General features: G+C 48.3%; 54 protein-coding genes, 1 riboswitch and 2 other annotated features (1 of these 57 only partly in view). Of the genes, 3 read left to right on the top strand and 51 right to left on the bottom strand.

Going from position 1 to position 57,671, the window contains the following annotated elements:
* Positions 1 to 218: 218 nt before the first annotated feature.
* Positions 219 to 2,384: a methyl-accepting chemotaxis protein gene (locus ACFSUB_RS06645; protein WP_380712402.1), complete on the bottom strand. Its 2,166-nt coding sequence runs from the start codon at positions 2,382 to 2,384 to the stop codon at positions 219 to 221.
* 296 nt (positions 2,385 to 2,680) lie between these two features.
* Complete coding sequence (locus ACFSUB_RS06650) at positions 2,681 to 3,865, bottom strand: FtsW/RodA/SpoVE family cell cycle protein (RefSeq protein ID WP_380712403.1); 1,185 nt, start codon at positions 3,863 to 3,865, stop codon at positions 2,681 to 2,683.
* A gap of 184 nt (positions 3,866 to 4,049) precedes the next feature.
* On the opposite strand from ACFSUB_RS06650, the gene ACFSUB_RS06655 reads away from it, so the two are divergent.
* The gene (locus ACFSUB_RS06655; protein ID WP_380712404.1) at positions 4,050 to 5,249 is read left to right on the top strand and encodes a DUF418 domain-containing protein; all 1,200 of its coding nucleotides are present in this window, start codon (positions 4,050 to 4,052) and stop codon (positions 5,247 to 5,249) included.
* A 132-nt stretch (positions 5,250 to 5,381) separates the two neighbouring features.
* Here the strand turns inward: ACFSUB_RS06655 and ACFSUB_RS06660 are convergent, their stop codons facing one another.
* The 41 genes from ACFSUB_RS06660 to spoVID form a co-directional block, all read right to left on the bottom strand.
* Positions 5,382 to 5,867 carry a chemotaxis protein CheX gene (locus ACFSUB_RS06660; RefSeq protein WP_380712405.1) on the bottom strand — a complete coding sequence of 162 codons (486 nt, stop codon included), beginning with the start codon at positions 5,865 to 5,867 and terminating at the stop codon, positions 5,382 to 5,384.
* A gap of 16 nt (positions 5,868 to 5,883) precedes the next feature.
* The gene (locus ACFSUB_RS06665; RefSeq protein ID WP_380712406.1) at positions 5,884 to 6,243 is read right to left on the bottom strand and encodes a response regulator; all 360 of its coding nucleotides are present in this window, start codon (positions 6,241 to 6,243) and stop codon (positions 5,884 to 5,886) included.
* Between the two features lie 30 nt (positions 6,244 to 6,273).
* On the bottom strand, positions 6,274 to 6,741 hold the full coding sequence (locus ACFSUB_RS06670; protein ID WP_380712407.1) for a chemotaxis protein CheW: 468 nt from the start codon (positions 6,739 to 6,741) through the stop codon (positions 6,274 to 6,276).
* A 13-nt stretch (positions 6,742 to 6,754) separates the two neighbouring features.
* On the bottom strand, positions 6,755 to 8,845 hold the full coding sequence (locus tag ACFSUB_RS06675; RefSeq protein WP_380712408.1) for a chemotaxis protein CheW: 2,091 nt from the start codon (positions 8,843 to 8,845) through the stop codon (positions 6,755 to 6,757).
* Between the two features lie 836 nt (positions 8,846 to 9,681).
* Entirely contained in the window at positions 9,682 to 10,332 is a 651-nt protein-coding gene (phoU, locus tag ACFSUB_RS06680; RefSeq protein ID WP_380712410.1) for a phosphate signaling complex protein PhoU, read from the bottom strand.
* Between the two features lie 17 nt (positions 10,333 to 10,349).
* Complete coding sequence (gene pstB / locus ACFSUB_RS06685) at positions 10,350 to 11,171, bottom strand: phosphate ABC transporter ATP-binding protein PstB (protein WP_380712411.1); 822 nt, start codon at positions 11,169 to 11,171, stop codon at positions 10,350 to 10,352.
* A 21-nt stretch (positions 11,172 to 11,192) separates the two neighbouring features.
* Positions 11,193 to 12,008 carry a phosphate ABC transporter permease PstA gene (gene pstA, locus ACFSUB_RS06690; protein ID WP_380713197.1) on the bottom strand — a complete coding sequence of 272 codons (816 nt, stop codon included), beginning with the start codon at positions 12,006 to 12,008 and terminating at the stop codon, positions 11,193 to 11,195.
* Positions 12,009 to 12,100: 92 nt separating this feature from the next.
* Positions 12,101 to 13,039, bottom strand: a complete 939-nt coding sequence (gene pstC / locus ACFSUB_RS06695; protein ID WP_380712412.1) for a phosphate ABC transporter permease subunit PstC — start codon at positions 13,037 to 13,039, stop codon at positions 12,101 to 12,103.
* Positions 13,040 to 13,115: 76 nt separating this feature from the next.
* Positions 13,116 to 14,171 (bottom strand): PstS family phosphate ABC transporter substrate-binding protein, encoded by a 1,056-nt coding sequence (locus ACFSUB_RS06700; RefSeq protein ID WP_380713198.1) that lies wholly within the window; start codon positions 14,169 to 14,171, stop codon positions 13,116 to 13,118.
* Positions 14,172 to 14,568: 397 nt separating this feature from the next.
* Positions 14,569 to 15,312 carry an MBL fold metallo-hydrolase gene (locus ACFSUB_RS06705; RefSeq protein ID WP_380712413.1) on the bottom strand — a complete coding sequence of 248 codons (744 nt, stop codon included), beginning with the start codon at positions 15,310 to 15,312 and terminating at the stop codon, positions 14,569 to 14,571.
* Between the two features lie 420 nt (positions 15,313 to 15,732).
* Positions 15,733 to 16,035: a 50S ribosomal protein L27 gene (rpmA, locus tag ACFSUB_RS06710; protein ID WP_090927135.1), complete on the bottom strand. Its 303-nt coding sequence runs from the start codon at positions 16,033 to 16,035 to the stop codon at positions 15,733 to 15,735.
* Positions 16,036 to 16,053: 18 nt separating this feature from the next.
* Positions 16,054 to 16,383: a ribosomal-processing cysteine protease Prp gene (locus ACFSUB_RS06715; protein ID WP_380712415.1), complete on the bottom strand. Its 330-nt coding sequence runs from the start codon at positions 16,381 to 16,383 to the stop codon at positions 16,054 to 16,056.
* Positions 16,384 to 16,395: 12 nt separating this feature from the next.
* Positions 16,396 to 16,704: a 50S ribosomal protein L21 gene (gene rplU / locus ACFSUB_RS06720; protein ID WP_380712416.1), complete on the bottom strand. Its 309-nt coding sequence runs from the start codon at positions 16,702 to 16,704 to the stop codon at positions 16,396 to 16,398.
* A gap of 11 nt (positions 16,705 to 16,715) precedes the next feature.
* Positions 16,716 to 16,789 (bottom strand) — a sequence feature (ribosomal protein L21 leader region).
* A gap of 51 nt (positions 16,790 to 16,840) precedes the next feature.
* A complete protein-coding gene (locus tag ACFSUB_RS06725) occupies positions 16,841 to 18,349 on the bottom strand; it encodes an Rne/Rng family ribonuclease (protein WP_380712418.1) in 1,509 nt (502 codons plus the stop codon).
* On the bottom strand, positions 18,315 to 19,220 hold the full coding sequence (locus ACFSUB_RS06730) for a M50 family metallopeptidase (protein WP_380712420.1): 906 nt from the start codon (positions 19,218 to 19,220) through the stop codon (positions 18,315 to 18,317). Before ACFSUB_RS06730 ends, ACFSUB_RS06725 begins: the two co-directional genes overlap by 35 nt.
* Positions 19,213 to 19,998 (bottom strand): peptidoglycan DD-metalloendopeptidase family protein, encoded by a 786-nt coding sequence (locus ACFSUB_RS06735; protein ID WP_380712421.1) that lies wholly within the window; start codon positions 19,996 to 19,998, stop codon positions 19,213 to 19,215. Before ACFSUB_RS06735 ends, ACFSUB_RS06730 begins: the two co-directional genes overlap by 8 nt.
* Before the next feature lie 203 nt (positions 19,999 to 20,201).
* A complete protein-coding gene (arsC, locus tag ACFSUB_RS06740) occupies positions 20,202 to 20,609 on the bottom strand; it encodes an arsenate reductase (thioredoxin) (RefSeq protein ID WP_380712422.1) in 408 nt (135 codons plus the stop codon).
* Positions 20,610 to 20,621: 12 nt separating this feature from the next.
* Positions 20,622 to 21,953: an arsenic transporter gene (locus tag ACFSUB_RS06745; protein ID WP_380712423.1), complete on the bottom strand. Its 1,332-nt coding sequence runs from the start codon at positions 21,951 to 21,953 to the stop codon at positions 20,622 to 20,624.
* 15 nt (positions 21,954 to 21,968) lie between these two features.
* Complete coding sequence (locus ACFSUB_RS06750) at positions 21,969 to 22,328, bottom strand: ArsR/SmtB family transcription factor (protein ID WP_380712424.1); 360 nt, start codon at positions 22,326 to 22,328, stop codon at positions 21,969 to 21,971.
* A 349-nt stretch (positions 22,329 to 22,677) separates the two neighbouring features.
* A complete protein-coding gene (locus ACFSUB_RS06755) occupies positions 22,678 to 22,845 on the bottom strand; it encodes a hypothetical protein (protein WP_380712425.1) in 168 nt (55 codons plus the stop codon).
* Positions 22,846 to 23,801: 956 nt separating this feature from the next.
* On the bottom strand, positions 23,802 to 24,599 hold the full coding sequence (minD, locus tag ACFSUB_RS06760; protein ID WP_380712426.1) for a septum site-determining protein MinD: 798 nt from the start codon (positions 24,597 to 24,599) through the stop codon (positions 23,802 to 23,804).
* A gap of 35 nt (positions 24,600 to 24,634) precedes the next feature.
* On the bottom strand, positions 24,635 to 25,321 hold the full coding sequence (gene minC, locus ACFSUB_RS06765) for a septum site-determining protein MinC (protein ID WP_380712427.1): 687 nt from the start codon (positions 25,319 to 25,321) through the stop codon (positions 24,635 to 24,637).
* 108 nt (positions 25,322 to 25,429) lie between these two features.
* Entirely contained in the window at positions 25,430 to 25,954 is a 525-nt protein-coding gene (gene mreD, locus ACFSUB_RS06770) for a rod shape-determining protein MreD (RefSeq protein WP_380712428.1), read from the bottom strand.
* Positions 25,951 to 26,895 (bottom strand): rod shape-determining protein MreC, encoded by a 945-nt coding sequence (gene mreC / locus ACFSUB_RS06775; protein ID WP_380712429.1) that lies wholly within the window; start codon positions 26,893 to 26,895, stop codon positions 25,951 to 25,953. The genes mreD and mreC overlap by 4 nt, the downstream gene beginning before the upstream one ends.
* Before the next feature lie 14 nt (positions 26,896 to 26,909).
* Positions 26,910 to 27,953 carry a rod shape-determining protein gene (locus ACFSUB_RS06780; protein WP_380712431.1) on the bottom strand — a complete coding sequence of 348 codons (1,044 nt, stop codon included), beginning with the start codon at positions 27,951 to 27,953 and terminating at the stop codon, positions 26,910 to 26,912.
* A gap of 251 nt (positions 27,954 to 28,204) precedes the next feature.
* Entirely contained in the window at positions 28,205 to 28,876 is a 672-nt protein-coding gene (gene radC / locus ACFSUB_RS06785; protein ID WP_380713199.1) for a RadC family protein, read from the bottom strand.
* Positions 28,877 to 28,914: 38 nt separating this feature from the next.
* Positions 28,915 to 29,499, bottom strand: coding sequence for a Maf family protein (locus tag ACFSUB_RS06790; protein WP_380712432.1), 585 nt, complete (start codon positions 29,497 to 29,499; stop codon positions 28,915 to 28,917).
* Positions 29,500 to 29,603: 104 nt separating this feature from the next.
* Complete coding sequence (locus ACFSUB_RS06795; RefSeq protein ID WP_380712434.1) at positions 29,604 to 30,557, bottom strand: hypothetical protein; 954 nt, start codon at positions 30,555 to 30,557, stop codon at positions 29,604 to 29,606.
* Between the two features lie 157 nt (positions 30,558 to 30,714).
* Positions 30,715 to 31,476 carry a hypothetical protein gene (locus tag ACFSUB_RS06800; RefSeq protein ID WP_380712435.1) on the bottom strand — a complete coding sequence of 254 codons (762 nt, stop codon included), beginning with the start codon at positions 31,474 to 31,476 and terminating at the stop codon, positions 30,715 to 30,717.
* Positions 31,466 to 32,056 carry a hypothetical protein gene (locus tag ACFSUB_RS06805; protein WP_380712436.1) on the bottom strand — a complete coding sequence of 197 codons (591 nt, stop codon included), beginning with the start codon at positions 32,054 to 32,056 and terminating at the stop codon, positions 31,466 to 31,468. The genes ACFSUB_RS06800 and ACFSUB_RS06805 overlap by 11 nt, the downstream gene beginning before the upstream one ends.
* A 37-nt stretch (positions 32,057 to 32,093) precedes the next feature.
* A complete protein-coding gene (gene pilM / locus ACFSUB_RS06810; RefSeq protein WP_380712437.1) occupies positions 32,094 to 33,074 on the bottom strand; it encodes a type IV pilus biogenesis protein PilM in 981 nt (326 codons plus the stop codon).
* A gap of 48 nt (positions 33,075 to 33,122) precedes the next feature.
* Entirely contained in the window at positions 33,123 to 33,878 is a 756-nt protein-coding gene (locus ACFSUB_RS06815; protein WP_380712438.1) for a prepilin peptidase, read from the bottom strand.
* A 309-nt stretch (positions 33,879 to 34,187) separates the two neighbouring features.
* Positions 34,188 to 34,661: a competence type IV pilus major pilin ComGC gene (locus tag ACFSUB_RS06820; RefSeq protein WP_380712439.1), complete on the bottom strand. Its 474-nt coding sequence runs from the start codon at positions 34,659 to 34,661 to the stop codon at positions 34,188 to 34,190.
* Positions 34,662 to 34,766: 105 nt separating this feature from the next.
* Positions 34,767 to 34,849, bottom strand: a riboswitch (cyclic di-GMP riboswitch).
* 65 nt (positions 34,850 to 34,914) lie between these two features.
* Entirely contained in the window at positions 34,915 to 36,123 is a 1,209-nt protein-coding gene (locus ACFSUB_RS06825; RefSeq protein ID WP_380712440.1) for a type II secretion system F family protein, read from the bottom strand.
* Between the two features lie 72 nt (positions 36,124 to 36,195).
* Entirely contained in the window at positions 36,196 to 37,242 is a 1,047-nt protein-coding gene (locus ACFSUB_RS06830) for a type IV pilus twitching motility protein PilT (protein ID WP_380712441.1), read from the bottom strand.
* Between the two features lie 17 nt (positions 37,243 to 37,259).
* Positions 37,260 to 38,915 carry a GspE/PulE family protein gene (locus tag ACFSUB_RS06835; RefSeq protein ID WP_380712442.1) on the bottom strand — a complete coding sequence of 552 codons (1,656 nt, stop codon included), beginning with the start codon at positions 38,913 to 38,915 and terminating at the stop codon, positions 37,260 to 37,262.
* A 15-nt stretch (positions 38,916 to 38,930) separates the two neighbouring features.
* On the bottom strand, positions 38,931 to 40,364 hold the full coding sequence (locus ACFSUB_RS06840) for a hypothetical protein (RefSeq protein ID WP_380712443.1): 1,434 nt from the start codon (positions 40,362 to 40,364) through the stop codon (positions 38,931 to 38,933).
* On the bottom strand, positions 40,351 to 41,031 hold the full coding sequence (locus ACFSUB_RS06845; protein ID WP_380712444.1) for a hypothetical protein: 681 nt from the start codon (positions 41,029 to 41,031) through the stop codon (positions 40,351 to 40,353). The genes ACFSUB_RS06840 and ACFSUB_RS06845 overlap by 14 nt, the downstream gene beginning before the upstream one ends.
* A gap of 296 nt (positions 41,032 to 41,327) precedes the next feature.
* Positions 41,328 to 42,617 carry a bifunctional folylpolyglutamate synthase/dihydrofolate synthase gene (locus ACFSUB_RS06850; RefSeq protein ID WP_380712445.1) on the bottom strand — a complete coding sequence of 430 codons (1,290 nt, stop codon included), beginning with the start codon at positions 42,615 to 42,617 and terminating at the stop codon, positions 41,328 to 41,330.
* 27 nt (positions 42,618 to 42,644) lie between these two features.
* Positions 42,645 to 45,287, bottom strand: a complete 2,643-nt coding sequence (locus tag ACFSUB_RS06855; RefSeq protein ID WP_380712446.1) for a valine--tRNA ligase — start codon at positions 45,285 to 45,287, stop codon at positions 42,645 to 42,647.
* A gap of 361 nt (positions 45,288 to 45,648) precedes the next feature.
* Positions 45,649 to 45,869, bottom strand: a binding site (T-box leader).
* A 428-nt stretch (positions 45,870 to 46,297) separates the two neighbouring features.
* Positions 46,298 to 47,302, bottom strand: coding sequence for a stage VI sporulation protein D (gene spoVID, locus ACFSUB_RS06860; RefSeq protein WP_380712447.1), 1,005 nt, complete (start codon positions 47,300 to 47,302; stop codon positions 46,298 to 46,300).
* Positions 47,303 to 47,533: 231 nt separating this feature from the next.
* Between spoVID and ACFSUB_RS06865 the strand changes: the two genes are divergently transcribed.
* On the top strand, positions 47,534 to 48,844 hold the full coding sequence (locus ACFSUB_RS06865; protein ID WP_380712448.1) for an MFS transporter: 1,311 nt from the start codon (positions 47,534 to 47,536) through the stop codon (positions 48,842 to 48,844).
* 22 nt (positions 48,845 to 48,866) lie between these two features.
* Here ACFSUB_RS06865 and hemL read toward each other — a convergent pair whose 3' ends face one another.
* The 6 genes from hemL to hemA form a co-directional block, all read right to left on the bottom strand.
* The gene (gene hemL, locus ACFSUB_RS06870; RefSeq protein WP_380712449.1) at positions 48,867 to 50,156 is read right to left on the bottom strand and encodes a glutamate-1-semialdehyde 2,1-aminomutase; all 1,290 of its coding nucleotides are present in this window, start codon (positions 50,154 to 50,156) and stop codon (positions 48,867 to 48,869) included.
* Between the two features lie 134 nt (positions 50,157 to 50,290).
* Complete coding sequence (gene hemB, locus ACFSUB_RS06875) at positions 50,291 to 51,274, bottom strand: porphobilinogen synthase (RefSeq protein ID WP_380712450.1); 984 nt, start codon at positions 51,272 to 51,274, stop codon at positions 50,291 to 50,293.
* Between the two features lie 15 nt (positions 51,275 to 51,289).
* Positions 51,290 to 52,048, bottom strand: a complete 759-nt coding sequence (locus ACFSUB_RS06880) for a uroporphyrinogen-III synthase (protein WP_380712451.1) — start codon at positions 52,046 to 52,048, stop codon at positions 51,290 to 51,292.
* Entirely contained in the window at positions 52,045 to 52,980 is a 936-nt protein-coding gene (gene hemC, locus ACFSUB_RS06885) for a hydroxymethylbilane synthase (RefSeq protein WP_380713200.1), read from the bottom strand. The genes ACFSUB_RS06880 and hemC overlap by 4 nt, the downstream gene beginning before the upstream one ends.
* A gap of 94 nt (positions 52,981 to 53,074) precedes the next feature.
* Complete coding sequence (locus tag ACFSUB_RS06890) at positions 53,075 to 53,905, bottom strand: cytochrome C assembly family protein (protein WP_380712452.1); 831 nt, start codon at positions 53,903 to 53,905, stop codon at positions 53,075 to 53,077.
* A 17-nt stretch (positions 53,906 to 53,922) separates the two neighbouring features.
* Positions 53,923 to 55,317: a glutamyl-tRNA reductase gene (gene hemA / locus ACFSUB_RS06895; RefSeq protein ID WP_380712453.1), complete on the bottom strand. Its 1,395-nt coding sequence runs from the start codon at positions 55,315 to 55,317 to the stop codon at positions 53,923 to 53,925.
* Between the two features lie 251 nt (positions 55,318 to 55,568).
* Here hemA and ACFSUB_RS06900 point away from each other — a divergent pair, with 251 nt between their 5' ends.
* Complete coding sequence (locus ACFSUB_RS06900) at positions 55,569 to 56,048, top strand: hypothetical protein (RefSeq protein WP_380712454.1); 480 nt, start codon at positions 55,569 to 55,571, stop codon at positions 56,046 to 56,048.
* 14 nt (positions 56,049 to 56,062) lie between these two features.
* Here ACFSUB_RS06900 and yihA read toward each other — a convergent pair whose 3' ends face one another.
* Together yihA and lon are read right to left on the bottom strand one after the other, a co-directional pair.
* Entirely contained in the window at positions 56,063 to 56,644 is a 582-nt protein-coding gene (gene yihA, locus ACFSUB_RS06905; RefSeq protein ID WP_380712455.1) for a ribosome biogenesis GTP-binding protein YihA/YsxC, read from the bottom strand.
* A protein-coding gene (gene lon, locus ACFSUB_RS06910; RefSeq protein ID WP_380712456.1) for an endopeptidase La crosses the window boundary here: on the bottom strand, positions 56,631 to 57,671 show its 3' end. 1,290 nt of this gene lie beyond the right edge of the window; the window shows 1,041 of its 2,331 coding nt (coding positions 1,291-2,331); the start codon falls outside the window, past its right edge — the gene reads right to left on this strand; it ends in the stop codon at positions 56,631 to 56,633. Before lon ends, yihA begins: the two co-directional genes overlap by 14 nt.

The raw sequence follows: 57,671 nt of genomic DNA on the forward strand, positions 1-57,671 counted from the left end.
AGGAGCTGTATCAAATGTCCGCTTAATACGGAGGCATCCGCTGCAGGTGGACGCTTGCCGCGGGCAGCGCCTCAGCTACATCAAACGGTAAACAGCCGTTTGATGGGATCTTCGGCTGCTGCTCTTCCCGCAGGCGTCGCCGCCTTCCGCTTCTGCCTTGGTTACATTTTCTTTATCATAGAAAAGGAGCTGTACCTTTTGATACAGCCCTCATCTTTTTACTTATTCTCTTTGCTGGAAGCTTCCGTTTCATTGCGGAGATCCGTGTCTTCTTCCACATTTTCCTCTGTTTCGTTTTCTGATTCCTCACCGTGCTGCTCTTTTTCTTCATCCAGGTGCGGATTCAGAGCTTCCTCTGCTTTGTCCTGACGACTCTCTGTAGGTGCAACCCTGAACTGCTGAATATACGAAGCAAGGGTATCACTTTGTTCGTGAAGAGACTCTGCAGAGCTTGCTACAGAACGCATGGCCTCTTTCTGTTCATCCGTGGAAGCATTTACTTCTTCGGCAGAAGCGGCATTGGACTGCGATACTTCAGCAATTCTCGTTATAGCATCTTCCACGGTCTGCCTGCGCTCATCCATCATCGGAATTTCTTCCAGAAGGCGCTGCACTACTGCTGAAATCGATTCTCCGGTTTCTTTTATCTGTTCAAACGAATGTTTTACAGACTGCACCGCTTCCTGCTGTTCAGAAGAAACATGACGGGAACGTTCGACGGTCTGGTGCACCTGTTCGGCTTCATCCGTCAAACCTTTCAGGATAGTTTTCACTTCATCGGCGGATGTACTGGAAGCGTCAGCGAGTTTGCGCACTTCTTCGGCCACAACGGCGAAACCTTTTCCATGTTCGCCCGCTCGTGCTGCCTCAATACTGGCGTTTAAGGCAAGGAGATTGGTCTGATCGGAAATATCTCCGATAGAACCCATTGCTTTTTGAATATCTTCCAGTCTTTCCGACAGACGCGCGAATACGTGCTCAACTTCTTCCATCATCGTCTGGGATTCCCCGGCCTTTTCTGTCAACGTTGATACTTTAGCTGCCCCTGCTTCATTAATTTCTTCCGACGTCTTTGAACGGTTTTCAATTTCTTTCACCTGTTCTTCGAGAAACATAAAGGCTGTTGTGAGTATCTGCATCTCCTGCTTCGTTTTTTCCGCTTCCTCGGCCTGGGATACAGCTCCCTGCGAAATATCATATACGGCATTGGCCACTTCCTCTCCGGAAGCACTTGTCTCTTCTGAAACGGCGCTGAACTGCTCGGAAGAAGAAGCAACCTGGGAGGCTGAGCCTTTTACCTGCTCCACAAGCGTTCGGAGATTTTCAGCCATTTTGTTAAGATCCCGGCTCAGATAGTCGATTTCTTCATGCGAACTTCCCGGGAACTGAACGGTAAGATCCCCTTCCGCCATATCCTTTACTTTTCCCTGCATCTCTTTTACCGGTTTTGTAATCCTTCTGGAAATTATCACCGTAAGGAGAACGGAAAGAATAATCGCCGCCGCAGCAATAATCATAATGGTATCCCGGATACCAGCTGATTCCGACGCCATAGCTTCATCAGAAAAAGCCGTACCAATCACCCAGTTGTTCGTTTCAATCCTGTCATAAAACAGGCTGTACTCTTCATTTTGGTGCTGCAGGGAGGTGCGGCCGCTTCCCTCCGTATCCAAAACAGAATACAGCGGGTCTCCTTCCCCAAGCTGTACACCATCTTGTTCCGGGTGGGCCACCACCGATCCGTTATCACCTATCAGCGTGATAAAGCCGTTGTAAGGCACATCCATTTCCGCCATCATTTCATTCAGATGGGAAAGCGACACGTCTATACCAACAACACCGAGCACATCATTGGTGAGCGGATCTACGACGGCCTTTCCTGCGCTGATGACATAGTTTCCGCCGTCTTCACTTTTGTAAGGCTCTGTCCAGGCTGTCTTTTCGGGCGTTTCTGCAGCTGCCTGATACCACGGGCGGGTCGTAGCATCCATGTCTTCCACATTCACATGAGGTGTCGTATGCGTTCCCCCGTTGGCCGCCCCTGTGAATGTCAGTTCCACGCTGTCATAGTTGTAAATAAGGCGGTTCATCACTTCTATCACACTGCTGTAACCTTTGGAATAATCCGGACTATTCCCGCTCTTATCCTTCAAAAAAGAAGTAACTCTGGTGTCCGAGCTGATCATGTTAAGATGATTTTCAAACGTTTCAAAATACTGTTCTATGTACCGTTTCTCCTTTTCCACCGTACTCGTACCTGTCCCGGCTGCATTTTCCTCCACGACATCTGTCATCTGGTAATAAATAATTATCGCGGCCGCAAGCAGTGATACTGTTACGAGACCACCTGTGAGAAGAATCAATTTCGTATTCAGTTTACGCATTCTTTCATCCCCCATTTTTATGTAACACACCTGAGGCTGAAGTATTGAGTTCATTATAGATTTTCAGTTCCAGGTATTCTGTAAATCCTACCTTTGCCTCATGTTACTTTCATTACTTATATCGACCTTCTTTCTGAATGTTTAATACAATGTGCAAAAAAAGAAGAATCCCTGTAACGGAAGCAGAATATAAAAAAACCGAACGATATCAACGCGGCAAAACAGCACGAAGGACTATCGTCCGGGTTATTTTAGAACTTGTGTTTTGGGATTTACACCTTTGTTTTTGTAAGGTGTTATTCTTTTTGCTGTTCGAAAAAGTATGTTTTGGAATGATAACGCACACTCATCACTATACCGAGGGCAAACATTGTCGCCACGATGGAACTTCCCCCGTAACTAAGCAGCGGCAGAGTAAAACCGGTAACCGGGAGAAGACCGAGCCCCATCCCGATATTTTGAAAGATCTGGAACGCAAACATGCCGATCAACCCGGCACACAGGTACTTTCCGAAGGCATTATGGCAGCGGAGACCTGTCATTAAAATCTGATACAGCAGCACGAAATAAAGGGTGATAACAAACGCTCCCCCCAGAAAACCGTGCATCGAGCTGATAACCGCAAAAATAAAGTCGGTGTGCGCCTCGGGAATGTATACCGATGTACCGGAATTACCATAAAGCTGTCCGGATCCGATGGCTGTCATTGCCTGAAGAACCTGGTATCCGGCATCCACATGTTCAAATGGGTTGAGCCATCCGTTAATCCGGGCCACCTGATACCCGGGGAGATTGGAAAGAAGGTTCCGTCCCACCCATTCTGGAAACTGGTAAAAGGCAAACACAAAGGCAAGACCGGCTGTAATCGGGCCTCCGATTAACACAGTAAGAATCCGGTACGACATTCCCGACACAATCAACAGTGCTGTAACAATGGCCCCGATGAGCATAATGCTCCCCATATCGGGCTGCCGGTAAATCAGGAAAACAACTGGTGCAATGAGCACTCCTATTTTGAGAAGCAGCCAGAGATCTGTCTGCATCGAACGATCTTCACGGTGCCTGGAATTGTGACGATAAATAATCGCACTTAACGTAATGACGAGAAAGATACGCATAATTTCCGAAGGCTGGACTGTCCCAATCTTCGGCACCGCAAACCAACTTACCGCCCCGTTCTGCATGGGAGCGAATGTTTCATTGGGACCAATAACATCGAGAAGCACCAGCGAAAACAGACCGACTCCATATAAAAACCAGTGAATGTTCATGTAGTATTCAAAATCAAAGTGAAGAACGGCAAATGCCACACCAAAACCGAGTACATAATACATCATCTGTGATGTATGGAACGTGGCGTCATACTGCCCCATCTGCTGAGCGTGGTAAATGTAAAAACAGCTGACAACGCCGAACAGGAACATGACAAACAACATGTTAATATCATATTGTTTTTCGTTGATTGGATTATGTAAACTCACCAATGCATCACCAGCATTTCTCTATATGGTTGAAATTTCCCCATAAAAATCATACACGATTATGATTCATACGTATAGAGGGAAACTTCCCGGAGAATTTCAATCCCTTTGTCAAGCATGTTAAACTTAATAGAAATGGTGTCATGTATAAGCCGTATTTTGAGCAGAAGGAGCTGTTGATTTAATGAATACAGCCGGAAAACAAAAACGTATCCAGACCCTTGATATACTGCGGGGCTTTGCGCTGCTCGGTATATTGACAGCCAATATGGCTTCATTCAAATCTCCTTTTTTCCAGCTGCAAAGTCTGCCGGGAGCATCGCCTTCGTTTCCTTCAGACATGCTGGATGGAGGAGTAACATTTATGATCGACTGGCTTGTGATTGGCAAGTTTTATCCTTTGTTCTCCTTTTTATTCGGACTCGGCTTTTTTCTTTTCTATGAAAAATTGAAAGAGAAGGGACTGGATGCAGATAGGTTTTACAAGCGAAGGCTTTTCTTTTTAATGGGGGCCGGGCTGCTTCATTTACTTTTCCTGTGGTCGGGCGACATTCTTCATACATACGCCGCTGCAGGGCTGCTGCTGCTGCTGTTTATCCACCGCAGTCCCCGCACCATTCTCACATGGGCGCTTGTTCTACTTTGCACGGCATCATTTTTCATTGCCTTTCTTACAATCAGCTCCAATATGCTGACGGCCTCAGACACCGGATTCGAAGAACAGGTTCTCACAAGCGCTGCAGAAGCAGAAACCGTGTATTCCACCGGATCCTACCTTGACATCCTTCATTTCCGGCTGAATGAAGAAGTTCCGCTTGTGCTTTCCAATCTGGTACTGAATGTCCCGCACATTCTCGGCTTGTTCCTTATCGGTCTGTATATTGGGAAAAAAGGATGGGTGCAGCGCGCAGCTGAATACCGGGGATTGTGGAAAAAAACGATGATCTTTATGCTCACTGCCGGAGGAATTCTTTCGTTTTTGTACGCGGCTCTTCTCCACGACTTGCTGCCGCTTCCGCTTTGGCTTGCCGATGGCACTGCACAGGGATTAAATATGCTGGCGGGGCCGATGCTTATGCTTGGCTGGGTCGCTTTGTTTGTCACGATTACCGAAAAACAGTTGTTCTCCTCTTTCTTCCGTCCTGTTGCCGCGGCGGGGCAGATGGCGCTGACGAATTACCTCCTGCAGACATTGATCTGCATCTTTCTCTTTTACGGGTTCGGACTGCAGCTCTTTGGAACGATGGGAGCGGCCTCAGGGTTTCTTGTTACTCTTGTCCTATTCAGCACGCAGACCGTCTTCAGCTCTTTCTGGCTCAAACATTGCAGGCAGGGGCCTGTAGAGAAACTGTGGCGCCGCTGGATATACCGCCCGCTTCGTTAAAACAGCATGTGGATGATAAACCCGTTGTTGATGGTCATTATTATGTATTTTCAGGCTGCCATAAGATATCTTACAGCAGCCTGATGATGAGAGTTCTACAGAAAGGGACTGGTCTTTGCCGCGAAACCAGGTTTATTGATCTGTATTCGGCGTTATCGAGACATGCAGAAGCACTTCCCCCGCATCACTCATCAGAGGGATCGTAAGAAACGTTTTTTCCATACGGAAAGTGGACTTCCCCTCATTAATAATCGGCGGTGAAATATCGATAACTGCTTCCGCCTTCGCGAGTTCGGACGCGGCTTTTCCTGCCACCCAGTTACCAAATTCCTGAATAGCGCTCCATCCCATTTCATCCAGAGTCTCAATATTCATACCACCCATCATACTTCCGACAATGGAAAGAGCGGTCTGTTCTTTCATCGTACAGATAATCTGACCTTCCAGAGTTCCATTGACCCCCATCAATACGGAAACATCAGAAGACATAAACTGATTGCCGGATACATATGGCTTGGATTTTTCAATCTGCAAGCCAAGGTGTTCATTTACAATGATAACGGCGGCATTCCTTATCGCGTTGACATGCTGTGCGTTCATCTGCGGTGCTGCACTCATATTAGAGCTCCCCTTTTTATCCCATCACTTTTTGAACGGCATCCATCACCCGGTCTGCCTGAAATGGTTTAACTATAAAATCTTTCGCTCCTGCCTGAATGGCATCAATGACCATGGACTGCTGACCCATGGCAGAGCACATAATTACTTTCGCTCCCGCATGCTGCTGCAAAATTTCTTTCAGCGCTGCAATACCGTCTTTTTCCGGCATCGTAATATCCATTGTCACCAGGTCAGGCTGCTTCTCATTATACATATCCACTGCTTCCTGACCATTAGATGCTTCGCCTGCAATCTCGAATTCATTTTTGGTTAAAATATCTTTAATCATCATCCGCATAAAAGATGCGTCATCTACAATAAGTACAGAAGCCATACTTTCACCTCACGTTTTTATTTGCCGGCCTTACATACCGGAACGCTGTTTGTCATCTTGTTTATTCAAAATCTTATCAATATGGAGAAGCGTAAATAAGCGGTCCTCCAGCTTTATAACGCCGCGCAGATATTCTTCTGCCACACCTCCTACAACTTCAGGAGTAGGCTCAATGTTTGAAGCGGCAATGTCCATGACATCGTTCGCTCCATCCACAATAAACCCGATATCATTGTTATCTCTTTTTAAAACCAGAATTCTTGTTGCTTCATCGTAAGGTCTGCTTTCCAGTTCAAACCTCTTTCTCAGATCCATAACCGGTGTAATAACACCTCTCAGGTTCATCACCCCGATGATATAAGGTTCCACTCCTGGAATGCGGGTGACAGCCTGCATTTTCTCAATGGACTGAACGTCATCCACTTCGATTGCATATTCTTCGTCTTTCAACTGAAATACAATCACTTTCACATATCCTTCTTCTGTTTCTACGGCCATTTCTGCCACCTCCTTATTTAATCAGTGCGTTCGAATCAAGGATGAGAGCAACCTGTCCGTCGCCCAGTATCGTAGCGCCCGATATTGCAAATACATTCGACAGGTAACTGCCGAGTGATTTTAATACAACATCATGCTGTCCGATTAATGAGTCCACGACCAGTCCTGCAATTTTGTCTCCTTTGCTGACAATGACCAGGGAGTAATACTCGTCATCTCCTGCGGTCTCTGTATCAGGCACTTCGAATATTTCATTCAAAAAGACCAGCGGGATGACGTTTCCGCGGAAATCAATCACTTTCTGTCCGTGAGCACTGTGCACTTCATTTATATTGACGATGGCTGTTTCTACAATAGCGGTGAGCGGGACCCCGTATTTTTCTTTTCCTATTTCAACGAGCATGACATCAATAATAGAAAGTGTCAGAGGCAGCTGCACGGAAAATAACGAGCCCTCCCCATAAACGGAGTTGACTGTGATATTTCCACCAAGTGTTTCAAACGTATTGCGCACAACATCGAGCCCTACACCTCTTCCGGATATGTCTGTGATTTCCTGTGCTGTACTGAATCCGGAAGCAAACATCAACCCAAATATCTGCTGATCATTCATCTTTTCGAGATCCTCTTCGTTCACGACCCCATTTTCAAGCGATTTTTTTATCACTTTTTCCTGATCTATGCCGTTGCCGTCGTCTTCAATTTCAATAAAGACGTTATTGCCGCTGTGATAAGCACTAAGATGCACATTGCCTTCAGGCGGTTTACCGGCAGCTTCACGGACGTCCGGTTGTTCAATACCATGATCAATGGAATTACGGATTAAATGGACAAGAGGGTCCCCGATTTCATCAATTATCGTACGGTCAAGCTCGGTTTCTGCACCGGTGATTTCAAGATTTACTTTTTTACCCAGTTCTTTGGAAAGACTTCTCACCATCCGCGGGAATCGGTTGAACACCTGATCCACCGGCATCATTCTCATATTCAGGATGATTTCCTGAAGATCCCCTGAAATCCGGGACATACGTTCCACTGTTTCGTTTAATTCATTGTTGTTAAGTTCACTTGATATCTGCTCCAGGCGTCCGCGGTCAATGACGAGCTCCTCAAATAGATTCATTAAAACATCGAGCCGGTCAATGTTTACCCGAATCGTTTTATTGAGTTCACTACCCTTTTGGGATCCTGTATTTTGTTTCTCTGCTTTATCAGCTTTGGCGGGTTTTGCCGTTTCTTTCTGTTCATTCTTTTCTGCAGAAGCCTCTTCAGCCGGCTCCTCTGATGAATCCGTACTGCCATCAGCCGCTGCAGGTACAGGTTCATCTACATTAACGACTTCCACCGACACATTTGTTATTTCTGATACTTTGAGGACACGCTGTCTTAATTCCTCCAGCTCTACACTGGAAATCACGGTAATAACAAAGGATGATTCGAAATTTTCATCTTCCAGTTCATCCGCGGAAGGGGTGGATTTAATGATGTCACCCACCTGCTCAAGCACATCAAAGACCATATAGACGCGGGCTGCTTTCAGCATCGTCTGTTCATCAAGCGTAATCTCGAGTTTATAGGGGGTGTATCCCTGTTCCTGGGATTGTTTCAGTACCGTCCGCTCATATTCATCGTAGGACTCCTGTACTGCTGTGCTCTCTTTATCGTGTGAAGATTCCACTTGAACAGCAGCTGCTGCTTCAGGCTTTGCAGCTGCTTCTTTGTCTCCTCCGTTTTGCAGCACTTCAAGCTTCTGCACCGCTTCACTTACATCCCTGGATCCGTCTCCGCCGCCGGCAATGTCATTAATCATTTCTTCCAGATCATCCACCGATTCAAACACAACGTCCATGACATGGGATGTAACACTCATATGTTCATGACGAATAAGATCGAGCACGTTCTCCAGATTGTGTGTCAGACGTGCAAGATCCTCGAATCCCATCGTTGCACCCATTCCTTTTAAAGTATGAGCAGAGCGGAAGATTTCCCCTACAATCGATATATCCTCCGGTTCTTTTTCCAGCTGCATCAAATGGTCATTCAGCGTCTGCAGATGTTCCTGACTTTCATCAATAAACACTTCTAAATACTCAGATTGACCCAATATCCAAACCCCCTGATTCTGCAAGTTATCTATGGTAAGAATAGAATTCTTATCTTTTCTGACGATTACTTCACTAATATCGGTTATTATAAGAAAAATTTCATAGTTGATGCTTTATTTTTTGTTAAAAAGCCTTAGTTTTAGTTCTATGTACCTAATAACGCCTGCTTTTTGTTGCTGAAACGAAAAATAGTGGCTGTATCAAAAGTCTACTAACAGCCCGAACATACATCGCTAACAAGTTAGGCATGCGCTGCAGGCGGACGCTTTCACTCCAGAGCACAAGGCGGGCATCGGTTCGCCGGGGCTCACCGTGTCTTCTATGCCGCGGGCAGCGCCTCATTCCCGCTGGAGTCGCCGCCTTCCGCTCCTGCCCGTGATTCCATTCTCTTTATCAAAAGAAGAGTCTGAGACAAAACTTCTATAAGATAGAAAAATACCGAACGATTTCAAAAAATCGTTCGGTATTTTTCGTTGCTGAGACAAGCCGCTACGCCAAAATGCTTTGCTTTTACTCCAGAGCACAAGGGCGGCATCGATTCGCTGGCGCTTATCGTGTCTTCTTTGCACTCCAGAGTACAAGGGCGACATCGATTCGCTGGGGCTCATCGTGTCTTCTATGCCGCGGGCACGGCTCAAAAGGAGGAAGATCGGCTAAGATCGGCACCTCCTGGCGGGCGCCGACCTGACCCGCATCCTGCGGGGTCCCCGTGACTCGTGCTGTTCTAAGCAGGAGTCAAAGCATTTTGGCTCCGCTGCTATACAGCTTTTGATTAGTGACCCGGAACATTCGTGTTATCTGCCGCATCATGTGCTTTTGTCCCAAACTCCAGCATCTAATTTAAATCAAAGTGTTTTCCGTTGGATTCATATACAATCCATTCTGCAAGATTCGTTGCATAGTCTGCGATTCGTTCCACGTACCTTCCGATAAATGCAAGCTGAGTGGTCTGTTCCGCATTCGTTTCGTCGCTCAAAGTAAAAAGCCTTTGAATGTAATGTTTATACTTTCTGTCTACCGTATCATCAAGCGTGGCAATGCGCTGCGCGCGCATTAAGTCTCTATTCTGGTAGGCAATAAGCGCTTCATGAAGCATTTCCTCGGCAACATCCGCCATTTCCCTGATTTCCTGTATTTCGTTTTCGTTTCTCTCCTGTTCCATCCGCTTTGCCGCTTTTACAATATCTACAGCAAGATCAGCAACTCTCTCCAGATCACTGGACACTTTTAAGGCTACAATGGTTGTACGTAAATCTGTGGCGACCGGCTGCTGGCGGGCAATCATCATCGTGGCCTCATCGTGAATCTGAAGTTCGGTTTGATTAATGCTGCTGTCGCCTTCAATTAGAGCTTCTATTTTTTCATCATCATGGTTTTCAAGAAGATGCAGTGCCTGCCTGAATGCAGCGATCACATCCTCCCCCATGGAGGAAATATCGTCTTTCAGCTGGACAAGTTCCTGCTCATAAGTTCCTCTTACTCCCATACATCAGCCCCCCTATTTTATCCGAAGCGGCCGGAAATATAATCTTCGGTACGTTTGTCATCAGGTGATGAAAAGATTTTATCTGTCTGATCATACTCCACAACCTCGCCATTCAGGAAAAAGGCAGTATTATCGGAAATTCTTCCAGCCTGCTGCATGTTGTGTGTCACGATAATGATACTGTAATTTTTCTTTAACTCCTGTACAAGCTCTTCAATTTTCAGAGTGGAAATAGGGTCCAGTGCGGATGTCGGTTCATCCATCAAAATCACATCCGGTTCCACGGCCAGACACCGTGCGATACAAAGACGCTGCTGCTGTCCACCGGACAGGCCGAACGCATTCTTTTTCAGGTCGTCTTTGACCTCTTCCCAGAGAGCGGCCCCTTTTAAGCTGTTTTCGACAATGTCATCAAGCACTTTTTTGTCTTTAATACCATGGATTTTCGGACCGTATACGATATTTTCATAAATGGATTTTGGAAACGGGTTCGGCTGCTGGAAAACCATACCTACTTTCGTCCGAAGCAGTTCCACTTTATATTTCTTGTCGAAAATGTCCTGATTCCGGTAATAGATGCCGCCTGATGTTTTAACAGAAGGAATCATTTCTGTGAGCCGGTTTAATGTTTTAATAAACGTGGATTTCCCGCACCCAGATGGTCCGATAATGGCAGTCACTTCCCGTTCCGGAATGTCCAGTTCGATATTTTTCAGCGCCTGGTCCTCCCCGTACCACAGATTAAGCTGGTCTACCTTATATACTGATTTCCCGGGTTCTTTTGTTTCAACATGGGTGTTCTCGTCAAATTCTGTATTCTTCTTTTGACTTGCCAACATGATATACACCTCTTTTAAAATTTAGAATCGACGTTGAAATTTGTTTCGTATAAACACAGCGATAGAGTTCATCAGAAGCAGCATAAACAGAAGAACAACAATTCCCGCTGCGGCTACCATATGAAATTCTTCCTGTGGACGGTTCGTCCAGTTAAAGATTTGAATAGGCATAACCGTAAACTGTGACATAATGCTTTCGGGAAGGAACGCGATGTAAGTCAGCGCCCCGATCATAATAAGGGGAGCTGTTTCACCAATCGCACGTGAAAGTGCAAGGATATTCCCTGTTAAAATTCCCGGTATCGATGCCGGAAGGACCACTCTGTATATCGTCTGCCAGGTCGTTGCCCCCATGGCGTAAGAAGCTTGTTTCATATCCGCCGGAACCGCGCGGATCGCTTCCTGTGATGAAACAACAATAATCGGCAGTATCAGCAGTGACATCGTTAACGCACCTGCAAGCAGGCTGCGCCCCATAGCCATTTCACGAACAAAAATCGTTAGACCAAGCAGACCGAAAACGACAGACGGCACACCGGCAAGGTTCGATATGTTGGTTTGGATAAGAGCGGTAAAACGATTGGGTTTGGCATACTGCTCAAGATAAATCGCCGTTCCGACACCTAGTACAAATGATATTGGTGCGGTTAGTCCCATCATCCAGATTGTTCCGATAAATGCCGCTTTTATGCCGGCATCTTCGGGGTTTCTGGATGCAAAGGACGTAAACAAATCCCATTCCAGCCAGCCAATTCCTTGAGTGAAAATCCGAATAACAAGAACAAGCAGCATCAACAGGCTGAACGCAACTGCCGACGCAAAGAGTACCCTGGACATGCGGTTTTTCCATTCTCTTTTCGGGAGATTGGATGGTTCTGCTACCTTTGTTTCCTCTTCCGGTGGTATATTTTCCTGACTAGCTTCCTTCATCAGTATTCCTCCCTGAATCGCTTCGAAATAAACTGCGCGAGAATATTCATGGCCAGCGTGAATATAAACAGTGTCATGCCGACCGCATAAATACTGTAATAAACAGTGGTGCCAAACCCGGCATCTCCGAGGCTCATCTGTACGATATAAGCGGTCATCGTCTGCATGGATGACGTGATATCAAGGCCTTGTGCAGGACTTCCGCCCCCGGCAACTGTCACAATCATCGTTTCTCCAATCGCCCTGGATATGGCGAGAACAAAGGAAGCGATGATGCCGGACAATGCCGCAGGAAACACTACTCTCAGCGATACTTCCAGCCTCGTCGCTCCCAGAGCAAAAGCCCCTTCTCTCATCGACTGGGGAACGGCGCTCATTGCATCTTCAGAAAGAGAGGCGACCATAGGTATAATCATTATTCCCATAACAAGACCCGGGCTTAATGCATTATAAATAGCCAGACCTGGAATAATGGCCTGCAGTATCGGAGTCACAAATGTTAACGCAAAAAAACCATACACAATCGTCGGAATACCGGCCAGTACCTCAAGAACCGGTTTGATGGTTCGTCTTGTTTTGTCACTCGCATACTCACTCAAATAAATGGCTGCCGCTAATCCAACTGGTATAGCCACAATCATAGCAATAGCAGCTATGGTAAAAGTCCCCAGTAACAGCGGTCTGATTCCGTAATCCGGATCTGAAAACATGGGATACCATTCGGAACTGGTTATAAATTCAATCATTGATACTTCCGTAAAGAACGTTACTGTTTCAAAAAGCAGTGTGAGAACGATACCGAATGTAGTTAATATCGAGATAACAGCACAAAGCAGAAAAAACTTGGGCATCAAGCTCTCGGCAACATTAGTCATCCCTTTGTTATCAGCTTTCTTTTCTATCATTTGACGTATGGAGGATCGTTCATTATCTGTCATCGTGCATCCCCTTTCTCTTCAACTCCATAAACGTAGACAAAAGGTAAGATGCAGGCATCTTACCTTTTGGCCTGAATTATTCTCCGGATCCAGAACCAGACCCTGCTGCTTCTTCAATCTTTGATGCATTTTCTTCATACACTTCATCCGATGCGTTCACGTATCCTACTTCAAGAGCGAGATCGCCGGCATTTTCATTGAGATATTCTACATAGTCAAGTACCTGCGGCTCCTCGAGGGAAGATTCTTTCACGTATGTGAACAGCGGACGGGAAAGCGGTGCGTAGGAACCGTCATTGATGGTTTCTTCGCTTGGTTCAACCGGGCCGTCACCATTGTCAATCGGAACAATTTTCAGGCTGTCCTGGTTTTCAGCGTAATACGCGTATCCGAAATAAGCGATACCGTTCGGGCTTCCCTGAACGCCTGTTACAAGCACATTGTCATCTTCGGAAAGCTGGGCGTTACGGTTAATGTCTTCGCCTTCCAGGATGGTTTCATTAAAGTAATCATATGTGCCGGAATCTGTACCCGGACTGAAACGTTCAATCGGCTCGTCCGGCCATTCGCTGCGGACGTCACTCCAAGTCTCAGCGCCGCCGTCCACCCAGATCTGCTTCAGCTCTTCTACAGTAAGGTGGTCAACGAAGTCATTTTCCTGATTGACAACAACGGAAAGACCGTCGTAAGCAAGCGTCATTTCAAAGTAATTAATGCCGTTTTCTTCAAGAGCTGCTGCTTCTTCATCCGCGATCTCGCGGGAAGCGTTACTCAGGTCGGTTTCCCCGGCAATAAATTTCTCAAATCCGCCGCCGGAACCGGACACACCAACCGGTGCCTGTACGTTCGGATGTTCGCTTGTATATTCTTCAGAAACTGCTTCCATGATTGGGAATACAGTGGAAGAACCATCAATTGCTACTTCTCCGGATAGTTCTTCACCGCTGCCGGAAGAAGATCCTTCGGAACTGCCTTCGGAGGACGTTTCTTCAGAACTTCCGTCTCCGCCGGATGTTTCTTCGGTCGATTCACCATTTTCTGACCCCTCGGACTCTTCAGATGAACCTCCACCACATGCTGCCGCGAATGCAACAATTGCAGCAAGCGCGATAAACAGCCATACTTTTTTCATACTCAAAAGCACTTCCTCCTCTTTTTCTTGTTTAAATGGATAAGGAGTTTGTCTCTCCCCACTCACATGTGCAAGTATAGGAAATGAACATTAAGAACACATGGTGCTGATGTAAAGATTGTGTAAACATACGTGAAGAAATGTTAAGAACAAAGTCGGTCTTTGCCCATTCGCATGCAAAACACTGCTATGACAGGCTTCCTCATTATTCCTTTACTTTTTCATTCCTTTTTTATGATGATAATTTATATGTCTATTTGTTTATCAAAAATGAACGTAAGCGGCACCTTTTCCTATGCAGGTCCTTCGGCTTTTTTAGGCTGACCCGGAAAGCACCAGTTATCTGCAGTTTCCCATCAACTGAAAAAAGCTGCCCTTTGAAAGGACAGCTTTTTGTTCAGGATAACGTTTTACTCCAACCAGAGGAAGCTATTTCTACTTTTGTATCGGGACATTCATTCTGCGCTTCCCCTATCATCTGTTCATGACTACCAAAATGCGGAAGATGGGTAAGAAGAAGATGAGGAACTTTGGCAAGCCCGGCCATCTGCCCGGCTTCTTCGCTTGTCATATGACCAAACGCTGCACCGTCTCCGCCTTTGTATGCGGTCGACTCCGCTATCAAAAGGTCTGCTCCGAAGGCGGCATGAGCGATCTCAGTAGAAAAGGCGGTATCAGCCGAATAAAAAAGAACAGCGGTTTCCGTTTGAATCTTCATCGCATAACAAGGTACCGGGTGCATTGTTTTATAAAACGTGAATGTAAAAGGACCGACTTCAAGCGCCCGGTCCGGTGTATAAGCTTCTGTCGTAATCGTGTGCTTAAAAGACAGGTTTTCAAATCCCGCCGGATCTTCTTTATGCCCGTAAATGGTCAGAGGCTGCTGTGGTTTATCGGAAATGACCGGCTGCAGCAGACGAAAATAATGAAGAGCTCCAATATCCCCTATGTGATCATTATGATAATGAGAAATAATGACTGCATCGACGTCTGCAAGATCCCTATAGTGCTGCAGTTGGGAAATGACGCCGCTGCCGCAGTCAATGAGCATTCGAAAATCTCCTTCCTCGATCAAATAGCCGGAGGCGGCTTCCCCTGCTTCCGGAAACGCGTGCCAATATCCAATAACAGTGACTTTCATATTGTTTTCCGCCTTTCCCTTTTCGATTTCTGCATTCAGTATAAACCTGAACCTTCAAAAATGGAAAGGTATTTTTTGTTTCCTTCCTGTCTTCTTGTTGAACGGGATTATCCGCTGTTGTCAAATATCCTGTCGGCACAAGGGACGAACGGTCGATAGACGGCATGTACCGACCGCTTCCGGTGAAATTCAAAGCAAAAGTGGTTGATAGAGCTTTGCTGGGAACCATTCAGCTGCTGTCCCGGCTTTCAAACGGATCATAGAACCAGTTTATCGACCACTTCAGGCGTCCATGAATCAGATGACAGACCATAAGCGTAAGCTGCAGTGGATCAAAAGACCGTGCGCGGAATACGGCCGGCCTCCAAAACCCCACAAAAAAAAGCGTCCCGTAGAAACGGGACGCTGCTCACAGATAGGTTACGCTTCCTGCATTTCTTTCGATTCGCTTGCGTAAACGCTCACCTGTTTTTTCTTTTTACCGCGGCGTTCAAATTTTACAACACCGTCCACTTTGGAGAAAAGAGTATCATCACCGCCGATACCTACGTTTTCACCAGGGTGGATGCTCGTACCGCGCTGGCGTACGAGAATGGAACCGCCGGTTACCTGCTGTCCGTCCGCACGCTTCACGCCGAGGCGTTTCGCTATGGAATCACGGCCGTTCTTCGTACTTCCGACACCTTTTTTCTGGGCGAAAAATTGAAGATCCAAATTCAGCATCATGTTTCTCACCTCCTGTCAGTCTGAAATGTGTATATAATCGCCGTACTGTTCGGCAATTGTATGAAGGGAAATGAGCATTCCCTCCAGCAGCAGCTGAACTTCTCTGCCGGTCTGTTCCGAAAGGTCCCGCGGCACCCTGCAGAAAAGCCAGCCGCCTTCATCAGCCAGATCGACATCCAGATCCACTCCGCACATTTCATCCACAGCATTCACTGCTCCGAATGAGACGGCAGAGGCACCAGCACATACCAGATCATATCCGTACGGCCCGCTTTCTGCGTGTCCGGACATCGAAAAAGCTTTTATTTTTCCATTCTCATTCCGGTCCACCTTGATTTCTATCATGGCATTCCGGCCTTATGCTTCGATCTTGTCGATAATAACTTTCGTATACGGTTGACGGTGACCCTGTTTACGGCGGTAACCTTTTCTTTTCTTCATTTTAAAGACAGTGATTTTTTTCTGGCGTCCATGCTTTTGCACTTTTGCCGAAACTTTTGCACCATCAACATATGGAGAACCGGTTTTCACTTCACCGCCGCCGACAAAAATAACGTTGTCAAAAGTGACTTCTTCGCCTTGGGCAGCGTCCACTTTTTCTACGTAGACCTCCTGGCCTTCTTCCACTTTGACCTGCTTGCCGCCGGTTTCGATAATAGCGTACATCTTCTGCACCTCCTATGACTTAGACTCGCCAGCACAGGTGCCGTTTTTGGACTTGAGACCTGCGCGTGTGCGGTTGAAGTTTGGGTGCCAGCCAAACAACTAACAAAGGATATCTTATCACAGCCGTGAAACCGTGTCAATCACGCGCTGAGCGCTTGTTTTCCAGCGCTTCTTTTCTTCTCCGGGCTTCCGTTTCGACCCCTGTGTAACGAATGGTTATGCCGCTGTTCTCATCACCGGGAGTCGTATAAATGACAAATGAATAACGCGAGGCCCATGTGTCGAGCAGAAAAGAGCCTTCTGTGTGCAGCCAGTCGTGTACTCGTTTTGGCATTTCGATCACAAGAGCGTCGGATTCCATCCCCCGGCATTCGTGGATGTAACGTTCCGCCTGGTAGGCCAGGGTTTCCGCAGAGACACGGCGTCCCGTCCCGCGGCAGCCGCTGCATGTTTCCAGTAGAAGATCTTCGACTCCTCTTCTTACTTTTTTGCGGGTCATTTCCACCAGCCCCAGCGTACTCATACCCATTACATTTGTTGTCGTTCTATCCTTTTTCAATGCCTGTTTTAATGCCCCTATTACTTCTTCCTTATGGGAATCCTTTTTCATATCGATGAAATCAATGACCACAATGCCCGAAATATCGCGCAGTCTTAACTGGACGGCAATTTCGGCGGCAGCTTCAAGGTTGGTGCGGCGGACGGTTTCCATCAGATCCGTTCCGCCGGTATAGCGGCCCGTATTTACATCAATCACCGTGAGAGCTTCTGTTTTTTCTATAACAAGAAAACCGCCGTTTTTCAGCCAGACATTAGGCTTTAACGCTTTTTCCACCTCTTTTTCAATTCCTTTTGCTGCAAAAAGATTTTCCCGGCCTTGATAATGGACGACTTTTTTCGTGTCGTTTTCTTCAAAGCGGAGCATCCGTTTCAACTGCTGGACGACGGGGAAGTAATCAGCTGTAATCTGATGAATAGTATCCATGGAATAGTCCCGCAGCAGCTGCTCTACGATGCCGCCGTCCTTCAGGACCAATCCCGGTGCACGCGTCTGCCCGGAAAGGGAGAGGATCTCCTTCCAATCCTCACGGAGATAGTGGATATCTGCAGCAACAATATCAACGTCGAGGTGCTCACAAATCGTTCGTATGATCACCCCTTCTTTTTCATTCAGGTGTTCCTCCGCCCAGGTCCGCCACCCTTCCCGGTTCTCTTCCTCCATCTTTTTTGAAATACCGGTGTAACCGCCTTCCGGAAGGTATACCGTATACTTTCCGGACAGGGATACATTTTCCGTCAGTTTGGCTCCTTTTTTTCCAAATTCCTCTTTCAGCACCTGCACCAGCACAGTCTGGCCTTGTGTAATAAACTCGGATATACTCCGGTTTTCCTTTTCTTCAAGCGGTTCGTTTTTCTGTTTATACCCGACCAGTTCATCGCGGTACAAAAATCCGTTTTTCTCCCGCCCGATATCGACAAACGCCGCCTGCATGCCGGGCAGGACATCTTTCACACGTCCTTTATAAATATTGCCGGCAATCCGGTTCTCGTCAGGGCGCTCCACAAAAATTTCTGTAACCCTGCCATTTTCCCGCAATGCCGCTCTTCGTTCAGTTGTCGATGTGTTCAAAAGGATATCGATCATTTACATTGTGCCTCTCTTCGTCTCTGCCATTTCTGCTCAGGATATGTTTCAGCGTCTCCATACCCTTTCTTTTTTTTGTGATTGTTTCAAGGATATAAGATTCAGACAAGGTTTGTCCATTTTCCACAATATAAAAGGCAGCTGCTCCATGCCTGTGTATCAGCTTCGCAGCATCTACCGGCCGCCGCTGCCAGGATATATGTTCACTTGTACCGGCGTACGCTGAAGGGGGTTCCTCCGTTTTTCTGATTAAGAACCGGTAAAAACGGTAGGGGAGCTGCTTCCACTCTTTTATGTGTACCATGACAAAAAAGGAACCAATCAGCCACGCCTGCAGGTGCATGGGAATGTAAAGAGCGGTAAGAACGATGCAGCTCCCAAGCACAGCACCGGATGTCATCATTGTTTTTCGCTGTGCCTGATAAAACGGAATACGGCCGGCATAAAGACAGAACAGCAACCTGCCGCCGTCAAGCGGGTGAACCGGCAGCATATTGAAACAGAGTATGGATATATTGTAGTGCATGAATAAAGCATGGTCAGCGCTCCCCCAGAAAGCGGCACCCTGAAGGGAGTAAGAAAGAAGGGCAAGCGGGAGATGCACAAGAGGACCGGATAATGCTACCACAGCTTCTTCCCGGAGCGGGCGGGTTCCGTATTCATCGGTTTCCATCATTCCACCGAAAGGGAGCAGCGATATTCTCCGTATCCTCCACTGGTAGTGCAGAGCGGCAGCGGCATGTCCAAGTTCATGGAGCAGGATGATAGTAAAAAGAAGCAGAATGTCATAGAAATACCCCGTCAACACAGCTGTTCCCGCCATCACCCAGAATAACGGATGAATGTGCAGGAGACGAAGCTGTTTAATCAACAGCAATCACATCCATCGGGTCGACGTACTGTCCATCCTGCTTGACCGCCAACGCGTACCTGCCGCTTCCTTCACCGGATTCCACCTTCCCCAGCACATCACCTCCGGCCACATGGTCATACAGTTTCACATCCACCTGATCGAGAAGACCATACCAGGACTCTCCCCCCTCGTAATGCTGCACGCCAACAGCAAGATCCCAGTCTTCATGAGGACCCGTGTGAATCACCAATCCTCCGTTTACAGCTTCTATCTCACTGCCGCTGCCTGTTTCCAGCACCACTCCTTTTCCATTTTCCGAAAAACTCTCGGTGACTGTTCCCGAAACAGGAACTGCGGCCGGATCTGGTTCTTCCGCTGAAGGATCTGAAGAAGCTGTGTTTGCCTCATTACCCGCGTCCGGCAGAAACGCCACCGGACTTCCAAATCGTTCTTCATACCAGGCCGTCACCGAAGCAAACGGGAATTCTTCCTGAAAGGAGCTTTCCACAAACTGTTTTGCTCCCTGAAACGCAGGATGCGCCGATTGAAACAAAATACCGGTTAAAAGGAAGACCATCGCCGCCAGAAAACTCTGGAGCACCCAGACCCCTTTCTGTTTCCTGCGCGGCTCTTCTTTTTTCTCCTGTTTCTGCCATACATAAAATTCCGGCTCATGATAAGGTGTATCACTGTGGCTCGGATAATATCCATAAGCCGGTCCGCGCTCGTTTGAAGCAGCTCTTTTGCGTCGTTTTTGATGAACCTGCCTGCGTACTTTCTGAATGTTTCTATCCATCTTGCTCCCCCTTTTTCCATCAGACAGCTTGTTCTATTTTCTCTTCTGTCGTCATTATATGAAAAAATCAGGAGGATATTATACGAAAAGCACAGGATGCTCTGGACAGCAGAAGTTTGGCTGCTTTCGACGTAATAAAGGTTCCGATGATCCATGCAGGATAACCGGAACCTTTTTTAACATCCATCGCTATTCTCTCTTAATTATTCTGCGGCAAACCGGCGGATGCGCTCCCCGATTTCATCACGGACGCGCTGAAATACCGCCCATTTCTCTTCTTTGGTTCCTTCCGCCTGGGCCGGGTCGTCAAATCCCCAGTGCTCCCGTTTTACATGCGGCGGGGTTGTCGGGCATACGTCGTTTGCATGGCCGCACAGCGTCACCACCATATCGGCATGCTGCAGCAGCTCCATATCGATTTTATCCGAGGAATGCCCGGAGATATCCATTCCAATCTCATTCATCGCTTCCACCGCTTTCGGATTGACACCGTGAGCTTCAATTCCGGCGGAGTAAACATTCCAATCTGTCAGAAATTCCTTCCCGAATCCTTCCGCCATCTGGCTGCGGCAGGAATTACCGGTACAGAGAAAATACATTGTTTTTGTCATTTTCATTCTCCTTTATCCAATAATCAGCAGCCATATATACAGCCCGGTGAGTGTAATAAACAGTGTCGGAATCGTGAGAATGATACCAACTTTAAAATAATACCCCCAGCTGATTTTGACTCCCTTTGTCCAAAGCACATGGAGCCAGAGGAGAGTGGCAAGCGAACCGATTGGCGTGATTTTCGGCCCAAGATCAGAGCCGATAACATTCGCATAAATCAGTGCTTCGCGAAGCGTCCCCATCGTTTCTGTCTCGGAAATGGCGAGTGCATTAATCATAACGGTCGGCATATTGTTCATAATCGAGGATAAAAATGCTGCAGCAAATCCGGTAACCATCGTACCGGCAAACATTCCCTGATCAGCCGCTGCCTGCAGACCGGAGGCGAGCACATCCGTCAGGCCAACATTACGCAGACCGTACACGACCACATACATCCCGAGGGAGAAGACCACAATTTCCCACGGGGCTCCTTTCATGACAGACCCTGTCTCCACCGCTTTGCTTCGCCGGGCCATAAGAAGAAAAAAAATCGCAATAACGCCGGAAATAAACGACACCGGAAATGCTTCGGTCTCTCCCGTCACAGGATTCGTCCACGGAATAAATTCGCTGACGAAATACCCCGCAAGGAGCAGTGCAAGCACCAGCCACGAGAGGCGGAACATTTTCAGATCCTGAATCGCATCAGCCGGCCGGCGCAGATCCTCCATATTATAGGATCTCGGAATTTTTTTTCGGAAATACAGGTACAGCACCACGATACTGGCGGTAAGAGCAAACAGATTCGGCACAATCATGCGCGAGGCGTACTCTGCGAAACCAATCCCGAAAAAGTCGGCGGATACTATGTTCACCAGATTGCTCACAATGAATGGCAGACTTGTGGTGTCTGCAATAAAACCACCTGCCATCACAAACGGGAGCACCATTGCTTCTTCAAACCGAAGCGCCCGTACCATCGCGAGCACAATCGGCGTTAATATCAGCGCTGCGCCGTCATTGGCGAACAATGCTGCCACAACCGCCCCGAGAAGCGATACATACACAAACATTTTCAAGCCGCTTCCATTTGCAATCCGGGCCATATGAAGAGCAGCCCATTCGAAGAACCCGATTTCATCCAGTATTAAAGAAATAATAATAATGGCAACAAAGGTGAGTGTCGCATTCCAGACGATGTTTGTTACATCTCCAACATCCTGAAAAGAGACCACACCGGCAAGTAAGGCAAGCACTGCGCCGAATATGGCGGACCAGCCGATCGACAGCCCTTTTGGCTGCCAGATGACAAGAACCAGTGTGACCAAAAATATAAGTACAGCTATTACTATCTCATTCATATTTCACAAAACTCCTTACCGCCTCGTATCACACCAGACGACACGATTTCCCTCTTTTTCAAAGGTATCCAGTTTTTCTTTCTGTGAGGGAAGGTGATGCAGGACGCTTTCTACAAGCGGGTACAGTTCATTTTCTGTATTCAGCGAATAAAAGACCCACTGTCCACGCCGTGTTTCAAACACTACGCCGGCATCTTTTAATTTACGGAGATGCTGGCTGATGGAGGGCTGGCTCATGTTAAAAATGTCCGTCAATTCACAGACACAGCACTCCCGTTCCATTAAGAGTGCTGTCATCGTCAGTCTCGTCTGATCCCCAAGCAGCTTGAGAACCGTTGCAGCTGTTTCAACCGGCACTTCCGGGATGGTCTTCATCTATCTGCTCCTTTCCTGTTTTTTTGATTACTGTCTCACACTATATATAAGTATATATTTATATGTCAATGATTCCTTTCATTCTATAACAAACACTCGAATATGAAAACGAGAGCATAAAGGGGCATGTTTTTTGTTGGTGAATCATGTCTCTCAGCTGTATCCAGTAATAAACCGGGAGGAGCGGTTGGTGGAATTAAAAAGAGTCATGCACAGTTTCATTGACCACAAAAAACCCGCACGAATCATCCGACCATCGACGAATTCGTGCGGATTTTAATATGAATGGTCATCTGTTGTCTGACCGGGTTTGTTGTTGTTTGCAAAAAGACAGGTGGCGTTCATTCCTTCATGACTGCTGTGTATCTTTGCGCACTCTGGCTTTTTCATATAATAGCGTCATCTCTGTTGTATACCGTTTTAATAATTGATCATCTTCTGTATGCTGGACTTTTTCTTCGAGATCTTCGATTTTTCTTTTCTCTTCTGCGGACAAGTAATCGAAGTCTGCCTTCATCTTTATTCTCCCTCCTTCACCTGTCTCTTTATCATTATGACCGGCTCCTCTTTTTTTAACCGGTGCCCCGTGCCGAATAAGATGTAAAGTCCATGCAACATCAATTATTATAACAAGTGTTGAGGTGGAGGGAAAAACTGTATTGGTTTCTTAAATAAAATTGATTTAATTTTGCTATAGCACGAATAGAAGAAGTGCGTAAATTTTTTCATTCAGTGCTTTCTGTTTTAAAAAAAAGAGTCTGGGACAAGAATAAAATAGGCGCAGGAAAGCACGAGTCACGGGGGCTCCTCAAGAAACGGGATGCCCGTGACGTATTTCCACCGGATCATGACGTTGGAGGGCGCACCGGCTTATGAACGATTCCTTTCTCTTTTTAGGCAGCGGCGCGGGCTCTTGGCTGTGTCGCTGCCCATTCTTTTTTTCCTTTTCCCGCTGAACGCAGCATAGATTTGTTCCCGGGCGACGTTCACAGGGGCACGTCCCCCTCTAAAGTGCTTTATGAATCATGTCTGATGACGTTTTGAGGGGTGCCGTATAGGCTGAAGTGCTTCAGGCGATAGGCCGAACGACGTTTATGGGGACGCACCACCTCCTAAAGTGCCTTCGGACCATTCCCAACGAACAACGCCCGTCCACCCAGCCCGAACGACACGCCCAGACGTCTCCATGTTCTAAACCCGCGTACATCCGCGATGCCGTTGTCTACCTTCATACTGCGTTATACCGGAAGGCGTCGTGATCAGGGACCTGGAGAGGCCGGGCTCCGCCGGTTTCGACAGGCAGCTGATCTGGTGGAATCCCGGCCGCGATCCGGTGCGGCCCTTGTACTCTGGAAGAAAAGCAAAGCATGCTAGCGCAGCAGCTTGTCTCAGCAACAAAAAATGCCGAACGATTTTTTTAAATCCGTTCGGCATTTTTCGTTTCTTTTAGAAGTTTTGTCCTAGACTCTTTTTTTAAGCTTTTAACCCAAGCATTCCTTTCAGCCTGGAGAAGAAACCTTTTTTCTCTTCGATGGACATTAAAGGAACCGACTCCCCGAGAATGCGCCTTGCAATGTTACGGTACCCGATCGCGGCCCGGCTTTTAGGATTCATCGCAATCGGTTCCCCTTGGTGGCCTGCCTTGATGACTTCTTCATCATCCACAATCATACCGAGCAGATCGACAGCCAAAGTGGCTACCACGTCGTCCACATCAAGCATCTCCCCGCGGTTGGACATATGGCTGCGGACTCTGTTGATGACAAGTTTCGGCGAACCTGTCTGTTCCTGTTCAAGAAGTCCTATAATCCGGTCGGCATCCCTTACCGCAGAGGTGTCCGGAGTCGTAACAACAACAGCCTGATCTGCACCGGAAACTGCGTTTTTGTATCCCTGCTCAATCCCGGCCGGGCAGTCTATGATAATATAATCATAGTCCGGCTTGAGTTCCTCCACAATCTGTTTCATCTGCTCCGGATTCAGTGCACTTTTATCTTTTGTCTGCGCTGCCGGCAGTAAATGAAGGCAGTCAAACCGTTTATCCCTGATTAAAGCCTGCTGTACCCGGCACCTTCCTTCGGCTGCATCGACAAGATCATAAATAATACGGTTCTCAAGCCCCATGACAACATCCAGGTTGCGCAAACCGATATCCGTATCGATCAGACATATATGTTTTCCCTGCAGAGCCAAGGCTGTGCCAATATTAGCCGATGTCGTTGTCTTCCCGACACCGCCTTTACCGGATGTAATTACAATTGCCTCTCCCACTGCAATTCCTCCTTCCAGACATGCACGCGTGCTGCTTATACCTTGTTTTGAAATTGTGTTAACAGTCTGGTTTTTTCAAATGATATTTGATTATCCGGCGCTTCTATGTAAGCAAAGACGGGTTCATCAAACATAGGTCTCTGCTGTTGTTTTCTTTCATAACGATCCGGGGCGTAAAACAATACGTCCGATACTGAAATCTGGGTCGGTTCCATCACCGAGGCACATACGACAGCCTGCGTGTTGCCTTCCAGGCCGGCACGGGCGGTGCCCTTCAAAGTGCCCAGTATATATACATTTCCGGTTGCTTCCACCGCCCCGCCGGGATTAACGTCTCCAAGAAGCAGAACGTCCCCCCGGACCGAAATCACCTGTCCGGAACGAACGATGCGGGTGATCGAAGTCAAAGATTCCTCTTCCCTCAGACGCTCTGCTTCTTCCCGGCTGACCACCTCCGACCGGAATTCTTTTATACGGATTGATTCCGCCTCTTTCAGGAGGTTTATGATCTCTTCCTGCTCATTGGTCCCTACATAACGATATCCGGTGTCTACCGTAACCTCCACTTCGGGACCATGGCCGAACACCTGTTTATCTTTTTCGATCTTTTCCTGCAACTCTGTTTTTAACGCATCAAACGAGCAGCGGTCATCCATCATGATTGTAAGACCGTCTTTTGTTCCTTTAATGGTAACAAGGTTTTTCGGGGGTCCTGATTTCATATGCTCCACCTCTGAAACACAAACCATGAACATTCTTTCCTTTCATGGATCGATTATTATTCCTTCCACATCCCTGCCGTTTATTCCTTCTCAAGCCTTGAGATTTATTTACCGGTGCTGCAATTCTTCCATCTCCCTTATTCTGGTGAACAGACGTCGAAATGGATGAATAAGCAGCAGTGCCGCTGTTCCATTCATGATCAGAGAAGGAAGAGCCCTAAGCATGAAAAACTCTTCAAACAACAAGTCCGTTCCTCCAATAATGTAATGAAGTCCATATGTCATCCACTCCAACACAAATATGGCGGAGATGATGATTAAAATGGGCCACACAAAACTCATGCGGACCGACCGATATGTAAAAGCGCTGATATAGGCCGTGAAGCCCATACTGAACATATAGATCCCGATAATATCAGTATACACAACATCATACAATAGACCAAATCCCGCACCGATCAGCACGCCGCTTGCTGCTCCCCGGTAAATGGAGGTCAACACAACAGCAATCAGCACGAACCTTGGTACAAGATAAAATTCCCGGTCCGGCGACGGGGGAACAAAAATCTGAAACAACGTACCTTCCATAAGAAACAACAGAAAAACGAAGAAAGGCAGCGCAAATCGTATCATGATGAGCCTCCTCCACCCGCATCCGGATCTTCTATTTCCACCGGTTCTTCTTCGTTTTCTTCATTCTCTTCGGTTGTGTTCTGCTGAATCGTATCGTCCAATGTTTCACTTGTCCGTTCAATGACATTGACCTGTTCCAGGTTATAATAGTCCGCAGCGGGTTCCACGAGTGCATTATAACTCAACCCGTATTCATCAGGCTCCAGAGAAGTGATGGTCCCTATGGCAAGACCCCGCGGAAACAGACCGCCGAGTCCCGACGTTATAACCTGCTGTCCTTCTTTTATTTCCGCGTCTGACTGGATTTTACGAAGCATCAGTCCTTCTTCTTCCTCATTCCAGCCTTCGATAAACGCATACACAGGTTCGCCGTCTGTAGCAACCATAGCCGAAACACGGTTGGTGCGGCTGTCATCCGAAAGAAGCTGGACAGAGGAAGTGAACTCCGATGCCGTATTCACTTTCCCTATAAGTCCTTCCGGAGTCACCACCGCCATGTTCTCCGACACACCGTTTTGACTTCCTTTATTGATGCCTATCATATCCGTCCACTTGTCGGGACTGCGGTGAATGACAAGAGCGGTCCGTGTCGTATAATCACTCAGGCTGCTTTCTGAATCAATCATTTCCCTCAAGGTGGCGTTTTCCTGTTTTACGGTTTCCAGTTCAGCTGAAAGGGAAGCAAATTCCTCCATGCGTGATTTCAGCATCCTGTTCTCCTCATAAACATTAAATATGTCCGCCACATTCCCAAAGAAACCCGCTGTCATATGAGCGGGTCTGCTTACAAATGATTGCACCACACCAGTCGTGTCCCGTAGAAATTTCTCCGGCCAGGTAATCGTTTCATTATTCCTAGTCGAAAAACCGATTAAGGAAACAAGTACAATAATACTGACCATGAGAAGAATAAGTCGTTTGTTGGAAAAAAAGTGCGGCATACCGGTTCACCTTCTTATAAGGTTTCCCGGCTGGACCTGGCGGTTATTCCCGCCTTCGACCGGAAAAGATGCAGATTTTCAAGCGCTCTTCCTGTACCAAGTGCGACACAGTCGAGCGGTTCCTCCGCGACCAGTACAGGCATATTTGTTTCGTCGCTGAGAACTTTATCCATGTTACGGAGTATGGCCCCTCCGCCTGTAAGTACAATACCTCTGTCCATAATATCGGCGGAAAGTTCAGGAGGCGTCTGTTCCAGCGTGCTTTTAACGGTCTCGATAATGGCGTGAACAGTATCAGCCAGAGAGGCGGAGATTTCTTCGGCGGATACCGATATCGTTTTTGGAAGTCCGGAAACAAGGTCTCTCCCGCGTATATCAAGATTGTCTATTCCTTCGAACGTTCCGGCAGATCCGATTTCCATCTTCAGGGTTTCCGCCGTTCTCTCCCCAATCATCAAGTTGTACGTTTTCTTTATATACTGGATGATGGACTCATCCATTTCATCGCCTGCCACCCGGATGGACTGGCTTGTCACAATTCCACCGAGGGAAATGATCGCTACTTCCGTCGTTCCTCCGCCAATGTCGACAATCATGCTTCCGGTTGGTTCCCAGACAGGAAGATCGGCTCCGATAGCCGAAGCAAATGGTTCTTCAATGGTATACGCTTCTCTTGCTCCGGCCTGTTTTGTGGCGTCTTCCACCGCCCGTTTTTCTACGGCAGTGATGCCAGACGGAACACAGACCATAACATTGGGCTTCCTTGTGAAAATAGAGCGGCTGCGCTGCGCCTGCTGAATAAAATACTTCATCATGGTGGCAGTCGTATCAAAATCGGCGATAACACCGTCTTTCATCGGGCGGACCGCCACAATATTACCCGGAGTCCGGCCGATCATGTTCTTGGCGTCATTACCGACCGCTTCAATAGTATTTGTATCCGTCCGCATGGCCACCACAGACGGCTCCCGCACGACAACTCCTTTTCCTTTTACATATACAAGCGTGTTCGCCGTTCCTAAATCAATTCCAAGATCTTTTGAAAAGCCTCCAAACATCTATGTATCTCCCTTCATCCTTCACAAGCTGTATCCTGTAACACCAGAGCACATTCCCCGGCGGTTCATTTATCATTATACAAGCGGCCGTGCTGAAGCAGTGCCGCTATATGTCATTATACTGAAAACATCATGAAAAACATAGACTTTCCATTTTCTTTCACAAATTTTACACGGCTCGTCACGATGACTTCAAGCATTCTATAGTGTATAAGATAGATTTGGGGTCAACAAGAGCCAAAAGCCATCCGCTACACACTTCCTTGCTCTTTCAGACTTGTAAAGCGGCGGTCCCCGATAATAATATGATCCAGCACATCAATACCGAGAATCCGGCCGGCTTCAATCAGGCGTTTTGTTACATCAATATCTTCCCGGCTCGGTCCCGGGTCGCCTGAAGGATGATTGTGAATGCAGATAACAGCAGCTGCAGACCGGCGCAGCGCTTCCTTGAAAACTTCACGGGGGTGAACGATGCTGGAATTCAAACTGCCGATAAACAGAGTCTGTCTGTGAATCACCTGATTTTTCGTATTCAGACACAGAATAACAAAATGTTCCTGGGTCAAAAAGCGCATCTCTTCCATCACGAGACCGGATACATCTTCAGGCGACCGTATCACCCAGCGTTCTTCTTCGTGATACGTATAGATGCGCCGTCCGAGCTCGATGGCTGCCCGCATTTCAAGCGCTTTTGCCAGACCAATACCTTTGATGGTCTGTAGTTCTTCAATCGTTGCGTCTTTGAGCATAAGCAGTCCGTCAAAGTCATACAAGACGCGCTGGGATAACTGAAGAACAGATTCTTCTTTGGTACCGCTTCGGATCAAAACAGCGAGGAGTTCCTGATTGGAAAGCTGTTCCGCTCCGAATTTGGCCATTTTCTCGCGGGGACGTTCAGAAAAAGGGACATCTTTGATCATTACTGAGGATGAATGCAAAGCTCGCTCTCCTTTTTTATTCAATAAGTGGGGGTGAAGGACGGGACGATCTGAAACAATTTCAGTTCTCTGCTGAGACGGGATACAGGAAGACCCATGACATTGTAAAAATCGCCGTGGACTGCTTCCACAAACAGACAACCCTGTCCCTGCACAGCGTAGGAGCCTGCTTTATCGTATGGCTCAGGTGTGGCAAGATAGGATTGAATCCAGTCTGTATCCAGCGGACAGAAACGGACTTCGGTTTTTACGTAAAAAACGGATTTCCTGCGTTTTGTAAATACCGCTGCCCCGGTATACACCTCGTGGGTTCTGCCGGAAAGCGCCTCCAGAGTGCGCCGGGCGTCTTCTTTGGATGCAGGTTTACCAAGAGTGCGGCCGTCCAGAGAAATCATGGTGTCAGCAGCAAGTACGACGGAATCCGGATTATGTTCCAGCACTTCGTCTGCTTTCCGGCGGGCCAGCTGCTGCACCGCTTCTTCCGGCGCTGATCGGCCGGGAAGCGTTTCCGGCCCTTCTGCCGGGCGGACGGTAAATGTGTAGCCCGCCCTCTGTAACAGTTCACTTCTGCGTGGGGACTTTGATGCAAGGATAAGAGAAGACATGAAGGGAGAACCACCTTTTTAATGCAATATTATATGCATTATATCAGTAGTGAAAAAAGTGTACCAAACAACCGGAGAAACAGCAAGAAATATTTTCCTCCTATTTATGATTTTTCTTCCTCTGTTTCGGTGCCGTTAAATTCATAAACAGCTTGTTCATAGTACAGTACCGTTTCGATAAATGCTTCCTGGAAAGAAGCGGAGGTTTCCTCCTTTTCCGGCCACTCTGTTTCCATACGCTGCATCGATTCTTTCAGCTTGGTATTGGTGGCACCATCCGGTAACGATGCTTCAGAAAGAAAAGCAGCGAACGCTTCACGTACCGTTCCTTCTTCTGTTGAACCATTTTCTTTATCCGCCGCCTGTTCCAGCAGTTCTTTCACTTTGATCAGCTGTTTTTGATTTTCTCCTTTTTCTTCCATTGGTTCGGGATCACGAATCGTTCTTGTCTTTTGAAAAACTTGTATCCCTTTTTCCTCAAAAAATGATATACGCTCGTCCGACGCTTTTTGCTGCAGGTGGACACCTGTAAATAAGTAGTAGTATTCCCCGTCATACGTCAAAATCCCGGGATACCCTTCACTGGTAAGGGACTGCTGCATTTCGACGCCTTTACTTTTCTTAGTGAAAGCTCCGGCCTGAATGAAGTAAGCTGTTAAAGAATCATTAAAGTCAGCTGTGATTCCGGGGGGCTCCGCTTTTGGTTCGGCACCTGATGAAGAATCTCCGGCAGATACAAACTGCAGCAGCATAACGCCGAAAATTAATCCGAGTACAGCAGCACCTGCTGTCAGTGATATAAAATATATGGGAGGCTGAAGTATCTTGTCCGCATCCGGACGGCGGGGTTTTCGTTTTTTGCGATGACTTCCAAGAGGAAGACGCGGACGCTTTCTTTGTTTCGTACCGGCGGCTGCTGCGGCCTCTTCCATGTCTCTCCGGGTTTTCCAGTCCCGGATCTCGGGGGCTGTTTCTTCACGAGACGGCTCGGTATCTTTTGTTTCATTTACGTTTGTTCCATTGATCTTCAGAGAAAAACCAGGCTTGTCCTTTTTCATGACATCCTCCTTCTCACCCTATGCCGGGCATGATCCTATTTCCCGGTGAATGGCTTCCTCTATCTTCCGGGAGTGCCATAACTGTAGCATACCGGCAATAAAAAAGAACGGGAGACTTGTCGCCCCGTTCCTGAAAAGAATGTCAACGTAAATCGGATCAACGGATGGGATTGTCATTTCCATCTGGTTCTTCCAATGTGGAGGATGCAGGAAGGTCCTCCAGATCCTGTTTTTCCCCTGTATAATGAAAAGCCGTTATCACAAGATCGACGGTCAGCGTCCCGCGCTCCTGATCTTCCTGTACTATTTCTTCCCTGCCCTGAAAAGAGATCGAATCGATATTCATCACTCTGTTATTGTTATCCAGTGATTCCACAAGCCGCAGCAGATTGGCATACTCCGGGGTACGGGCCCGGACGTGATAGGCTGCCGTTCCTGTTTCCGTCTCCTCGTACAATACAGGAGTCCCATTCTCTTCTGGCTGCGCCTCCGTGTCCGTACCGCTTTCGGAATCCGGCTGCCCCGTGTCTCCTGTGGTTTCCTGTTCTTGTGACTCCTCTTCCGGTTCTGTATCACCGGCTGCCGTGTTTCCGGGTTCCATTCGTTCCGTGGCTGCAATATAGCTTCCCGAGAGTTCTTCCGCACGGTCAAGCGCAAGCAGGAATTCCTCGGTCCGGGGCTGGAGAGGCAGCTGCTTAAGCCCTTGGAAAAGGGTGGAATCCTCATCTTCCTTTTCTTCTGTGCCGGACGTGCGTTCCTCAAGCTGCGCTTCCATCGCCTGAATGTTCTGCTGCAGCCGTTCCTTTTCAGCTGAAAGGGGCTGTATTCCATTGACGTACTGAAACGCGGCATATCCAGCAAGCAGCAGCACAACGCAGATGACCGCGATCCAGTGCCGCTTTTCCATATCAATCCGCAACAGCTTCACCTTCCTCCTGGACCGCTGTGCCCGTCACATCCATCTCATAAACCGCATCATACCGAGGCATCCGGTTCTGCTCCTCGGGCGATGGTGTATTTTCTCCGGATGGACTCGAGGCATTCAAGCTTTCCATCGTGACATTTTCAATAATAGCTGCTTCCCCTAATGCAAACTGCAGGTCTGCTGCTTGTTTCACTTCATTAAGCTGCACCGTCACACGAAGCGTGGAAGGATAGGCATAATCAAAAGTCTGAATATAGCCATCCGACGGCAGGGAAGCTGATACTGCGCGAATCAGCGGCGAAGCTGGGACGACCGCGTTTTTCAGTTCCTTCAGGGTGCTTTGGTGAGCCTGGATTTGAGCTGTTCTCCCATCGACACCCGCTTCTTCTTCCAGGTCGGCAGTAAGTTCCTGCTGTCTTGTATTCAACTCTGACAGCTGTTGATCCTGACGGCTTTCAGCAATCTGAAAAAACAGAAACACAGCAAGAAACAAAACGAGCAGAATCCCTGCCAGCAGAAGCCATGTAATATCTCGTTTTTCTTTTTCCGGAAGCAGGTTGATATCTGCTGACATAACCGGCCCCTCCCTGTCTGTACTGTGCTGCGGATTTTTAATGAACGTTATGTTTAAGAACAAGTCCGGCATTTTCATAAAATCGTACTGGCATTTCTTCTTCTCCAGCTGTGAGCCGGGCCGCACCGGCCTGTTTCACCGGAATGTCAAAGCGGCGGACGAGCGTATCGGTCCACCGTTCAAGAAAGGGATGATCTCCTCCCGTGAACACAACACCGATACCTTCTTCTCCACGCTTCATGGAATACTGGTAGAAATTCATGATCCGCCCCACTTCGTCAGCTGTTGTTTCTATCTGCTTCTGCAGCTGCTCCGGAGTTCCTTTCCAGACCGGATGGGATTGGGAGCGGCCCGTCTGCAGCGACCAGTCCTCTTCCCCGCTTTCCAGTGAGACCCGGCTGATGAAGAGAGGTCTCCCTTCATGAAAAATACTGATTGTCGCTGCATGCAGATCCACCTGAAGTAACAGCATATGAGCCGCAGGGTGCACCGCTTCGGAATAAGTCAGCACTCTGTACAAGCAGAGCGGTGAAATATCTGCGGCATTCGGACGGCAGCGGATGGATTCAAGTATTCTTCCATATGTATCGACGGGACCACGCGGTGCAACCAGCAGCACCGCAGCGTGTCTCTCCGGAATGTACACATAATCAAATAAAGGTTCATCAAACGGAACGGCAATACTGTCTCCGACTTCCATGTACAAATAGGCGCTGACTTCATCTGTGCTTACCTCATCGGGAAGGGACACTTCTCTCGCCACGACAAATGCATCCGGTACACAGTACTGCACCGGTTCCCCGTGAAGTCCCCACATATCAGCGCATTCATGAAAAATCTGCCGCAGTGTTTCCTCGTCGTGAACCCGCCCCTCCCGAATGATGCCGGGTGGAAGGTACCGTTCCTCCATGGTATCTACTACACCCGTATCCGGTTTACGAGACCTCACGTACCGGATCACGTGATCTTTGATGATGAGCGTATTACGCTTGTCTTTCTTTCGTTGAAACAACGCCATAAAAAAGTTCCTCCCGAGTAAAGCTGGGTTGTGTCCGCAGATCCGGGTTTACAGAAAGCCGGTGTACCATGTTAACAGTGACTCTCCGAAAAAGAGTGTCATCACACTGCCTGCTGCGATGAACGGACCAAACGGCATCGGCACGCCTCGTTTCACCGCCCCGGTCAAGAGTCCGGCGCCTCCCAGGACCGCTCCGGCAAACACCGAGAGAAAAAAGGCGAGAAGAAGCTGCTGCCAGCCGAAGAAAAGCCCGAGCAGCGCAAACAGCTTAATATCTCCTCCTCCCATGCCGCCTTTGCTGATTACGGCAATGGCAAGGAGCAGACAAAAACCCAGTGCCGCCCCCGCAAGTGGATCCCACCATGTTTCGAGCGGAGCGGCCGTCCACCGGAGAAGAGCGATGGGAAAAAGAAAAAACAGAAGGACCTTATCCGGTATCAGCATCGCGGATTTGTCACTGATTGTAATAATGACAAGCAGGGAGATGACAAAAAGTGCCGCGATGGTCTCCCAGGAAAAACCCCAGGTCAGCCAGGCTGCTGTAAACAGCACAGCTGTAACGGTTTCCATGACCGGATAAAAGGGTGGAATCTTTGTGCCGCACGTACGGCAGGACCCTTTTAAAAAGAAGTAGGAGGCGACCGGGATTAACTCCGCCGCCTGCAGGGTTGTGCCGCAGGACGGGCAGTGCGAGCGCGGATGAACAATAGATTCTCCCTGCGGCACCCGGACCCCGACCACATTAAAAAACGAACCGAGCACCAGCCCGAGCACCACTATGTAAACCCCGCCTATGATCTCCATCTTCTACTTCCCCCGACCTTTGTCGTAGATTGTCATGTCTATTTTACCATACCCTGACCGGCGCAGGTAAAAAGGTTTGAAAAAGAAATTGTGCCGAACTTTAAAAAATTTGCAGACTCTCTAGTATTAATAGGTTGCTGCCTATACGTAAAAGCATAGGTTTTTACCAACAAGTACACCTAAAAAAAGCACTTCCGACTATTCTTTTAAATAATCGGAAGCACTTTTATCTTTTCATTTCCGCTAATTCCATTCATCAAATATTCAAACGTACTGTTAACAGGCTTTTTTAGATATTAATAATTACTTTTACTCTCCATCCACAGAAATATACTGACGGCCGTTGTTACGTAGTTCTTCAATTGTAGCTGTGTTGTCCTCAGTAGTAATATGATTGCCGTTCTCAGAAGTCAAAGTAACAGTATACGTTGTATCACCATCAGCACCTCTTTCAATAACTACTTGCGTATCGTCACCATATTCATCCGATGCTCCAGGATTCTCAGGACTTTCCAGGTAATTCCCACTAACCAAATCCTCTAACGTATAAGTAGTACTGCCTTCATTATCTTCTTCATTCACGCCAGATGCCTGAGCAAGCCGGGCAGAACTTACCATCTGCTCGGCATTGGCGATGTGAGCGTCTTTTTTGGTGTTGTCAATGATGCCTCCGATGCTTGGGACGGCGATGGCTGCGATGATTCCGAGTATGACGACGACGGCGAGTAGTTCAATGAGTGTTAGTCCGCGTTGATTTTTCATCAGCTGCGTTAGTTTCTTCATTACTTTATTCCTCCTATGTAAATCTACATGACTGAGACTTAATACCCCTGACTTTTTGTAATTAAACATAAAAAAACGACCATATGCGTCTAAATGTGTAATCAGGCGTAAATGGCCGGTTGCACTAACAGCTTCAAATGGTCCAAGTGCCCATATACAGACCATTAATCTTCACTCCCATCGTTCTCTTTGCTCATGTTCTGTTTTTCATTATAGTGAACAGCACTGCTTTTGTCACGATATTTTTTGCGGGTTACTGCACCTGGCCGAAGATATCGAACATTGGAATGGCAATCGAGGCGACAATGATGCCGACAACGACCGCAAGAAAAAGAATCATAACCGGTTCGATAAGCGATTTGATCTGATCGGCGGCTGCATCCACTTCTGCTTCATAATAATCCGCAATTCGCTCCAGCATCGTATCGAGTGACCCTGATTTCTCACCAACAGCTGTCATTTGGGTAACCATGGGGGGAAATACCCACATTTTTTCGAGCGGTCCTGCCATGGATTCACCGCGCTCCAATGCACCACGGACTTCCTTTAAAGTGGCTGTAATGACGGTGTTTCCCGTCGTGCCTTCTACGATCGCCACAGATTGAATAATCGGGACCGAGCTCTGAAAAAGCGACCCCAGCGTCCGTGTCATGCGCGCAATTTCAGCTTTTTGCAGCAGCGTGCCGAACACAGGAATTTTCAGCAGGGCGTAATCGGTGTAATACAAAAACGAACGGTTTCTGCTTCGCAACCCTCTCCACAGCACCACAAGTGCGGCCGCTGCAGCAGGAAGCAGCCACCAGAAGCTTTGAACGAACCGGCCGGCCTCCAGCACAAACACCGTAATCAAAGGAAGATCTGCTTCAAACGAATCGTACATGTCCGCAAAAGTCGGAACGATATATAGGAGTAAAAACAGCACGACGGCCGCTGCAACGGTTCCGATGACAGCCGGATAAATGAGCGCATTCATTACTTTGCGGCGGGTTTCGTACCGTTTCTCATAGTAGGAAGCCATTTTATCAAGCATATCGTCCAGATTTCCCCCGGCCTCGCCGGCTCTCATCATATTTACAAACAGCGGGGTGAAGACAGCAGGGTGCCGGGAAGCCGCGTGGGAAAACGCGCGACCGGTACGCAGCTCGTCCTCCATCTCCGACAAGATCCGTCGGAACTGCTTTCCCGAGAGCTGCCGGGCCAGAATGTGGGTCGATTCCACGACGGAAATACCGGCTTGCAGCAGCGTGGAGAACTGCCGGAGGAACAATACAAATTCCTTGGCGGTCACTCCGCTGCCAATCGAAATGTCACGGTAAAGAAAACCTTCGAGTTCCTGCAGTTCCTTTACGGCAATGCCTTTGGATTGAAGACGCTCTTTCGCTTCATTTTCCCCGGAGCCTTTCTGCTTTCCACTGACAATCCGGCCTTTTTTATTTCGGCCTGTGTAATGATAATACGGCATGATGTCTCCTGCCTCTCTGCAAAAATACTAAAGGTGCACGGTCTATGGCCGCAGTGATTTTGCCGGCGTTGTTCACGAACGATTCCGGTTATTATTTTCAAGGAAAGGCGATGCATCGTCTAAAGAAACAGCGTTGTCCTGCAGAAGAGACTGAACGCTCATCTCCATCGTATGCATGCCCTCAGCCCTGCTTGTCTGCATCACACTCTGAAGCTGGTGGATTTTTTCATTCCGAATCAAGTTCTGGACGGCTCCGTTATTCATGAGGATCTCCGTCGCTGCCCGTCGTCCTTTGTCCTCTCCATCGCGAAAGAGTCTCTGGCTGATTACAGAGGAAAGGACGGTTGCCAGCTGAATGCGGACCTGATCCTGCTGATCGGAGGGAAACACATCAATGATCCGGTCAATGGTCGCCGGTGCGCTCGTTGTATGAAGCGTACCGAATACGAGGTGCCCGGTTTCGGCTGCGGTAATGGCCGTAGCAATTGTCTCCAGATCCCGCATTTCACCAACGAGAATAATATCAGGATCCTGGCGCAGACACGAGCGCAGGCCGCTTGCGAAGTTCTGCGTATCAAATCCAATTTCCCGCTGATCCACCAGAGACTTCCCGTGCTTATGCAGGTACTCAATTGGATCTTCCAGCGTAATAATGTGGCGTTTCTCCGTCCGGTTGATGTAGTCGATCATGGAAGCCAGTGTCGTTGACTTGCCGCTTCCGGTCGGTCCGGTAACAAGAACAAGTCCCTGGGGCTTGAGCGCAATCGATTCCAGAATAGACGGCAGATGAAGTTCCTCAAGCTCTGGAATGCGCGTCGGTACAATACGGACAGCCATACTGACGCAGGAGCGCTGAAAATAGGCGTTCATACGAAAGCGTGAAACACCACGTATTCCATAAGAAAAATCGACTTCCCCTTTCTTCTGGAATTTGTTCCAGACCGGCTCCAGCATAACCGACCGCGCCATTTCCTCGGTGTCGGCCGGACGAAGAGCCTCTTCCCCTATTCGGTGGAGCTCCCCGTTTATCCGGAAAATAGGCGGAACCCCGACGGTCAGATGAATATCCGATGCTCCTTGTTCAAACGCTTCTGTCAAAAGCGCATCCAATTCTGCCACTCCCGGTTTCCCCCTTCCTATTCATCTACGGCAACCCGCAGTATTTCTTCCACTGTCGTCCATCCCTTCTTCACTTTCAGCAGGCCGTCATCCATCAGAAAAATCATGCCTTCCTGCATGGCATAGGAACGCAGATGGGAAGAGGTCTTATAATTCATCAGCATATTGCGCATTGTATCATCCATCTCCAGCAGTTCCTGAATGGCAGCCCGGCCGCGGTAACCTGTTTCATTACACGATGAGCAGCCTTTGCCTTTATAGATGGTATCCGCAGAAAATCCGCGTTTTTCAAATAGTTCTTTTTCCATTTCGCTTAGTTCATATGGTTCTCTGCAGTCGGGGCAGATGGTGCGCACAAGTCTTTGTGCCACTACTCCTGTTAAAGACGAAGCGACCATATACGGCTCCACTCCCATGTCTATTAAACGCGGTACCGCGGCGACAGCGCTGTTCGTATGCAGTGTCGTGAAAACAAGGTGGCCGGTCAGCGAAGCTCGTATCGCTATCTCCGCCGTCTCGGCATCTCTGATTTCTCCGACCATGACAATATTTGGATCCTGCCGCAGAATGGAACGGAGTCCGGCTGCAAAAGTCAACCCGACTCTATTGTTCACCTGTACCTGATTGATACCCTCCAGCTGGTATTCCACCGGATCTTCCACGGTGATAATATTCACCCCTTCCGTATTCAGATGATGCAGCGCCGCATACAGGGTGGATGTCTTCCCGGAACCGGTCGGCCCGGTTAACAGCACCATACCGGAAGGCCGTTCAATCATATTTTTGAAGCGGGTGAAATTCACCTTGTTCAATCCCAGTTCTTCAATGTTGTTCAATGAACTGCTCATATCCATAATCCGCATCACGATTTTCTCTCCGAAAATGGTAGGCAGAATCGAAATACGCAGATCAACCGGGTTCATATCGATCGTTGTCTTCACACGACCGTCCTGGGGCAGGCGTGATTCCGTAATATTGAGATCTGCCATAATCTTTACCCTGGCGGTCAACACGTTCTGCATATTTTTTGGAAAAGCACGCTCTGTCTTCAGCACACCGTCGATTCTGTAACGGACGAGCACTTTGTTTTCCTGCGGATCGATATGAATGTCACTTGCCTGCTGCTGCAGGCCGTACAAAATCATCTGATTCACCATGCGTATGACAGGAGCCTCACCGTCTTCTGCCGTCTCCACAATGTCATCCGGCACATTCTGTTCTTCAAACGCCTCGAGCGATTCCTGGATATGGTAATGTTTTTGGACAGCCGTCTGTATTTCGCGGCGGGGTGCAATCACCGGTTCAATCTGAAGTCCGGTCGATACGCGGAGCTCATCCATCGCGAAGTAATCCATCGGATCCGCCATCGCAACACGGAGACGATTGCCTTCTTTTTTTAAAGGAAATACCGCATGCCTTTTGGCGAATTCCTTTGAAACCAGCTTCACGGCTTCTTCTTCCACCGGATAATTGTAAAGACTGATTCTGGAGATGCCGAGCTGGTATTCCAGCGTTTCAATCAGCTGCTGCTCGGTAATATGTTTCCTCTCAAGCAGCGCATCTCCGAGCTTTTGATCCGACCTTTTGCCTTCCAGTGTCTCGTGCAGCTCCGTTTCTCTGATCAAACCCGCTTCAAGCAGTAAATCACCGAGACGTTTCCGCTTTTTTTCCATACAGACCGCTCCTTTTTACTCATACCCTTTAATCGACTGCTGTCCGTTCTGTTCTCCTGTACCTCCGCCATCTTCTGAACCTGCTTGTGTCTCCTTGCTGCTTTCGTTCTCTTCGTTTTCCCCGGAGTCTTCGGGTGGGGACTGCTCCGTACTATCCGGGTTGGTGCCTTCGTTTTCCTGTTCACCCTCTTCGTTCTGTTCGTCCGGCATTTGAGATTGGCTGTCGTTTTCGTTCCCCTCTCCATCGTCTGTTACGATGTCTGGCAGCTCTTCCTCCTTTTCATCAGCAGTCTGAAGACTTTCCTCTTCCACGCGATGTTCCGGGGGATAGTAATCCTGACCGAGTACCATTTCTTTCAGCATGTTTCCATCTGCATCCGTCACCACCCGGACCGCTTCTGCGTAATACCCGTTTTCTCCTTCACGGATCGTCTGCCGGCCGCCGCTTGTCCGGTTTTCGTCAAACTGCACGACGGTACGTGGTTGAATGGTTTGTTCGTCTTGCTGCTCGAGCGTATAGGAATGAAGAAACTCCGGTCCGCTCAGAGAAAGCGAGAGCTCGGAACCATTCCAGGAAACATTCCATTGATAGGTGTAGATATTGGGGTTATAAAACACCAGACCACGGTCCGGAACATCGACATGAGCGCCTTCTCCAGGTGCTGCGTATGGTGGAAGTTCCTCATTAATGTGGCGCTCCGACAGTTCAAAATTGGTGGCGGCCAGTACCTGAAATATACCAGTTGCCAGAGCATCAAGTGCCGGATCATCATAGACGGTATTTCCGCTTTCCTCCAGTACTTCCAGAAGGGAGAATACAGAATTTCCTTCCATTTCATAACCATCCAGGGCCCGCGACCAGTCTTCCAGAGCCGATCCGGACATACCAGGAGAGAGTGTCACCCTGTTAAATGTGGTGGATTCCAAGGGAAGCTCCTCCATAAAAAACGTCCCGGTATCCAGAGTCTGTGTCTGATTCTGTGTGACGTTATCGATCGTTCTTATCTGTTCATTCAACGCTGTCATATCTATCCGATCGCGCAGGTGTACAAAGGAAAAACGGTCTAAAGCTTCTGGGAGCGCATTTTCTCCACTATTCCAGGAAACGTGAAGCGGAACATTATGATCTGTGAAAGCCTGCTGTACACTTTCTTTTACTTCGGCTGTGAAACGGTCTCCTTCTATCACCACTTCTTCGTCAAAAAGCCGGAGAGCCACGCCTGCTTGCTGCTGCCAGTTTTTCCATTCTTCAGACACCGATTCTTCTGCTTCCGACCTTTTCATTCCACCAATGTCCACCCCGCCTGCAACAGCTTCGGACGGAAGCGTCTCCTCTTCAGGCCAGACATATTCATACGCCGCCGCCCCTCCAAGCGCAAAAAGCAGAATTACACCTGTCAGACAGGTGAACAGAAGCATTGCTTTTTCTATGTAGCTATTTCGTTTCATGGCCGTTCCTCCACCCGTCTTCCGGATCTTCTGACGGCTTTTCATCGAGCTCATTCAAAAGCTTTGCCCGTTTATCCGACCAATGGCTCTCCTCTGTTTCTTCTGTGGTTCTGGTTTCTTCTTTCTGCGTCGTAAGAATACGGTCCGTTGTATCTTCTTCTGTTTCTTCTTGAGGTTCCTCCTCAATCATAAATGCTCTCCGCTGAAAAAAGTTCTCTTCTTCCATCAGATCATTTTCTTTCATTGAAACAGAATTTTCCGTTTCACGAAACTGTGTTATACTTCCACCGGCTTTCTGCTCTTCCCGGGGCTCTGTGCTGTCTTCTGCAGGCAGCGCCTGATTAAATGATTCTTCCAGCGCTGGTTCCGGTCTTTCTTCCACCGGTTCTTCCTCCCGCATTAAAGGAAGCTGTTCTCCTTCAACGGCTGCTTCCTCTGTATACTGTATCTGTTTTCCGATAAGAAAAGAAAAAAACAGCATGAATACCAGAAAAACAACGGCAGCTGCAGGAAAAGAATATAATTGATGCAGCAAATATATGAGTGCGGCAGTTAATAACGCCGAGAGTACAAGCTGTGCCTGAACCCCCCGGTTCCAAGATGCCGGTAGTTTTCCCAGCACAAAAAAGCAGACAAGCGCTGCGGCGGCCATGGCAGCAAAGACCATAGACCCATCCTCCTTCCATTTCATCCTGCCATTTCGGGTTTCTTTTGTATCATGGCATGTCCAGCCGTTCGGGTCAATGGAATAAAATCCCTTCTACCTGCATCGAATACATCATTCCCCTATATTCTGTCTGTAGTACAAAAGGAGGTATCCAGAAAATAATAACCGATAGGTGTAAAAAGACGAAGCCCGGGACACCTTCCCAAACTCCGCCTTTAACATAAAGCCGCTTTTTTTGTATGATCTGCTCTTCCCCGAGGACTGTACCAGGTTGTTGTCCGGGAGTTTTCGTTTGGTTATGCTTTCGCTGTAATCTCTGAAATAAAATACAGAGAGCCGGAAGCCACAACCAGATCACCCGGCGAAGCTTTTTGCTGTACATTTTCCCATGCGGTCTGCCAGTCCGGGAACGCTTTTGTATCCGGAACGGGGCTCTTGGCTGCGGTTTCTTCTGCCGATGCCGCCCTGAAGAAGTCGAAATCCGCCGCTGCCGCTGATTGAATGGGCAGTGTCTTTAAAGGTTCCAACAACACAGCAGGGTCCTTTTCCTGTGTCATACCGACAATCAGATGAAGGGGGCGTTCAGGAAAGTGATCCTCAAGTGCCTCGGCCAGACTTTCCATTCCTTCTTTATTATGAGCGCCGTCGAGCAGCAGCGGAGGTGTTGTTTCCCGGTAATCCATACGTCCGATCCAGTATGCTTTCTGAAGTCCGCGCCGTATGTGCTCCTCATCCACCGGAAGAGCGTAATACAGCATCAAATACCGAAATGCCATCAAGGCTGCTGCCGCATTTTTTGTTTGATGGCGGCCGAGCATGGAAATGTTTACATCCGGAATATGATTTAAAATGGACTGAAACGAAAAGGTCGATCCGGACGATTCCGCTTCTGCCTCTGTAACATGAAAATCACGATCGATCCGGTACAGTCTCGTCCGCGCATCTTCAGCGGTTTCTTCCAGAATCTCTGTCACTGCAGGATTCGTGTCACACGTAATAACCGGAACGCCCGACTTAATGATACCCGCTTTTTCGCGTGCGATCTCTTCGATCGTATCGCCGAGAATCGCCTGGTGGTCGTGGCCGACATTAGTTATGATCGTGATCATCGGATGTACCGCGTTTGTTGAATCCAGACGTCCGCCAAGGCCGACTTCCCAGACAACCACATCAGGATGCGCCGAAAAAGCAAAGTAATGCGCGGCAATCACGGTCAGTACTTCAAATTCTGTCGGCGGTCCAAAAGGGGTCTTTGCAACACTGTCAACAACCGGGCGGACAGCCTGTGCGCTTTTCAAAAAGTCTTCCTCTGATATTGGTTCCCCGTTAACAGCGATACGTTCCCTGAATTCATGCACATACGGGGAAGTGAAGGTCCCGCATACCAAATCGGCTTCTTTCATCGGTTCTTTCAAAAAGGCAGTTGTGGACCCTTTTCCGTTGGTTCCGCCGACATGAATATTTTTCAACCTCCGCTCTGGATTGCCGATACCCTCAAGCATCATGCGGACCCGGTCCAGACCGGGCCTGATGCCGCGTGCGCTCAATTCCTCAAGCCAGCTGAGGGCTTCTTTGTACGTCTGCATAACTGCATCCCTCTCGATTTCTTTCTATTATGCTTTCAATTCCTGAATCCGGGCTGTCACTTTCTCCCGTTTCTCCAGGTAATCTTTTTCTTTTTCGCGTTCCCCGGCGACGACGTTTTCCGGTGCTTTCCGGGTAAATCCTTCATTCGCCAGCTTTTTCTGAACCCGTTCCACTTCGTTATTGAGCTTTTCCTTTTCTTTTTCGAGGCGGGAGATTTCTTCCTCCAGATCAATCAGGCCGGCCAGCGGCATGTACAGCTCCGCTCCGCTGAGAACATGGGACACAGATTTTTCCGGTGCTTCCATATCAGGATCAATCGTAAGCTCACCGGCATTGCAGAATCGTTCAAGGTACGCGCGCCCGCGTTCCAGGCGGTCCTGCACAACGCTCGTCTGCGGTTTCATCTGCAGGTCGATTTCTTTACCCGGGGCGACGTTCATTTCCGCACGGGTATTACGGACCGAACGAATCACATGCTGAAGCAGTTCCACGTCATCCACTGATTCCGAATCCATCCATGCTTCATCGGCTTTTGGCCATGCTGCCACTGTGATGGATGAACCCTTGTGCGGGAGGTGCTGCCAGATTTCTTCTGTGATGAATGGCATGATCGGATGCAGCAGCCGCATCGTCTGTTCGAGTACGTGAGCAAGAACCGAGCGTGTTGTATGTCTTGCCGCTTCATCATCCCCGTACAAAGGAAGTTTAGCCATCTCAATGTACCAATCGCACACGTCATCCCATATGAAGTTGTATAAAAGACGCCCCACTTCACCGAATTCATAATTATCCATGAGCCGCGTCACATCACGGATGGTTTCCTCAAGACGCGTAAGAATCCAGCGGTCGGCCATTGTTTTGTCCCCATTCAGATCCATATCATCATACGTGAGGTCTCCCATATTCATGAGCGCAAACCGGGACGCGTTCCAGATCTTATTGGCAAAGTTCCAGTTCGCTTCGATCTTTTCCCAGTGAAAACGAAGATCGTTACCCGGGGTTGTTCCGGTAGCAAGGAAGAAGCGCAGCGCATCGGCGCCGTATTGGTCGATCACATCCATCGGGTCTACTCCGTTGCCGAGCGATTTACTCATCTTACGGCCTTCTGCATCCCGGACGAGACCGTGGATGAGAACATCTTTAAACGGTCGCTGTCCCGTGAATTCCAGACCTTGAAAGATCATGCGGGAGACCCAGAAAAAGATGATGTCATAGCCGGTGACAAGCACATTGGTTGGGTAAAAATGCTGAAAGTCCGGGTCTTCCCTGTCCGGCCAGCCCATCGTCGAAAACGGCCAGAGCGCAGAGCTGAACCACGTATCCAGCACATCTTCATCCTGCTCCCATTCTTCAGGATTGGACGGTGCTGTATGGCCGACATGCATTTCTCCTGTTTCCTTATGGTACCAGGCTGGAATCCGGTGGCCCCACCAGAGCTGACGGGAGATGCACCAGTCACGGATGTTGTCGAGCCAGTGCAGGTATGTTTTTTCAAACCGGTCCGGCACGAAGTGTACTTTTTCTTCTTGATTCTGAAGTTCCACCGCCTGCTCTGCCAGTGGTTTCATTTTCACAAACCACTGCGTGGAAAGATACGGCTCCACCACAGCACCGCTTCGCTCCGAGTGACCGACGGAGTGCTCATGGTCCTCAATCTGGAACAGTACACCGTCCTTCTGCAGATCGTTCACAAGCCGGGCGCGGCAGTCGAAGCGGTCAAGCCCCTGATACCTGCCCGCATTTTCATTCATCGTTCCGGATTCATCCATCACAAGAACGCGTTCCAGGTTATGCCGGTTCCCCATTTCAAAGTCGTTCGGATCGTGGGCCGGTGTGATTTTCACGGCACCCGATCCGAATTCCATATCCACATAATCATCGGCGATTATCTCTATTTCACGGCCGATAATTGGCAGAACAACAGTCTGCCCGATAAGATGGTTGTATCGCTCATCCTCCGGGTGCACGGCGACAGCGGTATCCCCAAGCATCGTTTCCGGTCTTGTCGTCGCGACTTCAATATGACCGTTTCCATTTTTCAGCGGATATTTCATGTGATAAAAGTGACCCTGAACATCTTTGTAGTCAACTTCAATATCGGAAAGGGCCGTCCGGGTATCCGGATCCCAGTTGATAATATACTGTCCGCGGTAAATCAAACCTTTATTGTAGAGGGAAACAAAAACTTCACGAACCGCTGTGGACAATCCTTCGTCCAACGTAAACCGCTCTCTGGAATAGTCCAGGGAAAGACCAAGTTTCGCCCACTGCTGCCTGATAAAATCAGCGTATTCTTCCTTCCATTCCCATGATTTTTCCAGGAAACCCTCGCGGCCGAGTTCATATCGGTCCATTCCTTCTTCTTTTAATCTTCCTTCCACTTTCGCCTGGGTGGCAATACCGGCGTGATCCATCCCCGGCAGCCAGAGCGTATCGTATCCCTGCATCCGCTTCAGACGGGATAGAATGTCCTGCAGCGTCGTATCCCAGGCGTGGCCGAGATGAAGCCTGCCGGTTACGTTCGGCGGCGGAATGACAATGGTAAAAGGCTCTTTGTCCCCTGTTCCTTCTGCTTCAAAATAGGACTGCTCCGTCCAGTATGGATACCACTTTGTTTCCGTGTCACGCGGGTCATATTTGGTCGGCATATCCGTATGTTGTTCCGTCATCACATTTCCTCCTCATATATTATATTTAAGCCTTTTTAAAAAGCTTATATTTCGTTTCTTCAAAAGTCTTGTTCATGCTTTGCTGATGGACGGCCACCGTTCCCATACCCTTCGCTTTCCGTGGGCAACGCTTCAGCCTCCTCGGGAGAAAATCGCTCCCTGCGGCGTCTTCAGCTGTTGCTTTTCCCACAGGAGTCTACGTGTATGTCCACGGTTGGCCGGCGCTTTTTTCCAAAATACAGCCTTGTCCCGAGATGTTTTTCTTGGACGTTTTTAGATATTTCCAGATAATGATCGCAGGATCATTTGGGACAATTCTTGTTATTTCTATTTCCGGCATAAAAAAATCCCTCCACCCTGTTCAAAGGACGAAGAGTCTCGCGGTACCACCTTTATTCACAGCTTTCCCTGCTGTGCGCTTCATCTGGATAACGGGGGCTCCGGCTTTTCCTACTGTCGTTTCAGAAAAGCAGCTCCAGGGCGACCTTCCGGATATCCTTCCTCAAAAAACCTCTCAGCCTCGGGTTTTTCTCTCTTTTTCAGGCGGAATGATCCGTACTCCTCCCTGTTGTTCGCAGTTTCTATAGTAAGTATAGTCATATTTTACGGGGAAAAGACTCTCTCGTCAAGGCGCATCCCTTCATGAAATGGAACCTTCTTCAAACGGCAACATTTCCAGAGAATCTGCATATGCATAGGAGAAGAGAAAACTATCCACCGTACAGAAAGGAGGATTTTCATGGGTTATCCCCCTTACCCAGGTCCACCGTGCCCCCCTCCCCGAAAACATAAAAAAAAGCACCACCATCACCGGCCGAAACCGAGGTGGTGGCGGAAATGGAAACTGGCTGTCATGCAGATACTTTTCGTCCTGATTATTTTCCAGATCATCCGTACGTTGATTTTTCCGACTACGTTTGACGTAATGCTTCTCTTTTTGCTGACCGGTGCTTATTTATGCTGCACGGTCACCCGCTGAGCATACGGATAATCCGTGCAGTCCGCCGGTATCAGGTGTTTTCCGGTCCGGGTGTGGAAACAGGAGCGGGAATATACAATATCTGCCCTTCCTCTACATGTTCATGATTCAGCCGGTTAAATCGGAGCAGATGTCCTGCCGTTGTATGATACCGCTGGGCAATCTGTTCGATGGATTCATTTTCCTGGATGATGCACATCTTCAGCCGGGAGAAATCTTCTTCTCCGCTGGTCATCATTTTCGTTAAATACAAGGCATTGTCATCCCTGTCCCCTGTCTGATCTGTTTCGTCCGGATCGCTGCTGTCTTCAGCCTCCATTTCCTCCGGCGGATCTTCGTCTCTGTTTGAATGTGCCGGCAGATGGTCCTCTTCTGTGTCACGTTTATAAAAAGACGTGACAATGTCTGATGCATCTTCCTCCGTTTCCATCTCTTCTTCTCTCTGCTGTGTATCTGACCACAGCTCTGTCTCTTTGTTGTCTTTTTCGCCGCCGGCCTGTTCATTGTCTTCTTTATTCTCCGGCCGGAATACATCTTCCATTTCCCACACCGGGAGGGGCTCAACAGCAGCTGGTTCCCCGGCTTCCTCTGTCTCTTCCTTATGCCCGCGTTCCTGCACCCCCGAAATACTTACATCCGCTGTCAATTGAATGCATCCGGGTTCGGGAAGGTCATAATCAAAGCTGTCAATCGTTACGTACACATCATCGAGATGATGAATCCGGTTCAGCGGGACCGTCACATCTACTGGAAAAAAGTGCTTCAATTCGCCGATCCCATCTTCTCTCCGATTATTTCTTTCAATGTAACGGGGAGCCGGCTCTCTCTCTGCCTCGCTCTCCTCATTTTCTGTCTCGGGATAATACTCCCCTTTCAGGTACAGGCCGCCTTTAATGTCGACATAATCATATTTTTCTTCAATTCTAATATCCGGATCCAATCCCAGTGACACCAATTCCTTGATCTTTTCGCCCTGATTCAGCCACACCGATTCTTCCAGACTGAACGTCAGCTCCGAAGAGTGTGCTTCTGTCATACACTGAGCCCTCCTTTGTATCAGGTTATGCGCAAGGTTGTCTTTATCATGAAAGCTTCAACCTTCATTCGTTATCCCTTTCACTATATGCCGTGTCCGTAAAAACTATGAATAGCAATCCCTGCTGCATTGTTTTTCATAGGACAGATTGATAGAATGTATTCGTGTATCCAAGCGATGGGTTCTCGTCCACCAGTGAGCGGGATATAAAAAAAGGGGATTAGGGATAAGATGAAATTTGCTGATAATAAGACGGTGCGCGGGCTCGGGAAAAATAAACTGCCCGTTCATCCGCCGTTTTTTTATGGTTGGCTGGTTGTTGCCATGGCGGCTCTGGGTGCCTTCTTCTCAGGGCCGGGACAAACATATTCTATTTCTGTATTTATGGACATTTACATTGAAGAGTTTGAAGGAAACCGCACGATGATTTCCAGTCTTTATTCGGCGGCTACTCTTACCGCCGGACTTCTGCTGTTTTTAACAGGACGTCTGATTGATAAAAAAGGACAGCGGTATACAACCGTTCTTGTCGGAACACTTCTTGGGGCAGCATGCTTTTGGAACAGTGCCATTATAGGACCGGTGATGATGTTTATCGGCTTTTTTATGCTTCGTCTTTTCGGACAGGGATCGATGACACTGGTACCAAATACTCTGGTTCCGCAGTGGTTTTCAAAACAGAGGGGGCGTGCCTTCAGTTTCATGACCCTTGGTGTTCTTGCCAGCGGTGCCGCCATGCCGCCTATTCATTTCTTTCTGATTGAGGTCGGCGGCTGGAGATTCGCATGGATGTTTTGGGGAACCATACTTCTTATCGTTTTTGTACCTGCGGCGTTTATTTTTATCCGGAACCGGCCGGAAGATGTTGGCCTGCTTCCAGATAATGACGGCCAAAACGGTAATATGGAGGAAGCAGCAGCTGCATCAGCGAAAGAGCGGGAAGAATCCTCCTGGTCGGTTGACGCCGCCATCCGTACGAAATCGTTTTGGTTTGCACTATTTTGCGCCGTCGTTCCCGCTTTGGTCAATACTGGTATTACAATTCACTTATTTTCGATTTTGGGAGAAAAGGGCATTGGGCGGCCGGTTATTGCGTTTCTGCTCAGTTTAATGCCAATCACGGCGTTTTTGTTCACCCTTGCGGCAGGTTTTGTCGTAGAACGGGTCAAACTCCATATGGTTTATTCCTTCAGTTTCCTTTTGAGCGCTTTAACCCTCATCCTTCTTGTATATGCACAAGCCGTTTGGAGCGTTGTTATTTTCATTGTGTTATGGGGCGTTTTTGACGGAATGACAAAAATCTGCAATAACATGATCTGGCCGGAATACTTTGGCCTTAATCATATCGGCAAACTGAAAAGTTTTGCTACAACTGCTATTGTTATAGGATCAGCGCTGGGTCCGCTTCCGTTCGGCATGGCCTTTGACTATTTTGGACAGTACAACGAGATTCTCTGGATGATGACCATTCTGCCTGTCACAGCCGCATTACTTGCCTTTGCCTCCCCGCCACCGCAAAAGAAGAGCAGCGCCGGAATGTAATCCGGGCGCTGCTCTTCTTTTTTTATGCCTTTATTTTAGAAAACGTCTTTTCTGCGGCGTCGATCGTTTTCTCAATGTCTTCTTCGCTGTGGGCTGTGGAAAGAAAGATTCCTTCAAACTGTGAAGGCGGCAGCGATATGCCCTGCTCCATCATTTCCCGGAAATAAGCGGCAAACATATGGAGATCCGATGTTTTTGCGGAAGCAAAATCGGTTACTTTTTCCTCTGTGAAGAAAAGCGTCGTCATCGCACCGGCACGGTTTACATGATGCGGTATCCCGTGTCTGGCGGCTGCTGCTTCGAGTCCATCGGCGAGCTGATCCCCAAGCTTGCGGAAACGCTCATAATCTGCCGGAGTCAGCTGGCTCAAGGTTTCATAGCCTGCTGTCATGGCAAGAGGGTTGCCTGACAACGTGCCGGCCTGATAAATCGAACCATCCGGAGCGATTTTTGCCATAATATCTTTGCGTCCGCCGTAAGCACCAACCGGCAGTCCTCCGCCGATTGTTTTGCCAAGACAAGTCAAATCCGGTGTGACGCCGAACTCTCCCTGCGCACTGTTGTAACCGACACGAAAACCGGTCATCACCTCATCAAAAATAAGGAGGCTTCCGTTTTCTTCCGTAATATCGCGGACACCCTGCAGAAAGCCTTCCTCAGGCAGTACAACGCCCATGTTTCCGGTGACCGGCTCCATAATGACGGCGGCGATTTCCTCCCCGTATTTCTCAAACGCGAGTTTTAAACTTTCCAGGTCGTTATACGGTACAGTCAGCGTATTGGAAGCAGTGCCGGACGGGACGCCGGGGCTGTCCGGCAGGCCGAGTGTTGCCACTCCGGATCCTGCTTTAATTAGAAGAGAATCCCCGTGTCCGTGGTAACAACCCTCCATTTTGACTATCTTATCGCGCCCGGTAAAACCACGGGCAAGCCGGAGCGCGCTCATGGTCGCTTCCGTGCCGGAGTTCACCATCCGTACGACATCAATCGAAGGTACCCGGTCAATAATGAGTTCAGCCAGTTTCGTCTCCATCTGATGGGAGGTACCGAAACTGGTCCCTTTTTCGACCGTCTTTTTCAGCTGTTCGACGACATGATCATCGGCATGGCCGCGGATCAGCGGTCCCCAGGACAGAACATAATCAATAAATTCATTGCCATCAAGATCCCACACTTTGGAACCTTTTCCTTCTTCAATGTAAACCGGCGGATGGCCGACGGAGTTATACGTACGAACCGGGCTGCTTACTCCGCCCGGCATAAGTGGTTCCGCTTTATCAAACGCCGCCTGGGACTTATCAAACGTTTTCATCTCCAACACTCCTTTACTATGCTTTCCCTTTTCCCCTTCCAGCTTATCAAATAAACCGATGACCTGTCCTCTCTTCCCCTTTTTTCATTATAAAAAAGGAGCTGTAATAAAAAGACAGCTCCCAGTAATTCGTGTTATTGTTCTTGATCTATCCAGGCGGCTGCATCTATCGCGAAGTAGGTTACAATGAGATCGGCGCCGGCTCGTTTCATGCTCGTCAGTTTTTCCATGACCACTTCTTTTTCATCAATCCAGCCGTTGGCAGCAGCAGCTTTTATCATGGCGTATTCACCGGATACATTATAAGCAACGACTGGTTTAGCTGTTTCATCTTTCACTTCGCGCACGACATCGAGGTAGGAAAGCGCCGGTTTCACAATGAGAAAGTCTGCCCCTTCCTCTACATCCGATGCTGCTTCCCGCAGTGCTTCCAACCGGTTCGGCGGGTCCATCTGATACGTTTTCCGGTCGCCGAAAGAAGGAGAGCTGTGCGCTGCATCCCGGAACGGACCGTAAAATGCAGAAGCGAATTTGACAGAATAAGACATGACCGGAATATTTGTGTACCCCGCTTCATCCAGGCCTTTGCGGATGGCAGCTGTAAAGCCGTCCATCATATTGGAAGGCGCGATGATATCAGCACCTGCATCAGCCTGGCTCACAGCGGTTTTAGTAAGCAGATCCAGTGAGGTATCATTGACAATCGTTCCGTGCTCAATAATGCCGCAGTGCCCGTGATCTGTATACTGACAGAGGCAGGTGTCTGCAATGACAGTTAAATCCGGGTGGGTCTGTTTGATTTGGCGGATCGCTTTCTGAACGATACCTTCTTCAGCATACGCCTGAGTTCCATTCTCGTCTTTATGCTCCGGAATACCGAACACGATGACAGCAGGAACGCCGGAAGACTCCAGCCGGTTCATCTCCTCACCGAGATGATCCAGCGACACCTGATACACCCCCGGCATCGAAGGTACTTCGTTCTTTATATCGCGGCCTTCGAGTACAAAAATAGGAAAAATGAGATCTTCTTTCTGCAGTACCGTTTCCCGTACCATTTTCCGTATGCCCGGGGTACGCCGCAGCCGGCGGTGCCGGTGAAATGTCAGCTCATTCATCACGTCATCCTCCTTTTAAAACACTGTTAATGTTCGCACGATACCCTCAACCGTGGATGGTTCCGCCGTTCTGCGGGAAATAAAGCCCTGCCTTGCTGCTTCTTTATCCGTGATCGATCCAATGCTCACCGTGTCCAGTTGTTTCCAGTCTTTCTCCGGAACGTTTCTCAGAAAATGAACAAAGGCTTTAACGGCCGAAGGACTTGTAAATGTTACATAATCCATCCGTCCCTCGTATACCCATGACACCAGCTTATCCTGGTTTTTAAACGCAGGAGCGCTTGTGTAAAGCGGGAGTTCATACACATCCGCCCCTGCTTCCTGAAGCATATCTACAATAACAGAGCGGGCTCGTGCACTTTTTGGAAAAAGAACCGTATCTCCCGGTTTCACTTGGCTGCGCAGCGTTTCGGCCAGGCCGTCTCCGTCATTAACCTCCGGAAGGACAGGATCAGGCCATCCTCTTCTACGCAGGGATTCTGCTGTTTTTTGCCCTACAGCTGCCGTCCGGCATGTTTTCGGAATGGTAATGGAACCTTCCGACAACAGTTCCGAAAAATAAGCCGGTGCGTTGGCGCTTGTGAAAACAACCCAGTCCCACGTTTTCTGTGCAGCACGTTTTTTCAACGCATCCCAGTCATTTGTGCGGACCGTTTCGATCATCGGCAGAACAAGAGCTGTCCCTCCCTCTGCTTCAATCAAACGCTTCAACACACCGCTCTGACCGGGAGGCCTTGTTACTAGAACACTTCTGCCGGCGAGGGCCTGTGTCATGTTTGATCCAGCTCGCTTTTTACTTTGTCGAGAATTTCTTTACCTCCCTGCTGCAGCAGTTCCTCTGCGGCCAGTTCCCCGACCGTTTCCGGTTCAGAGCCCCTCCGGGAAGTTTTAAGTATGGTCTCTCCGTCCGGAGATCCAATCATAGCCGTGAGGCTGATATCTCCATTGGATTCAAGCATGGCATAGCCGCCGATCGGCACCTGGCAGCCGCCCTCAACGGTCTGCAGAAATGCACGTTCCGCTCTCACACGCCTTGAGATAATCTCATCATTCAGTTCTGCCAGGACATCAAGAACTTCTTTGTCATCCTCCCTGCATTCCAGTCCGAGTGCACCTTGTCCAACCGCCGGAAGGCAGATATCAGGATCTAGATACTCTGTTACAATTTTTTCATCCCATCCCATGCGGGTAAGTCCGGCCGCGGCAAGAACGATGGCGTCAAAATCTTCTTCCCGCAGTTTGCGGAGACGCGTCTCTATATTGCCGCGGATCCACTGGACTTCTATATCAGGCCGTCTCGCCAGTATCTGAGAAGAACGGCGCAGGCTGCTCGTGCCGACCACAGCTCCTTCAGGCAGATCATCCAGCAGTACATTGTCTGCTGAAATCAGCACATCCCGCGGATCGACTCTGTTTGTAATGGCTCCCAGCGTAAAGCCTTCTTCCACTTCACCGGGAAGATCTTTCATGCTGTGGACCGCTATATCAATCTCGTTATTGGTGAGAGCTTCTTCAATTTCCTTGATGAAAAGCCCTTTCCCCCCTACTTTAGAGAGAGTTACATCAAGTATTTTATCCCCTTTTGTTACGATTTTCTTCGTATCAAAATGGTAGGGAAGACCACGTTGATTCAATTCATCAATGACCCATTCGGTCTGTTTCATGGCCAGGTTGCTTTTTCTTGTTCCGAGTACGATCGTGCGCATCATATACCTCCATCCGTTAAAACCGGGTGCCGGGGACTAATGTCTTTTCCATCCTGCACCAGAAGGAATACATCTATACATTGTCCCCTGTGTTTTAAAAATACCAGAAATGAAAATCAGTAAGTTCGCTTGATAGAAAATAGTTAATCAAAACGAACATAAACCCCGCTATATTAAACAGCGCCATATTATAGCCTCTACGATGGCGGACTGCCCATAGATAGAGATAAGCGCTGTACACAGCCAGCACGACAGCCGACCCGATGACTTTGGCATCAAGCCACGGCAGCTGGGAAAGCTGAATCGAGGCCCATACAAACCCAAGAATGAAGCCAAGCAGCATAAAAGGAACACCAAATGTTGTCATCCAGAAAATAAAGCGTTCCATTTTCGGAAGATTCTCCAGGCGCAGAAGCCGCTTGCCCCATCGTTTCTGTTTCAGCAGATGATGCTGGAAAACATACAGCGCCGCAAAAACAAAGGCTATGGTGAAGGCAGCGTAGCCTATCATAATAAGAGTCACATGAACAATCAGAAGCTCGGAGATAAGAAGCTCATTCAAATCCGACGGCACATCACCGCCCGGCGTAAATAAACTGAAAGCCATCATGACAAAACCTACGACATTAGTAAAAAACACCAGAAAGTCCACACGGAAAAACCAGTTAATAATCAGAGACAGACTCACGAGAAGCCAGGCATAAAAAAAGAGCCCTTCAAAAGGTGTAATGATGGGCAGTCTGTCATACTGAAGCGCTCGAATAACAAAAAACAGTGTCTGAAGCACCCATACGATAGAAAGCAACCAGAAGGCGGTCCGGTTCACCTTCCGGTTGTTCTGCAGAAAATCAATAAAATATCCGAGCACACTCAGACTGTACAGTACAATCGTTAAAGCATAAATAATGCCCGCAGAAGCAACCATTCGTGACAACTCCTCTCCTAGGAGTGGAAGCTGATATCCTGAGCGTAGGCATAAGGGGAAATCTGACGTTTCTTACGGCGGCCCCATTCCTGTTCCGCTTCTTCCACTTTTAACTGCTTCTCTTCGGCCTCTCTGGCCGCTTCCACTTCCTCATCCAGTCCGAATATTTCGGTGAACAATGCAAGCGACTCATCTGCATCAGGTTCTCCGGCCATTTCTTTCGCTCTTGTAATGGGTTCACGGAGCATCTGATTGACTATGCTCTTCGTATGCTTACGCAGCACCTTTTTGTCACGCTCCGATAAATCCGGAAGTTTGCGCTCCAGGCTGTCCATCGTTTCGGACTGGATGGACAACGCTTTCGTTCTCAGTGCGGAAATGACAGGTACTACACCAAGTGTGTGCACCCACTCTTTGAAAGAAACGAGTTCGTCCTGAATACCTGCTTCTATTTTTTCTGCTTCCATCTTTCGTTCTTCCATATTTGCCGCCACGATGCCCTGCAGGTCATCAATATCATACAGGAAGACATTGTCCAGCTTTTCCAGAGCGGGATCAAAGTCGCGTGGAACGGCAATATCCACCATGAAAAGCGGACGGCCGCGGCGCTGTTTCAGCACACTCTCCATCCATGTCTTATCTATCACATAATCACTGGAGCCTGTGGATGAAATAACAATATCCGCTTTTTCCATGTAGCGGCGCAGTTCTTCCATACTACCAGCCGTACCGAAAAACCGTTCCGCCAGTTCAGCGGCCTTGGCATACGTCCGGTTCAACACCGTCACCTCAGCTGCTCCACCTTCATAAAGGTGTTTAGCTGTCAATTCGCTCATGTCACCGGCGCCAAGCACCATAACATGCTTGTCCCGGAAATCACCGAGAATCTTTTTACCCAGTTCAACAGCGGCATAGCTGACCGAAACCGCATTATCATTAATCTCTGTCTCGTTGTGTGATTTCTTCGCAAACGTGACAGCCTGCCGGAACAGTTCATTCAGTACAGTTCCAGTGGCTTCCTCCTTCTGTGCGAGAAAAAAGCTGTCTTTTACCTGACCCAGAATCTGTGTCTCCCCAAGAACCATAGAGTCCAGCCCTGTGCTCACCCGGAAAAGGTGCTGTATCGCAGTATCATTTTCCCGGATATTCAGGTGAGCCCCGTACTCATCTATAGGAAGGCCGAACCATTCATACAGGAATTTCTTAATAAAATGACGTCCGGTATGCAGTTGATCGGCAACAACATAAATCTCCGTACGGTTACAGGTTGATACAATGGTACATTCCAATATGCTTTTCATGCTTCTAAGTTTCTGCAGCGCATCCGGCAGCGATTCTTCCTGAAACGCCAGCTGTTCTCTGATTTCGACAGGGGTCGTTTTATAATCAAAGCCGGCAACGATAATGTGCATGTTTTCTTCACCCCCGATTGCAGCGATGTCTCTCTCTTTTGTAAAGCGTCACACTTATACGTATACTTGTCTACACCTGACTATTATATCATGCCCGCCATGCACATGAATAATGAAATGTGAACAGCTCCTGACTTTTGATTCCTTGTATGATTCCTTATACAGAAGCCGGCAGGACCGGCTGAGGTTTATATTGTTTTATGATATCATAAATAATCGACATAATTCTAATGACTTGATGGAGGATACATATGAAAAAGCAGAGCATTTTTTATGGTATCATTGTTTCCGGGCTTGCCCTGATGCTTATGGTCGAAAACTGGGAGCTTACCGCAGGCGGACTGTGGACTGCCTGGCCCATACTGCTTCTGGTTTCGGGGACCGCTTTTCTTTTGGAAAGCATCAGCGGGCGTATTCCGCTTTCTTTTCTTCCGGGAGTGCTGCTGTTATTATTCGGAGGTCACTTTTATCTCCTGCAGTTCACCGCATTCTGGCCCGACCACACCGGCATGTATTTTCTGTACTTTGGAACCGCTTTTCTTGCCGACTCGCTGAAAACGAGAAATTCCGGCTGGTTCACAGGGGTTCTGCTCTCCATTTTCGGTGCCGGCTTCCTGTACAGTTCTGTACTCAGACAGACGGCGGGACCGCATGCATCCTATGTTATAGAGATGTTCGGTCCCTTACTGCTTCTTGGCTTCGGTCTTTATATGGCTATTGTGCGAAAATAGAAAAAAAGACGCACTTACACCATAGCCTGGATTAATTTCCAGGCATCTTCTTTCCCCTGCGCCGTTTCTGCTGAAAACAGGACAATATCATCTGCTTTCTCCAGCTCCAGTGTTTCTCTGATGTGCTTGACGTGTTTCGGACGTTTGTTTTTTGATACTTTATCGGCTTTTGTCGCAATGACAAGAACGGGCAGTTCAAACTGTTTAAGATACTTGTACATCTGAATGTCCAGCGCGCTCGGCGAGTGTCTCGAGTCGACAATCATCGCCACTCCGCGCAGGTTTTCTCTGGAGGAAAAGTACGTCTCCATCATTTTTCCCCATGCCGACCGCTCCGATTTTGAAACTTTGGCATAGCCGTAGCCTGGTACATCCACAAACATCAGCTTACCTTCGAGTTCATAAAAATTCAGTGTCTGCGTTTTTCCCGGCTTATTTGAAGTCCGGGCCAGGTTTTTGCGTGTAACCAGTGTGTTAATAAATGATGATTTCCCGACGTTGGAGCGTCCCGCCAGAGCAATCTCGGGCAGACCATTCTTTGGATACTGATCCTGCCGGACAGCACTAATCAAGAGCTCCGCTTCATTTACTTTCATTTTCCTCCCCCAATGCATATGCCAATACTTCATCCAGATGTGAAACCGTAATAAAGGTAAGACCTTTTCTTACACTTTCCGGTACATCTTCAATATCTTTTTTGTTTTCTTCCGGTATAATAATAGTTTCAAGACCTGCACGGTGCGCGCTCATTGCTTTTTCTTTCAGGCCGCCGATTGGCAGCACCCGTCCCCGCAGGGTGATTTCCCCGGTCATACCTACTTCTTTTTTGACAACTCTTTTTGTCAGCGCCGAAATCAGGGCCGTTGCCATCGTTATACCTGCGGAAGGCCCGTCTTTTGGAGTCGCCCCTGCAGGTACGTGAATGTGGATATCATATTTTTCGTGGAAATCCTCGTCAATCTTCAACTCCTCCGAACGCGAACGGATATAACTGAATGCAGCCTGGGCTGATTCTTTCATTACATCACCGAGTTTTCCTGTCAGAGTCAGCTCTCCTTTGCCCTGTGCAAGCGACACTTCAATGGAAAGCGTGTTTCCTCCGGCTGTTGTATAGGCAAGACCTGTAGCCGCCCCGATCTGGTCGGTTTCTTCTGCTTTTCCGTATCTGTATTTAGGCTGTCCAAGCATATCTTCTATCGTATTCACGGTCACAATGACTCGTTTACGCTCTCCGGAAATGATACGTTTCACTGCTTTCCGGCAGACGTTGGCGATTTCCCGTTCAAGACTCCGCACTCCTGCTTCTCTCGTATAGTAACGGATGATTTTCAGAAGGGCGTCTTCCTTAAATTGAATTTTTCCTTTCGACAATCCATGCTCTGCCGTCTGTTTCGGGAGCAGGTGGTTTTTGGCAATTCCCAGTTTTTCCACTTCCGTATAGCCGGCAATCGAAATAAACTCCATTCTGTCAAGAAGAGGCTCGGGAATCGTGGACACGTTGTTGGCCGTCGTGATGAACATCACTTTGGATAAATCATACGGTTCTTCAATGAAATGATCACTAAACGAGTTGTTCTGTTCCGGATCCAGCACCTCGAGCATTGCCGCAGAAGGATCACCACG

This window comes from Salibacterium lacus (assembly GCF_042684865.1).
In the GTDB taxonomy this organism is placed as follows: domain Bacteria; phylum Bacillota; class Bacilli; order Bacillales; family Marinococcaceae; genus Salibacterium; species Salibacterium lacus.

Coding starts and splice junctions, on each gene's coding strand:
- ACFSUB_RS06645 (WP_380712402.1), bottom strand. CDS start 2,384: ATGCGTAAACTGAATACGAAATTGATTCTTCTCACAGGTGGTCTCGTA.
- ACFSUB_RS06655 (WP_380712404.1), top strand. CDS start 4,050: ATGAATACAGCCGGAAAACAAAAACGTATCCAGACCCTTGATATACTG.
- ACFSUB_RS06660 (WP_380712405.1), bottom strand. CDS start 5,867: ATGAGTGCAGCACCGCAGATGAACGCACAGCATGTCAACGCGATAAGG.
- ACFSUB_RS06665 (WP_380712406.1), bottom strand. CDS start 6,243: ATGGCTTCTGTACTTATTGTAGATGACGCATCTTTTATGCGGATGATG.
- ACFSUB_RS06670 (WP_380712407.1), bottom strand. CDS start 6,741: ATGGCCGTAGAAACAGAAGAAGGATATGTGAAAGTGATTGTATTTCAG.
- phoU (WP_380712410.1), bottom strand. CDS start 10,332: ATGGGAGTAAGAGGAACTTATGAGCAGGAACTTGTCCAGCTGAAAGAC.
- pstB (WP_380712411.1), bottom strand. CDS start 11,171: ATGTTGGCAAGTCAAAAGAAGAATACAGAATTTGACGAGAACACCCAT.
- pstA (WP_380713197.1), bottom strand. CDS start 12,008: ATGTCCAGGGTACTCTTTGCGTCGGCAGTTGCGTTCAGCCTGTTGATG.
- pstC (WP_380712412.1), bottom strand. CDS start 13,039: ATGACAGATAATGAACGATCCTCCATACGTCAAATGATAGAAAAGAAA.
- ACFSUB_RS06700 (WP_380713198.1), bottom strand. CDS start 14,171: ATGAAAAAAGTATGGCTGTTTATCGCGCTTGCTGCAATTGTTGCATTC.
- ACFSUB_RS06705 (WP_380712413.1), bottom strand. CDS start 15,312: ATGAAAGTCACTGTTATTGGATATTGGCACGCGTTTCCGGAAGCAGGG.
- rpmA (WP_090927135.1), bottom strand. CDS start 16,035: ATGCTGAATTTGGATCTTCAATTTTTCGCCCAGAAAAAAGGTGTCGGA.
- ACFSUB_RS06715 (WP_380712415.1), bottom strand. CDS start 16,383: ATGATAGAAATCAAGGTGGACCGGAATGAGAATGGAAAAATAAAAGCT.
- rplU (WP_380712416.1), bottom strand. CDS start 16,704: ATGTACGCTATTATCGAAACCGGCGGCAAGCAGGTCAAAGTGGAAGAA.
- ACFSUB_RS06725 (WP_380712418.1), bottom strand. CDS start 18,349: ATGATCGATATCCTTTTGAACACATCGACAACTGAACGAAGAGCGGCA.
- ACFSUB_RS06735 (WP_380712421.1), bottom strand. CDS start 19,998: ATGGATAGAAACATTCAGAAAGTACGCAGGCAGGTTCATCAAAAACGA.
- arsC (WP_380712422.1), bottom strand. CDS start 20,609: ATGACAAAAACAATGTATTTTCTCTGTACCGGTAATTCCTGCCGCAGC.
- ACFSUB_RS06745 (WP_380712423.1), bottom strand. CDS start 21,953: ATGAATGAGATAGTAATAGCTGTACTTATATTTTTGGTCACACTGGTT.
- ACFSUB_RS06750 (WP_380712424.1), bottom strand. CDS start 22,328: ATGAAGACCATCCCGGAAGTGCCGGTTGAAACAGCTGCAACGGTTCTC.
- ACFSUB_RS06755 (WP_380712425.1), bottom strand. CDS start 22,845: ATGAAGGCAGACTTCGATTACTTGTCCGCAGAAGAGAAAAGAAAAATC.
- minC (WP_380712427.1), bottom strand. CDS start 25,321: ATGAAATCAGGACCCCCGAAAAACCTTGTTACCATTAAAGGAACAAAA.
- mreD (WP_380712428.1), bottom strand. CDS start 25,954: ATGATACGATTTGCGCTGCCTTTCTTCGTTTTTCTGTTGTTTCTTATG.
- mreC (WP_380712429.1), bottom strand. CDS start 26,895: ATGCCGCACTTTTTTTCCAACAAACGACTTATTCTTCTCATGGTCAGT.
- ACFSUB_RS06780 (WP_380712431.1), bottom strand. CDS start 27,953: ATGTTTGGAGGCTTTTCAAAAGATCTTGGAATTGATTTAGGAACGGCG.
- radC (WP_380713199.1), bottom strand. CDS start 28,876: ATGATCAAAGATGTCCCTTTTTCTGAACGTCCCCGCGAGAAAATGGCC.
- ACFSUB_RS06790 (WP_380712432.1), bottom strand. CDS start 29,499: ATGTCTTCTCTTATCCTTGCATCAAAGTCCCCACGCAGAAGTGAACTG.
- ACFSUB_RS06795 (WP_380712434.1), bottom strand. CDS start 30,557: ATGAAAAAGGACAAGCCTGGTTTTTCTCTGAAGATCAATGGAACAAAC.
- ACFSUB_RS06805 (WP_380712436.1), bottom strand. CDS start 32,056: ATGTCAGCAGATATCAACCTGCTTCCGGAAAAAGAAAAACGAGATATT.
- pilM (WP_380712437.1), bottom strand. CDS start 33,074: ATGGCGTTGTTTCAACGAAAGAAAGACAAGCGTAATACGCTCATCATC.
- ACFSUB_RS06815 (WP_380712438.1), bottom strand. CDS start 33,878: ATGGAGATCATAGGCGGGGTTTACATAGTGGTGCTCGGGCTGGTGCTC.
- ACFSUB_RS06820 (WP_380712439.1), bottom strand. CDS start 34,661: ATGAAGAAACTAACGCAGCTGATGAAAAATCAACGCGGACTAACACTC.
- ACFSUB_RS06825 (WP_380712440.1), bottom strand. CDS start 36,123: ATGCCGTATTATCATTACACAGGCCGAAATAAAAAAGGCCGGATTGTC.
- ACFSUB_RS06835 (WP_380712442.1), bottom strand. CDS start 38,915: ATGGAAAAAAAGCGGAAACGTCTCGGTGATTTACTGCTTGAAGCGGGT.
- ACFSUB_RS06840 (WP_380712443.1), bottom strand. CDS start 40,364: ATGAAACGAAATAGCTACATAGAAAAAGCAATGCTTCTGTTCACCTGT.
- ACFSUB_RS06845 (WP_380712444.1), bottom strand. CDS start 41,031: ATGGTCTTTGCTGCCATGGCCGCCGCAGCGCTTGTCTGCTTTTTTGTG.
- ACFSUB_RS06850 (WP_380712445.1), bottom strand. CDS start 42,617: ATGCAGACGTACAAAGAAGCCCTCAGCTGGCTTGAGGAATTGAGCGCA.
- ACFSUB_RS06855 (WP_380712446.1), bottom strand. CDS start 45,287: ATGACGGAACAACATACGGATATGCCGACCAAATATGACCCGCGTGAC.
- spoVID (WP_380712447.1), bottom strand. CDS start 47,302: ATGACAGAAGCACACTCTTCGGAGCTGACGTTCAGTCTGGAAGAATCG.
- ACFSUB_RS06865 (WP_380712448.1), top strand. CDS start 47,534: ATGAAATTTGCTGATAATAAGACGGTGCGCGGGCTCGGGAAAAATAAA.
- hemL (WP_380712449.1), bottom strand. CDS start 50,156: ATGAAAACGTTTGATAAGTCCCAGGCGGCGTTTGATAAAGCGGAACCA.
- hemB (WP_380712450.1), bottom strand. CDS start 51,274: ATGAATGAGCTGACATTTCACCGGCACCGCCGGCTGCGGCGTACCCCG.
- ACFSUB_RS06880 (WP_380712451.1), bottom strand. CDS start 52,048: ATGACACAGGCCCTCGCCGGCAGAAGTGTTCTAGTAACAAGGCCTCCC.
- hemC (WP_380713200.1), bottom strand. CDS start 52,980: ATGCGCACGATCGTACTCGGAACAAGAAAAAGCAACCTGGCCATGAAA.
- ACFSUB_RS06890 (WP_380712452.1), bottom strand. CDS start 53,905: ATGGTTGCTTCTGCGGGCATTATTTATGCTTTAACGATTGTACTGTAC.
- hemA (WP_380712453.1), bottom strand. CDS start 55,317: ATGCACATTATCGTTGCCGGCTTTGATTATAAAACGACCCCTGTCGAA.
- ACFSUB_RS06900 (WP_380712454.1), top strand. CDS start 55,569: ATGAAAAAGCAGAGCATTTTTTATGGTATCATTGTTTCCGGGCTTGCC.
- yihA (WP_380712455.1), bottom strand. CDS start 56,644: ATGAAAGTAAATGAAGCGGAGCTCTTGATTAGTGCTGTCCGGCAGGAT.